Genomic DNA, 53,324 nt, shown 5'->3' on the forward strand with positions numbered 1-53,324 from the left:
ACCAGGCTGCTGCTATACCGGCTACTCCTACAGCAATAATAATTCGCTGTTCTATATGGGGATTCCACGCCTGAAGTTTCCGGCGGATGCGCCAAGCCGTTCCACGCTCAAACTGGAAGAGGCATTTCATGTGTTTATTCCTGCGGATGAGTGGGATGAACGCCTGGCAAATGGAATGTGGGCGGTAGATTTGGGCGCTTGTCCAGGCGGCTGGACCTACCAACTGGTGAAGCGCAACATGTGGGTATACTCCGTCGATAACGGCCCGATGGCGCAAAGTCTGATGGATACCGGACAGGTGACGTGGCTGCGGGAAGATGGTTTCAAATTCCGCCCAACACGTAGTAACATCTCATGGATGGTATGCGATATGGTTGAAAAACCAGCGAAAGTTGCGGCACTGATGGCACAGTGGCTGGTTAATGGCTGGTGTCGTGAAACTATCTTCAACCTTAAATTGCCGATGAAAAAACGCTACGAAGAAGTGTCACACAATCTGGCGTACATTCAGGCACAGCTTGATGAACATGGTATTAACGCCCAGATTCAGGCGCGGCAGTTGTATCACGATCGCGAAGAAGTGACGGTGCATGTCCGTCGTATCTGGGCTGCGGTGGGTGGTCGTCGCGACGAACGGTAAGTGAGTTGGCTGGGGCATTGACTCCGGTCTGGCATCCGATGTTTGTACCGGTGGCAACCCGCGTGAAGCAACGCTTGAGGATATTGTCGAGCTTTACCATACCGCCTGGTAAATACGCTGATGTGATAATGCCGGATGCGACGCTAGCCGCGTCTTATCCGGCCTACAAGTGCATTTAATTCAATGAGGTGTTAATCGGTAGTATTCGGCACGCCGTTATCGTACCAACCGCAATTGCTGTAAATTGCCGTCGATATGCAAGTCGGTTTGTAAGCGGGCAATATCGCGACACAGAAACGCCATCTCTTTATGTTCTTCCAGTTTCTTGCGCCACTTTTCGGCAACCGCGTCGATATTTTCATATATCCCTTCCAGACTCTGAAACTCGACGAGTAACTGCGTGGCGCTTTTTGGCCCAATCCCCGCAACACCCGGCACCTTTGAGCTGCTGATCCCCGCCAGCCCCCAATAATCGGGTAATTGCTGAGGTTGAACGCCAAATTCTTTATCGATAAACGGCGCATCAAGCCAACGTTTCTGAAAGTAATCACGAATACGCAGTGCAGGTGAAAGGAGCTGACAGTAGCCTTTATCTGTCGAAACAATGGTTGCCTGATGCCCGGCCTGGGTCACTTTTACTGCCAGCGTGGCGGCTAAGTCATCTGCTTCGTTGCCGCTGGCTGACCAGCATCGGACTCCGCGTTGTTCAAAGGCTGCGCGTAACGCAGGCATTTCGTTGTGCAACTCTTCCGGCATTAGCGGACGACCGGCTTTGTAATCCGGTAAACGCTGATGACGCCAGCCGCTACTGCGGTTTTCATCATCAAAAACGGCGACGGCGTGGGTTGGCTGGCTGTGCATAATGAGCTGATCGAGCGCGTGCTGGCAGGTCTCCACGCAGGGCGAGCCCTGCACGGCATGAATGCGACGAATAAGATTCAGTGCATCGACAATAAGCAAATGAACAGCCACGATAACCCCCTTAAAGATCAGGCGATAAGGGTAACATTCGATGTCGGAACAGGCTACGGCTGGATGAGAAATCGGGAAGAGAGCTCGCAAAACGAGGTCTGATATTGATGACAACGCCAAATTGCCTGATGCGCTACGCTTATCATGCCTACAAAAGAATTACAATCTATTGAATTTTCGCTGTTTTGTAGGTCGGGTAAGGCGTTTACGCCGCATCCGACATAAACAACAGGCACATTCTCAACAATGTGAGGCCTCGCAAAACGAGGCCTCTGGAGAGAGATTAATCGCAGGCAACAATCTTCATTGCCAGGCCGCCGCGAGAAGTTTCACGGTACTTGGCGTTCATATCTTTACCTGTTTCGTACATGGTTTCGATAACTTTATCAAGGCAGACGCGCGGCTCGCTGGTACGGCGCAGCGCCATACGCGCGGCGTTCACCGCTTTCACTGCCGCAATGGCATTACGCTCAATGCACGGCACCTGTACCTGTCCGGCAACCGGGTCACACGTCAGGCCGAGGTTATGCTCCATTGCGATTTCTGCCGCGATGCATACCTGTGCCGGGCTTGCGCCTAACAGTTCTGCCAGACCCGCCGCTGCCATAGAGCACGCTACGCCAACTTCGCCCTGGCAGCCGACTTCGGCACCAGAAATCGAGGCGTTCATCTTATAAAGAGAACCAATGGCGCTTGCCACCAGCAGGTAACGAGCCAGTGAGTTAGCGTTCACTTCACGGATAAACTTGTCGTAGTACGCCAGCACTGCCGGGATAATCCCGCACGCGCCGTTAGTCGGTGCAGTCACCACGCGACCACCAGCAGCGTTCTCTTCGTTCACCGCCAGAGCGAACATGTTGATCCAGTCAACAACCGCCATCGGGTCAGTGGTGTTTTTGTCCTGGCTGACCAGCATCCGGCGCAGAGCCGCCGCACGGCGTGGAACGCGCAGTTTGCCTGGCAGCACGCCTTCGGTGGCAATACCGCGCTCAATACCGCCGCGCATCACTTCCCAGACATTCGCCAGGTGCTGTTCCAGCTCTTCTTTGCTGTGCAGCGCCAGTTCGTTTTTCATCATCAGGCCAGAGAGTGACAGCCCGGTTTCCTGACAATGCTTTTGCAGATCGGCTGCTGAGCTGTACGGATAAGGAACTTCAACCGGTGCGCTATCCTGCTGACCAAAATGTTCTTCATCAACGATAAAGCCACCGCCGATGGAGTAGTAAGTCTGGCTGTAAACAACTTTATCGCCCGCCAGCGCGGTAATGCGCATACCGTTTTCATGCAGAGAAAGGTTGTCGGCATGGAAGTTCATGCACTGATCAACCGGGAACTCCACTTCGTGCTGACCATTTGCCAGCATCAGGCGACCATGAGTATTCACATCCTGAATAAAACCAGGGATGGAATCGATATCAACGGTATCCGGCAGGTTACCCGCCAGCCCCATAATAATGGCGATATCAGTGTGGTGGCCTTTACCGGTCAGAGAGAGCGAGCCGTAGACATCAACCACCACGCGGGTCACGTCTTTAAGCAGGTTACGGGCAATCAGATCGTCGGTAAATTGTTTACCCGCTTTCATTGGTCCAACGGTATGGGAACTGGAAGGACCAATGCCGATTTTGAAAATATCGAATACGCTAATCATAGGAAATTCATCGGGTTAAAACGGAGGAAGCGCCGCCCGAAAGCGGCGCGAAAGGATTTAGCTGAACAGAGAGTAGAAAATTGCGGAGATAGCAATCAGACCCATCACGACAACGAATACGTTGCTGATGTGACCGCTGTACTTACGCATTGCCGGTACTTTCTGGATTGCGTACATCGGCATCAGGAACAGGATCATCGCGATGATTGGACCGCCCAGGGTTTCAATCATCCCCAGGATGCTTGGGTTCAGCGTAGCAACAATCCAGGTCGTTACCAGCATGAACAGTGCAGTGATACGGTTCAGCTTGTTGATTTCGATAGACTTACCTTTACCACGCAGAGATTTGATCACCATACCGTTGAAGCCTTCACGCGCACCCAGGTAGTGGCCGAGGAAGGATTTGGTGATAGCGATAATCGCGATAATCGGAGCCATCCACGCGATGATCGGCGCGTTAAAGTGGTTCGCCAGGTAAGACAGAATCGAGATGTTCTGCTCTTTAGCCGCAGCCAGGTCTGCCGGAGTCAGGCTCAGTACGCAGCTGAAGACGAAGAACATTACGGTCAGCACCATCATGATGTGAGCGAATGCCAGGATCTTCGAGCATTTCTGTTCTGCCATATCGCCGTACTCTTCACGCTTCGCAACGGCGAAAGAAGAGATGATCGGAGAGTGGTTGAACGAGAATACCATTACCGGAATCGCCAGCCACAGGGTCATCCACAGACCGTTTCCGGTTGCAGATGCAGTGTCCAGAGACAGCGTTTCCAGAGCTGCGCCGTTCCACTGCGGGATCAGGTACAGAGCCAGCAGCATCAGTACGCCAACAAACGGGAATACCAGAATACTCATCGCCTTAACGATCATCTGCTCACCGAAGCGAACGATGGTCATCATACCCACGATCAGGATCAGGGACAGAATCGCACGCGGCGGCGGCGTCATACCCAGCTGGTGAGACATGAAGCTTTCAACCGTGTTGGTGATTGCCACGCTATAAACCAGCAGGATCGGGTAGATAGCGAAGAAGTACAGCAGAGTAATCAGTTTACCTGCACCAATACCAAAGTGTTCTTCTACTACCTCAGTGATGTCTTCGCCTGGGTTTTTACCAGACAGTACGAAGCGAGTCAGGCCACGGTGAGCAAAAAACGTCATCGGGAACGCAAGGATGGCCATGATGATCAGCGGGATCATACCGCCAACACCGGCGTTGATTGGCAGGAACAGTACACCCGCGCCGATTGCCGTGCCGTAGAGGCCCAGCATCCACATGGTGTCTGTCTTGCGCCAGGCACTGCGAGAGTCTTTCGACGCAATCGTGCTGGTTTGAGTCGTTTCCATCTATTTCTCCTGGAGGAATGCAAATAATTCAGCTTTTAGCCAGTTCAGCCCGGGAAGGTGCCTGGCCGTAAAAATGAAATCTGTCTATCGGCGATGGCTTAATCATTTTCCGCCGTAATAATTTGAGGGCGGAAAGATACACACAAGTTATGCATCTATCAGTGATCTTGATCTCAAATACAATAATCTACTTAGAAGATAGATAATCCCAACTCTTTACTCTGTAAATCAAAAGTAAAAGAGAATTTAAGGGCAATATTTTCCCACTAAACGATATCTGGTTTCTTCCGGGGCGCGCAATATATGTAGGTTGAACTGAAAAAATCAATACTTTTAGTTAATCATGATAAGAATTTCTTTTTCACAGTAATAAAATGCGGTTTATGAAAGCAGGTAAACGTTTGCGTGGCAATATAAATTGTATGACATATTAATATTGGTGATATTAAGTGTCTTATGATGCGTTGAAACATTCAGATAACAAATGAAATGGATTGGTGAGTGAGTGACCAAATAAGAGAAAAACCCGGCAACAAACGTTACCGGGGGAGGGGAGATTAGGTGCAGATTTCGTAGCAAGGGATGTAGGCTGAGCCAGGCAACTTCATACGGTGCTGGGCGACAAAACCTTGAAGCAGGTCGTCCATACGACGCATTATCTCTTTATCACCGTTGATTTTATAAGGCCCAAACTCTTCAATGGCGCGAATACCGACTTCTTTTACGTTACCCGCCACAATACCGGAGAACGCACGACGCAGGTCAGCAGCCAGCACTTCAACGGGTTGATCCGGGTACAGTTTCAGATTAGCCATGTTCTCGTGAGACGGCTCAAACGGCATTTGCAGATCTGGCGCAATGCGCATTGACCAGTTAAAGCTGTAAGCATCACCGGTGTCACGGCGATTTTCTTTCACCAGCGGCATCGATTTTTTCATCTGACGAGCGACTTCAGCAGCGTCATCAATGATAATGCGGTAATGGCGGCGCGCGTTTTCTCCCAGCGTATGCACGACAAACTCGTCCAGTACGCGGAAGTAATCGGCGCTCTCTTTCGGACCGGTGAGGATCAGCGGTAAGACCTGATCTTTATTTGCCGGATTCATCAAAATTCCCAGCAAATAGAGCAACTCTTCTGCCGTACCCACACCGCCAGGGAAGATAATGATGCCGTGAGCGATACGCACAAACGCTTCCAGACGTTTTTCGATATCCGGCATGATGATCAATTCGTTGACCAGCGGGTTAGGCGGTTCAGCAGCGATAATCGACGGCTCTGTCATACCAATAAAACGGCTGTCTTTGTAACGCTGCTGAGCGTGACCCACTGCTGCGCCTTTCATCGGCGCTTCCATCGCTCCTGGACCACAACCGGTGCAGATATTTAACTCACGCAGACCCAGCTGATTTCCGACGCGACGGGCATATAAATACTCGTTTTCGTTGATTGAGTGACCGCCCCAGCACACAACCATATTTGGCGCTTCGCCGACATGCAGTGCGCGAGCATTACGCAATATAGAAAAGACCAGATTAGTAATGTGGACAGAGTTGTCGAGATTCAGGTTTGGAAAACGAACGGTGTTATGGATTTGCCCATAGACGAAGAGAATGTCGCGCAGAACAGCGAACAAGTTGGCCTGCAAGGCGCGAATAATGCGCCCATCGACAAAAGCGTCTTCCGGGGGATTGATCAGTTCTAACTTAACGCCACGTTCACGGCGCAGCACGTTAATGTCAAAACTTTCAAAACGAGACAACAATTCTTTGCTGTTATCGGTCAAACTACCGGAGTTCAGAACAGCAAGTGAACAGTTGCGAAACAGTTGATAGAGGTCGCTGCTGGCGGTGCGTTTAAGCATATCCACTTCCAGCTGCGACAACATATCCATGGAGCCAAGCGGGCTAATATGTGTAATCAAGAAAAACTCCTTATGGGACGAATATCGTCATTCCCTTTGATTACAATAGCCCTGCCTGATGGCCTTTCACAACTCTATGCGTGAATCCAGTACGCAAAAATGAGAAAAAATTTATTGTCGTACCAGTCGGGTCGTCGATGGGACAAAGTCGCTATTGCTACGCCAGGGGTTAATGTCCAGGCCGCCACGACGGGTATAACGCGCATAGACGCTTAATTTCTCTGGCTGGCAGAAGCGTAGCAGGTCATTAAAAATACGCTCTACGCATTGCTCATGGAACTCGTTGTGATGACGGAAAGAAACCAGATAGCGCAGCAGTTTTTCCCTGTCAATTTTGTGTCCACGGTACTGAATTTGGATTGACCCCCAGTCTGGCTGATGGGTGATCAGACAGTTTGACTTCAGCAAATGGCTGACTAGCGTCTCTTCCACCACTTTTTCACCGCTGGCGGCATTCTCAAGATAGTCAGTGGTAAATTCATAGTTATCGATAGCGATATCCTGTTCATCAATGCAGGTGCCATTGAAATGTCCCATCGGCTGGCCTTCCAGTTCATCAAGACGATATAAGGCCACGCTAACCTTACCCTGGGCACAGGTGCTTAAATCGCGCTCCAGCGTCTGGCGTACCTCCTCCCAGTTATTAAAACGCGTCTGGTTAAAGCTATTGAGATAGAGCTTAAAACTCTTCGACTCAATCAGATTTACGCTGGTGTAATCAAGTTCAACATGACCGACAGCGACCTGTGGCAAACCTTTGGCATTCAGCCAGGAAAGCTCATACAGCGTCCAGATATCCGCGCCGTGAAAAGGCAGGTTATCCGCTTTCAGGCCCAGAGGATCGCGATTCAGACTACGCGGAACGCCTTGCAGCAGGCTGGCGTCATAGGTATCCCGGTAATCGGTTGATTTTCCGAGAGTCAGGCCCGCAAGTGCCTGATGGTTTGTATAAGAAGACATGTTTCACCGTCATAAACCAGATAAACTAAACGACAAGTGTATCTGGTTTAAGTGAAGAGAGAAATTAGTGGACGATTTGACCGCACAAGCCCTGAAAGATTTTACTGCACGCTACTGCGATGCGTGGCATGAAGAGCATAAAAGCTGGCCGTTAAGTGAGGAGCTCTATGGCGTGCCTTCACCATGCATTATTTCAACCACCGATGACGCCGTATACTGGCAACCCCAGCCGTTTACCGGTGAACAAAATGTAAACGCGGTTGAACGGGTGTTTGATATTGTGATACAACCCACAATTCATACATTCTATACAACCCAGTTTGCCGGGGATATGCATGCGCAGTTTGGCGATATCAAACTGACATTACTGCAAACCTGGAGCGAAGACGACTTCCGCCGGGTGCAGGAAAATCTGATTGGTCATCTGGTGACTCAGAAACGGTTAAAACTGCCGCCCACGCTATTTATCGCAACACTGGAAGAAGAGTTAGAGGTCATCTCGGTATGTAATCTCTCTGGTGAAGTGTGCAAAGAGACGCTGGGAACGCGTAAACGGACGCATTTAGCCTCAAATCTTGCGGAATTCCTTAACCAACTTAAGCCTCTTCTGTAATCCAAATACCCCGTCTGGTTGTGAGAGATCTCTTACAGACCCTGTAGGAGATCGCCAGGAAATAAGCGAATACTCAAACAGATAAGAATCGATATTTTTATTTATAATCAATAGATTATATGAAATTTCTTAACTTTCATATGAAATTATCCTTAAGGCTTTGTCTGTAAGCGCCTTGTAAGACTCAGCGAAAAAGACGATTCTATCTTCGTCGACAGGGAGTCAGACAACGAAGTGAACATCAGGATGATGACACTTCTGAAGGACACGCCAGGACGGTGTTTCAGGGAAAGGCTTCTGGATGAAGCGAAGAGGAAAACGCTGGATGCGTTAAAGGACACCTCCAGGATGGAGAATGAGAACCGGTCAGGATGATTCGGTGGGTCAGGAAGGCCAGGGACACTTCAGGATGAAGTATCACATCGGGGTGGTGTGAGCAGGAAGCAATAGTTCAGGATGAACAATTGGTCGCAAGACCAGAGGAAAAGTTGTCAAGGATGAGCAGGGAGCAACAAAAGTAGCTGGATTGCTGCTAAACGAACCGGGAGCACTGTGAATACAGTGCTCCCTTTTTTTATTCCTGCTATCCTTCGCGGCAGTTTTTTCTTATTGAGGTTGCTTTATGACCACTCATGACCGCGTTCGTCTTCAGTTGCAGGCGCTTGAATCGTTACTGCGTGAACATCAGCACTGGCGAAACGATGAGCCCCAGCCGCATCAATTCAACAGTACCCAACCGTTCTTTATGGACACCATGGAACCACTGGAGTGGTTGCAGTGGGTGCTTATCCCACGAATGCACGATTTATTAGATAACAACCAGCCATTACCGGGGGCATTTGCCGTGGCGCCGTACTATGAAATGGCGCTGGCGACGGATCACCCGCAACGCACGCTTATTCTGGCGGAACTGGAAAAGCTGGATGCCCTTTTTGCGGATGACGCAAACTGATGCTGGAAATACTCTACCAGGATGAATGGCTGGTTGCGGTAAATAAACCGTCCGGCTGGCTGGTCCACCGTAGCTGGCTGGATCGCGATGAGAAAGTGGTGGTCATGCAAACCGTGCGTGACCAGATAGGCCAGCACGTGTTTACCGCGCATCGCCTGGACAGACCTACTTCCGGCGTATTGCTGATGGGACTGTCCAGCGAAGCTGGACGGCTGCTGGCACAACAGTTTGAACAGCATCAAATCCAGAAACGTTACCATGCGATAGTTCGTGGCTGGCTAATGGAAGAAGCGGTGCTGGATTATCCACTGGTGGAAGAACTGGACAAAATCGCTGATAAATTTGCCCGTGAAGATAAAGGGCCACAGCCAGCGGTAACGCATTATCGCGGTCTGGCGACGGTAGAAATGCCAGTCGCAACCGGACGTTATCCGACCACGCGCTACGGCTTGGTGGAACTGGAGCCGAAAACCGGACGCAAACATCAGCTCCGACGCCATCTCGCCCATTTGCGTCATCCAATTATTGGCGACAGCAAACATGGCGATTTACGCCAGAATCGCAGTGGGGCTGAACATTTTGGCCTCCAGCGGTTAATGCTACATGCCAGCCAGTTATCATTGACGCATCCGTTCACCGGCGAACCGCTGACTATTCACGCGGGTCTGGACGACACCTGGATGCAGGCGTTATCACAATTTGGCTGGCGTGGTCTGCTTCCTGAAAATGAAAGGGTTGAGTTCAGTGCGCCATCAGGTCAGGATGGTGAGATAAGTTCCTAATCCAGGGAGAAAACGGTATGGCGGAAATTGGTATTTTTGTGGGCACCATGTACGGAAATTCACTGTTAGTGGCGGAGGAAGCGGAAGCAATTCTGACTGCGCAGGGGCACAAAGCCACGGTGTTTGAAGATCCAGAATTAAGCGACTGGCTGCTCTATCAGGACAAGTTCGTTCTGGTGGTTACGTCCACGACCGGGCAAGGCGACCTGCCTGACAGCATTGTGCCGCTTTTTCAGGGAATCAAAGATAGCCTTGGTTTTCAGCCGAATCTTCGTTATGGCGTAATTGCGCTCGGCGACAGTAGCTATGTGAATTTCTGCAACGGCGGCAAACAGTTCGATGCCTTGTTGCAGGAACAGAGTGCGCAGCGGATAGGGGAAATGCTGCTGATTGACGCCAGTGAGAACCCGGAACCGGAAACGGAATCAAACCCGTGGGTCGAACATTGGGGCACGCTGTTGTCCTGACAAATTGCCGTTTTAAGCAAACTGAATCGAATCCTTTCAGGCAAATGCCAGTAAAAACTTGCAAATGTGACGGTTTTTTACTGGCGTTTGCCTGGAGTCAAGCGATCCATTTCATACTCTTCTTTATTTCTCCGTTATAACCCTTCCTTTCTTGTTCTTGTTTTCATTTCCGTGAAGTTGATTCCACCGTCCAGGGCTAATGCCAAAATCGGGCCTCATTGAACGCATTAATGTTGTGTTGTTGCACGGTGAGCCGCTATGGCGCGCTTTTTATACTGCTATTGCCAGATATAAACACGCGCCGCATTCGGCGAACGACCTATAAAAACGGCAAAAAACACCCTACGTCACCTCTGATTTCCTGGCGGTATTGCAGTCCAGAGTGAGCGTGGCTAACGCGAATTTTCAGGAGTGCAACAATGAGTTCTTTAAGTCAGGCTGCGAGCAGTGTTGAAAAACGCACGAATGCTCGTTACTGGATAGTGGTGATGTTGTTTATCGTCACATCCTTCAACTACGGCGACCGCGCTACGCTCTCTATCGCCGGTTCAGAAATGGCCAAAGATATCGGCCTTGATCCCGTGGGAATGGGTTATGTGTTCTCTGCTTTCTCATGGGCTTATGTAATAGGGCAGATCCCAGGTGGCTGGTTGTTGGATCGCTTTGGTTCAAAACGCGTCTACTTCTGGTCGATCTTTATCTGGTCGATGTTTACCTTGCTGCAAGGCTTCGTCGATATCTTTAGTGGATTCGGCATTATCGTTGCCCTGTTTACGCTGCGCTTCCTGGTCGGGCTTGCTGAAGCGCCCTCTTTCCCCGGCAACAGTCGCATTGTAGCGGCCTGGTTTCCTGCGCAGGAAAGGGGAACGGCGGTGTCGATTTTTAACTCCGCACAATACTTCGCAACGGTTATCTTCGCGCCGATTATGGGCTGGCTGACTCATGAAGTGGGCTGGTCACACGTTTTCTTCTTTATGGGCGGTCTGGGCATTGTCATCAGCTTTATCTGGTTGCAAGTCATCCACGAGCCAAATCAACATCCGGGCGTAAATCAGAAAGAGCTGGACTACATTGCTGCGGGCGGGGCGCTGATCAATATGGATCAGCAAAACACCAAAGTTAAAGTGCCGTTCAGCGTGAAGTGGGGGCAGATCAAACAGTTGCTAGGTTCGCGGATGATGATCGGCGTTTATATCGGTCAGTATTGTATCAACGCCATGACTTACTTCTTTATCACCTGGTTCCCGGTTTATCTGGTGCAGGCGCGTGGGATGTCAATTCTGAAAGCGGGCTTTGTGGCTTCTGTTCTGGCGGTTTGCGGTTTTATCGGCGGCGTGCTGGGTGGGATTATTTCTGACTGGCTGATGCGTCGCACGGGTTCGCTGAACATTGCGCGTAAAACGCCGATCGTGATGGGCATGCTGCTGTCGATGGTGATGGTGTTCTGTAACTACGTCAACGTTGAGTGGATGATCATCGGCTTTATGGCGCTGGCCTTCTTCGGTAAGGGCATCGGGGCGCTGGGTTGGGCCGTAATGGCAGATACCGCGCCAAAAGAGATTAGTGGTCTTTCCGGTGGCCTGTTCAACATGTTCGGTAACATTTCTGGCATCGTCACGCCAATCGCAATTGGTTATATCGTTGGCACGACTGGCTCGTTTAATGGGGCGCTGATTTATGTTGGGGTTCATGCCTTAATCGCGGTACTGAGCTACCTGGTGCTGGTGGGCGATATCAAGCGTATTGAGCTGAAACCTGTCGCGGGAAAGTAAGATGATAACCCAGATTAACATCCCGGCTCCTGAATTTCTGACCGTAAACGTCCCGTTTTCGGCCGTCATTGATTCTGAATAAGGACATAAACATGAGTTCTCAATTTACGACGCCTGTTGTTACTGAAATGCAGGTCATCCCGGTGGCGGGTCATGACAGTATGCTGATGAATCTGAGTGGTGCACACGCACCGTTCTTCACGCGTAATATTGTGATTATCAAAGATAATTCTGGTCACACTGGCGTAGGGGAAATTCCCGGCGGCGAGAAAATCCGTAAAACGCTGGAAGATGCGATTCCGCTGGTGGTGGGTAAAACGCTGGGCGAGTACAAAAACGTTCTGACGCTGGTGCGTAACACGTTTGCCGATCGTGATGCTGGCGGGCGTGGTTTGCAGACTTTTGACCTGCGTACCACGATTCATGTGGTGACTGGAATTGAAGCGGCAATGCTGGATCTGCTGGGGCAGCATCTGGGGGTTAACGTGGCGTCGTTGCTGGGCGATGGTCAACAGCGTAGCGAAGTCGAAATGCTCGGTTATCTGTTCTTTGTCGGCAATCGCAACGCTACACCGCTGCCGTATCAAAGCCAGCCGGATGACTCATGCGACTGGTATCGCCTGCGTCACGAAGAAGCGATGACGCCGGATGCTGTGGTGCGCCTGGCGGAAGCAGCATATGAAAAATATGGTTTTAATGATTTCAAACTGAAGGGCGGTGTACTGGCCGGAGAAGAAGAAGCCGAGTCTATTGTGGCGCTGGCGAAACGCTTCCCGCAGGCGCGTATTACGCTCGATCCTAACGGTGCCTGGTCGCTGAACGAAGCGATTAAAATTGGTAAATACCTGAAAGGTTCTCTGGCTTATGCAGAAGATCCGTGTGGTGCGGAGCAAGGTTTCTCCGGGCGTGAAGTGATGGCAGAGTTCCGTCGCGCAACTGGCCTGCCGACTGCAACCAATATGATAGCCACCGACTGGCGGCAGATGGGCCATACGCTCTCGTTACAATCCGTTGATATCCCGCTGGCTGACCCGCATTTCTGGACGATGCAAGGTTCAGTGCGTGTGGCGCAAATGTGCCATGAATTTGGCCTGACCTGGGGTTCACACTCTAACAACCACTTCGATATTTCCCTGGCGATGTTTACCCATGTTGCCGCTGCTGCACCGGGTAAAATCACCGCGATTGATACACACTGGATCTGGCAGGAAGGCAATCAGCGCCTGACCAAAGAACCGTTCGAGATCAAAGGCGGTCTGGTTCAGGTGCCAGAAAAACCGGGGTTGGGTGTAGAAATCGATATGGATCAAGTGATGAAAGCCCATGAGCTGTATCAGAAACACGGGCTTGGCGCGCGTGATGATGCGATGGGAATGCAGTACCTGATTCCTGGCTGGACGTTCGATAACAAGCGTCCGTGCATGGTGCGTTAAGACAGAAAACCAAAACCGGCTCTGTCTGGAGCCGGTTTGAGACTGATGTCAAACGCAAAAATTGCTTGATGCGCTGCGCTTATCAAGCCTACATGATTTTTTAATTCATTGAATTTAATTGGTTTTGTAGGCCGGATAAGGCGTTAACGCCGCATCCGGCATAAACACAGGCACTTTGCCCTCAATCAAAAACCGACTTCATAAGAAGCCGGTTTTTACTCGATAAAATATTTATTACCCAAGAATTTTGCTGGCTTCTCGCGCCACATTATCCATCTCGTCCAGCAATTCCAGAAGCTCTGGCTCCAAATCTTCTTCTTTAGTACCGCTGCGTAGCTGTTGTTCAATCAGCTGGCAGAGATTCTTCATACGCGGCACACCGCTATAGCCGCAACTGCCATGCAGTTTATGAATCAAATCAACCAGGCCTTCCGGGTTTTCTCCAACCAGTTGTTCCTCAACTTTGTTGCGAACTTCTGGCAGGAAATCGAGCAACATTTGCAGCATATCGCGCGCTAAATCGGTTTTTCCTGCTGCCTGGCGTAGTGCCAGTTGCCAGTCGAGGGTTGCATTCTGGTTCACCACAATTTCGTTCACTTCTGGTGTTACGACGCGAGAGGAAATACCGCTGCCAGGCTTGTAGCGCAACAGCAAATTATGCAATCGCTCTTCTTCAATCGGTTTTGCCAGATAATCGCTCATCCCCGCGCCAAGCAGTTTCTCTTTTTGCCCTGCCATCGCATGTGCCGTTACCGCGATAACCGGCGTTTGCTGCTGATGTGGGAGCTGGTGGATGAGTTCGCACGCCCGAATGCCGTCCATGTCCGGCATTTGAATATCCATTAAGATTAAATCGAACGGCATCTGTTTTGCTCGTTCAACGGCCTGATGCCCGCTATCGCAAAGCTCCACATGTTGCACCATATCTTCCAGCAACGCGCCGATAAGTTTCAGGTTAGCGGGGTTGTCATCAACCGCCATGACTGTCATTGCCAGCTTACTTTCATCGGTAACAGGCAAAAGTGTGTTTTGTTTGTGATGACAAAATTCCGTCAGTGCTGGCAACAGGCGCGTAGGCGTTAACGGTTTCAGTAGACACGCGCCGATACCATCTTGCTTGAGTTTTTCGGCATTGACCTGTGCATGACAAGGAAGCGCCAGCATCAGGAAATCGGTCATTGACACCGCTTGCGCCAACCGCTCATGTTGTATCGTCAGCGGCTCGCGGAAGGTCACTGCAATCCCTAACAACATCATGTCGTAATGCGCGGGAGGCAGCGCGGAGAACGTTGGGCTATAAACCACTTCCAGCGGCGTTTCACTTAAAATATCCAGCGTACATTGTGCTGCTGCGGAGTTCGGTTCGACATAGGCAAGACGCTTACCGGCGAGGCACTGGGTAGATGGCCCTTCGATAATAATATTCGGGTTCAGATCGAGATTAATGTGGAACCAGAAGGTAGAACCGCGATTCGGCTGGCTATGGAACGAAATATCGCCGCCCATTTCATTAACCAGTTTCTGTGTGATCACCAGCCCCAGCCCGGTGCCACCATGACGGCGGGAAATACTGGCATCAGCCTGTCGGAAGGCCTGGAATAAGCGCGATTGATCGCGTTCAGGAATACCAATACCGGTATCACGAATCTGCACTTCAATCTGCACTTTGGTATTACTTAGCGCACGTTTTTCTACCAGAATATCAATGTTGCCATTCTCGGTGAATTTAATCGCATTCCCCACCAGGTTAGTGATGATTTGTTGTAAACGCAGTGGGTCACCAATAACGTTATCGGGCACGTCGCTTTTAATATTGAGCGTTAATTCCAGCCCTTTATCGTGAGAAGAATGTGCCAGCAGGGTAACGACTTCATCCAGCGTGCTACGCAATGGGAACGGAATACTTTCCAGAATCAGCTTGCCCGCTTCCAGTTTCGAGAAGTCGAGAACATCATTAATAATTGCCAGCAAATTATTTGCCGAACGTTCAATGGTATTCAGGTGATCGCGCTGTGTTGGCGTTAATTCTGTTTTCAGCGTCAGGCGGGTAAAGCCAATAACACCATTCAGCGGTGTACGCAGCTCATGTGACATATTCGCCAGAAACTCGGATTTAATACGTGCCGCTTCCTGGGCGCGCTTTTTCGCCAAATCCAACTCAACGTTCTGAATTTCCATTTGCTCTAGCGTTTCCCGCAGATCGGACGTCGCCTGGTCGATATTGTGCTGCATCTCTTCGTGATAAGCTGCCAGCGACATTGCCATCGAGTTGATACCGTTTTTCAGCATATCCAGCTCGCCGAGCATAAATCCTTCCACCCGGCTGTCGAGTTGCCCACGACGGATGCGGTCGACGGTATTCACCATGTTACGAATTGGACCGGTTACATCGCGCATTAAGCGCCAGCCAAAAATAAGCGCAATACCGATACAAAACAGCATCATCACACTGGAAATAAAGATCTCTTTATATTGCTGCAAGCGAACCGATTTAAGATCCAGCTCAAGCGCAATATATCCCAACATATTCTGGCTATTTTTGGCATCACTACTGGGCGATTCGTCGGGGGAATAACTCTCAGAAATAATCGGTGTGCGCAGGATCATAATGTCGCCGTCACGTGTGACAGTGAGCTGGCGAGGAAACGGCACGTTGCTGCCGAGCTGCATTGATGAAGGATCAAGATGAAAATTGGAGGTGACAAAGAGTCGGTTATTTTCATCATAAACCGAAATCGCGCGAACAATATCGGAATGGCGACGATGCAGTACGCTTATTAACTGACCGATAGATTCGCGATTTTGCAGGCTCATGCCATATTCAGTAGAAACTGCAAGCGGCTCAATAATGCTGGCACCGGCATCTTCCAGTTGACGCTGCAAGTCGTTATAGCGATGCACGACGAAAAAGATACTCAGCAATAAACCAATAAGGACGGTCGGTGCCAGGATCAGAATCATCATGCGTGCGCGCAGGCTGTAGTTGGTCATGGAGTTCCGTTATGGGACAATTAAGGTCACACTGTTAAATTGAGAAAGTCTCGCCAATGGCGCAATTCTACTCTGCAAAACGACGCACGACGACGCGTCAGATCATAACCGTTTCAGTCAACGACCTCGACTCTTTTGGTCAGGGCGTGGCGCGACATAACGGCAAAACGCTATTTATCCCCGGATTATTGCCGCAGGAAAAAGCGGAAGTTACTGTTACTGAAGATAAAAAACAGTATGCCCGCGCTAAAGTCGTACGGCGGTTAAGCGACAGTCCGGAACGCGAAACGCCACGCTGCCCTCATTTTGGCGTATGCGGTGGCTGTCAGCAACAACACGCCAGCGTGGATTTACAGCAGCGAAGCAAAAGTGCGGCGCTCGCCCGGTTAATGAAACACGACGTATCTGAAGTGATCGCCGACGTCCCCTGGGGCTATCGGCGGCGTGCGCGTTTAAGTCTGAACTTTCAGCCGAAAACACAACAACTCCAGATGGGATTTCGCAAAGCGGGTTCCAGTGACATTGTCGATGTTAAACAATGCCCTGTTTTAGTGCCCCAACTTGAAGCATTGCTGCCCAAAGTCAGAGCATGTCTGACGAGCTTACAGGGAATGCGCCACCTTGGGCATGTTGAACTGGTGCAGGCAACCAGCGGCACGCTGATAATTTTGCGCCATACCGCACTGCTAAGTTCGGCTGATCGCGAAAAACTGGAACGCTTTTCGCATTCTGAAGGCCTGGATCTGTATCTCGCCCCCGATAGTGAGATACTCGAAACGGTCTCTGGTGAGATGCCCTGGTATGACTCAAACGGGTTGCGCTTAACTTTTAGCCCGCGCGATTTTATTCAGGTCAACGCGGGTGTGAACCAGAAAATGGTGGCGCGCGCGCTGGAGTGGCTTGATGTGCAACCTGACGAGCGCGTGCTGGATCTGTTCTGCGGCATGGGCAATTTTACGCTGCCGTTAGCCACTCGTGCGGCAAACGTAGTGGGCGTAGAAGGTGTTCCGGCACTGGTGGAAAAAGGCCAGCAGAATGCGCGCCTTAATGGCTTACAAAATGTGACGTTTTATCACGAAAATCTTGAAGAAGATGTCACAAAGCAGCCGTGGGCGAAAAGCGGCTTCGATAAAGTGTTGCTGGACCCAGCGCGAGCAGGTGCCGCAGGTGTTATGCAACAAATTATAAAACTGGAACCCATTCGTATAGTTTATGTATCCTGTAACCCTGCAACGCTGGCTCGGGATAGCGAAGCGTTATTAAAAGCAGGATATACCATTGCGCGGCTGGCGATGCTGGATATGTTCCCACACACGGGACATCTGGAATCGATGGTACTTTTCTCGCGCGTAAAATAGTTACGATTTGCTGATTTCGGCAGGTCTGGTCCCTAAAGGAGAGGACGATGGTTGCGGTAAGAAGTGCACATATCAATAAGGCTGGTGAATTTGATCCGCAAAAATGGATCGCAAGTCTGGGTATTACCAGCCAGAAGTCGTGTGAGTGCTTAGCCGAAACCTGGGCGTATTGTCTGCAGCAGACGCAGGGGCATCCGGATGCCAGTCTGCTATTGTGGCGTGGTGTTGAGATGGTGGAAATCCTCTCGACATTAAGTATGGACATTGACACGCTGCGGGCGGCGCTGCTGTTCCCTCTGGCGGATGCCAACGTAGTCAGCGAAGATGTGCTGCGTGAGAGCGTCGGTAAGTCGGTCGTGAATCTCATTCACGGTGTGCGTGATATGGCGGCGATCCGCCAGCTGAAAGCGACGCACACCGATTCTGTATCCTCCGAACAGGTCGATAACGTTCGCCGGATGTTATTGGCGATGGTCGATGATTTTCGCTGCGTGGTCATCAAACTGGCAGAGCGTATTGCTCATCTGCGCGAAGTAAAAGACGCGCCGGAAGATGAACGCGTACTGGCGGCAAAAGAGTGCACCAATATCTACGCGCCGCTGGCGAACCGTCTCGGGATCGGGCAACTGAAATGGGAGCTGGAAGATTACTGCTTCCGTTATCTCCACCCGACCGAATACAAACGCATTGCAAAACTGCTGCATGAACGCCGCCTCGACCGCGAACACTACATCGAAGAGTTTGTCGGTCATCTGCGCGCTGAGATGAAAGCTGAAGGCGTTAAAGCTGAAGTGTATGGTCGTCCGAAACACATCTACAGCATCTGGCGCAAAATGCAGAAAAAGAATCTCGCCTTTGATGAGCTGTTTGATGTGCGTGCAGTACGTATTGTCGCCGAGCGTTTACAGGACTGCTACGCCGCGTTGGGGATAGTGCACACTCACTATCGCCATCTGCCGGATGAGTTCGACGATTACGTCGCGAACCCGAAACCGAACGGTTATCAGTCTATTCACACCGTGGTGCTGGGGCCGGGCGGTAAAACCGTTGAGATCCAAATCCGCACCAAACAGATGCATGAAGATGCAGAACTGGGCGTTGCTGCGCACTGGAAATACAAAGAAGGCGCGGCTGCTGGCGGCACACGTTCGGGACATGAAGACCGGATTGCCTGGCTGCGTAAACTGATTGCGTGGCAGGAAGAGATGGCCGATTCCGGCGAAATGCTCGACGAAGTACGCAGCCAGGTCTTTGACGACCGGGTGTACGTCTTTACGCCGAAAGGTGATGTCGTTGATTTGCCTGCGGGATCAACGCCGCTGGACTTCGCTTACCACATCCATAGTGATGTCGGACACCGCTGCATCGGGGCAAAAATTGGCGGGCGCATCGTGCCGTTCACCTACCAGTTGCAGATGGGCGACCAGATCGAAATTATCACCCAGAAACAGCCGAACCCCAGCCGTGACTGGTTAAACCCAAACCTCGGTTACGTCACAACCAGCCGTGGGCGTTCGAAAATTCACGCCTGGTTCCGTAAACAGGATCGTGACAAAAACATTCTGGCTGGGCGGCAAATCCTTGACGACGAGCTGGAACATCTGGGGATCAGCCTGAAAGAAGCAGAAAAACACCTGCTGCCGCGTTACAACTTCAATGATGTTGATGAGTTGCTGGCGGCGATTGGCGGCGGGGATATCCGTCTCAATCAGATGGTGAACTTCCTGCAATCGCAATTTAATAAGCCGAGTGCCGAAGAGCAGGACGCCGCCGCGCTGAAGCAGCTTCAGCAAAAAAGCTATACGCCGCAAAACCGCAGTAAAGATAACGGTCGCGTGGTGGTAGAAGGTGTCGGCAACCTGATGCACCACATCGCGCGCTGCTGCCAGCCGATTCCTGGGGATGAGATTGTCGGCTTTATTACCCAGGGACGTGGTATTTCAGTACACCGCGCCGATTGCGAACAACTGGCGGAACTGCGCTCTCATGCGCCGGAACGCATTGTTGACGCGGTATGGGGCGAAAGCTACTCCGCTGGGTATTCGCTGGTGGTTCGCGTAACGGCGAACGATCGTAGCGGTCTGTTGCGTGATATCACCACCATTCTCGCCAACGAGAAGGTGAACGTACTGGGCGTTGCCAGCCGTAGCGATACCAAACAGCAACTGGCGACCATCGACATGACCATTGAGATTTATAACCTGCAGGTGCTGGGGCGCGTGCTGGGTAAGCTCAATCAGGTGCCGGACGTTATCGACGCGCGTCGGTTGCACGGGAATTAATCTTACATAGCTGGATATGGCGTCAGCCGTATCCAGCGATATCTTTTACTCGAAGGTATTACACCTGACAGACCCGCAATTTTCAGGACATTCCAATGAATCAAATCGACCGTTTGCTCACTATTATGCAGCGTCTTCGCGACCCGGATAACGGCTGCCCGTGGGATAAAGAGCAGACATTCGCCTCTATTGCACCTTATACCCTTGAAGAAACCTACGAAGTGCTGGATGCCATTGCCCGCGAAGATTTTGACGATCTGCGCGGTGAACTCGGCGATCTGCTGTTCCAGGTGGTGTTTTACGCGCAAATGGCCCAGGAAGAAGGGCGCTTTGACTTTAATGATATTTGCGCTGCGATTAGCGATAAATTAGAGCGTCGCCATCCACATGTTTTTGCCGACAGTTCTGCCGAAAACAGCAGTGAAGTGCTTGCCCGTTGGGAGCAAATAAAAACTGAAGAACGCGCACAGAAAGCGCAGCATTCGGCGCTGGACGATATTCCTCGTAGTTTACCGGCCTTAATGCGTGCGCAAAAAATCCAGAAACGCTGCGCCAACGTTGGCTTCGACTGGACAACACTTGGCCCCGTGGTCGATAAAGTCTACGAAGAGATCGACGAGGTGATGTACGAGGCGCGGCAGGCTGTTGTCGACCAGGCTAAACTGGAGGAAGAAATGGGTGACCTGCTGTTTGCTACGGTCAACCTGGCTCGCCATTTAGGGACAAAAGCGGAAATTGCATTGCAAAAAGCAAACGAAAAATTCGAGCGTCGTTTTCGCGAAGTGGAGCGTATTGTTGCCGCGCGTGGACTGGAAATGACAGGTGTTGACCTCGAAACAATGGAAGAAGTCTGGCAACAGGTAAAACGGCAGGAAATTGATCTCTAAGGGAATTACGCGGTCAAGCGCGATTTGTGTCATTTTTTAAATGACAAGCGATTGATTTGCGTCAAAAACATTTACCCCAAAGGGGCTATTTTCTCACTCCTGATTTCAATAGTGCGCTGGCGAAGAGGAGGGATAATGAAAGTTTGTGGCACAGGTCATGTTCGGGTATACTGCTTTCCCGTCCTGGTTATTCCATCGTCTTTTCAACCTAACTTCTCAGGTTCAGCATGACAACGAACTATATTTTTGTGACCGGCGGGGTCGTATCCTCTCTGGGTAAAGGCATTGCCGCAGCCTCCCTCGCAGCCATTCTTGAAGCCCGTGGCCTCAATGTGACCATCATGAAACTGGATCCGTACATCAACGTCGATCCAGGTACTATGAGCCCAATCCAACACGGGGAAGTGTTCGTTACTGAAGACGGCGCTGAAACCGACCTGGACCTGGGGCACTACGAGCGTTTCATTCGTACCAAAATGAGCCGCCGTAACAACTTCACCACGGGTCGTATCTACTCTGACGTTCTGCGTAAAGAACGCCGTGGCGACTACCTTGGCGCAACCGTACAGGTTATCCCGCACATTACTAACGCTATCAAAGAACGCGTTCTTGCCGGTGGCGAAGGCCACGACGTGGTTCTGGTCGAAATCGGCGGTACTGTAGGTGATATTGAATCTCTGCCGTTCCTCGAAGCGATTCGCCAGTTGGCTGTTGAAATTGGCCGCGAACATACTCTGTTTATGCACCTGACGCTGGTGCCGTACATGGCAGCGTCTGGTGAAGTCAAAACTAAACCGACTCAGCACTCTGTAAAAGAGCTGCTCTCTATCGGTATCCAGCCTGACATCCTGATTTGTCGTTCAGATCGCGCCGTACCGGCAAACGAACGTGCGAAGATTGCATTGTTCTGTAATGTTCCGGAAAAAGCGGTTATTTCTCTGAAAGACGTCGATTCCATCTATAAAATTCCGGGCCTGTTGAAATCTCAGGGGCTGGACGATTATATTTGTAAACGATTCAGCTTGAACTGCCCGGAAGCGGATCTGTCCGAATGGGAACAGGTTATCTTTGAAGAAGCGAATCCGGTGAGTGAAGTCACCATCGGTATGGTCGGTAAGTACATCGAACTGCCGGACGCTTACAAATCCGTGATTGAAGCACTGAAACACGGTGGGCTGAAGAATCGTGTCAGCGTCAACATCAAACTGATCGATTCACAAGATGTTGAAACGCGCGGTGTTGAAATCCTTAAAGGTCTGGACGCGATCCTCGTACCTGGCGGTTTCGGCTATCGTGGCGTAGAAGGCATGATTACTACCGCACGCTTTGCGCGTGAGAACAATATTCCTTATCTGGGCATTTGCCTGGGTATGCAGGTGGCGTTAATTGATTACGCTCGACATGTTGCCAACATGGAGAACGCCAACTCTACGGAATTTGTGCCAGACTGTAAGTACCCGGTTGTGGCGCTGATTACCGAGTGGCGTGATGAAAACGGCAACGTTGAAGTTCGTAGCGAGAAGAGCGATCTCGGTGGCACCATGCGTCTCGGCGCACAGCAGTGCCAGTTGGTTGACGATAGCCTGGTTCGCCAGCTGTACAATGCGCCGACAATTGTTGAGCGTCATCGTCACCGTTACGAAGTCAACAACATGCTGTTGAAACAGATTGAAGATGCAGGTCTGCGCGTTGCGGGCCGTTCCGGGGATGATCAGTTGGTCGAGATCATCGAAGTTCCGAATCACCCGTGGTTCGTGGCTTGTCAGTTCCATCCGGAGTTTACTTCTACTCCACGTGATGGCCACCCGCTGTTTGCCGGCTTTGTGAAAGCCGCCAGCGAGTTCCAGAAACGTCAGGCGAAGTAAGTAAAAAAGTTAGAACGGCAACGCGTACCCAGGGTACGCGTTGTTTGTCTGGAGTTTTAGTTTAACTAGTGACTTGAGGAAACCCTAATGTCCAAAATCGTAAAAATCATCGGTCGTGAAATCATCGACTCCCGTGGTAACCCGACTGTTGAAGCCGAAGTACACCTGGAGGGTGGTTTCGTCGGTATGGCAGCTGCTCCGTCAGGTGCTTCTACTGGTTCCCGTGAAGCACTGGAACTGCGCGATGGCGACAAATCCCGTTTCCTGGGCAAAGGCGTAACCAAAGCTGTTGCTGCGGTAAACGGCCCGATCGCTCAGGCGCTGATTGGCAAAGATGCTAAAGATCAGGCTGGCATTGACAAGATCATGATCGACCTGGACGGCACCGAAAACAAATCCAAATTCGGCGCGAACGCAATCCTGGCTGTATCTCTGGCTAACGCCAAAGCTGCTGCAGCTGCTAAAGGTATGCCGCTGTACGAGCACATCGCTGAACTGAACGGCACTCCGGGCAAATACTCTATGCCGGTTCCGATGATGAACATCATCAACGGTGGTGAGCACGCTGACAACAACGTTGATATCCAGGAATTCATGATTCAGCCGGTTGGCGCGAAAACTGTGAAAGAAGCCATCCGCATGGGTTCTGAAGTTTTCCATCACCTGGCAAAAGTTCTGAAAGCGAAAGGCATGAACACTGCTGTTGGTGACGAAGGTGGCTATGCGCCGAACCTGGGTTCCAACGCTGAAGCTCTGGCTGTTATCGCTGAAGCTGTTAAAGCTGCTGGTTATGAACTGGGCAAAGACATCACTCTGGCGATGGACTGCGCAGCTTCTGAATTCTACAAAGACGGTAAATACGTTCTGGCTGGCGAAGGCAACAAAGCGTTCACCTCTGAAGAATTTACTCACTTCCTGGAAGAACTGACCAAACAGTACCCGATCGTTTCTATCGAAGACGGTCTGGACGAATCTGACTGGGACGGTTTCGCATACCAGACCAAAGTTCTGGGCGACAAAATCCAGCTGGTTGGTGACGACCTGTTCGTAACCAACACCAAGATCCTGAAAGAAGGTATCGAAAAAGGTATCGCTAACTCCATCCTGATCAAATTCAACCAGATCGGTTCTCTGACCGAAACTCTGGCTGCAATCAAGATGGCGAAAGACGCTGGCTACACTGCAGTTATCTCTCACCGTTCTGGTGAAACTGAAGACGCTACCATCGCTGACCTGGCTGTTGGTACTGCTGCAGGCCAGATCAAAACCGGTTCTATGAGCCGTTCTGACCGTGTTGCTAAATACAACCAGCTGATTCGTATTGAAGAAGCTCTGGGCGAAAAAGCACCGTACAACGGTCGTAAAGAGATCAAAGGCCAGGCATAAGTCTGACTTAGCATCTTAATAAAAAACCCGCTTCGGCGGGTTTTTTTACGTCCATTTATAGCACAGCCGCTGCGCATGACCGGGCGGGGGAAATCTGCAATAATTAACAATTATCCACTTTACAGAGAATGCTATGCAGTACCCGATTAACGAGATGTTCCAGACCCTGCAAGGTGAGGGTTACTTTACCGGCGTCCCCGCCATTTTTATTCGTTTACAGGGATGCCCGGTCGGCTGTGCCTGGTGTGATACCAAACACACATGGGAAAAACTTGAGGATCGGGAAGTTTCTCTTTTTAGCATTTTGGCGAAAACCAAAGAGAGTGATAAGTGGGGGGCTGCGAGCAGCGAAGATTTGTTAGCGGTCATAAGTCGTCAGGGGTATACCGCGCGTCACGTGGTGATTACTGGTGGTGAACCTTGCATTCATGATTTGCTGCCATTGACTGACCTGCTAGAAAAGAACGGTTTTAGCTGCCAGATCGAAACCAGCGGCACTCATGAGGTGCGTTGCACACCGAATACCTGGGTTACCGTGTCGCCAAAGCTGAACATGCGCGGCGGCTATGAAGTGTTGTCTCAGGCGCTGGAACGAGCTAATGAAATTAAACATCCGGTTGGACGCGTACGGGATATTGAAGCACTGGATGAATTGTTGGCGACGCTGACCGATGATAAACCGCGAGTCATTGCCCTTCAGCCGATTAGTCAGAAAGAAGATGCCACGCGTTTATGTATCGATACCTGCATTGCGCGGAACTGGCGTTTGTCGATGCAAACGCATAAATATTTGAATATTGCCTGACTAAACATTTATAAGCGTTATAAATGGGTGGAACCTGTAAAAGAATTCCACTCATTTATATTCTTTGTCGCCTCTGAAAAACCTCCATTTTGCCCATCATGGACTAATCATTGCCATTCTCTACAAATTCTGTGGCGTTAATTTTTCGCTGGAGTGAAAATTATTGCGGTGAAGTTTGGCAGATTTTAATTTTTATAGATTTATTTTAAATATTTACCTTTTCAGTCAATGGATTAAGTGCTCTTTAACATAGTAGATGTGTTGTTTGTGTGATCCTGTAAAGTTAGTAGATTGTGACTGGCTTAAAAAATCATTAATTAATAATAGGTTATGTTTAGAGAGTTCCCCGCGTCAGTGGGGATAAACCGTGGACCATTCTTCTTGTGTTCATGCTGGTAGTGAGTTCCCCGCGTCAGCGGGGATAAACCGTATTCACCGAACGCAGGTCTGGCCGCTGATAAGAGTTCCCCGCGTCAGCGGGGATAAACCTTTCAGTAGGGTTCAGCCCGGGCAGTTTCCCGCCCGGTCTTCCTTACTTACGCATTCGACCAGCTCTGGATCGAATCCGCACTCCCCAGCTCACCATGCATCACTTCATACGATTTTTTCAAAATCACATCAGTGTGTTTGGTTAGGTCTTTGAAAATGCCTTTATTCATCGCGTCGTAGCGTTTGGCATTGCACTCAACAGGCATAAAGATATCTTTCACGCGAACCATTTTGTCGACTGCCGTTGCGTAATCCGGATACAGACCCAGACCTACCGCCGTATTGATTGCTGCTCCCAAACTTGCACAGCCGTTAATGGCGTTACGCCGTGCCGGAAGGTTGAACACGTCGGCAAAAATTTGCATAAACAGATCGCTGTTCGAACCGCCGCCAGTAATGATCACATGTTTGGCAAAGTGATTCATTTCATTACACATATTGTCGTAATTATTCTTCAGCGTCAGTGCCACGCTTTCCAGAATCGAACGATATATCCATGCGTAGTCCATGCTGGAATCAAAGCCGATCATAATCCCGCGTTTATACGGTTCCCACGGGTTGGTCAGCCAGTCCAGCACCGTCATCAGTCCGTTACAACCCGGTGGTACGCAAGACGCCTTTTTGTTGAGCAAATCCTCCGGCGACAGATTCTGCGCTTTGGCATCCTGAATTAACGACTCGCCCAACATGTCGCGTAGCCAGCTCACCGTCCACATACCTTTGCGAATACCGTAACCTTCATACAGCAACGTTTGCGGAATAGAAGACATAATTGGCCAGTACGCTACCGGATCTTTCGGTAGTGCTTTGCCGTTCATCATCAGCGCGATATAGGTGCCTAATGAAATCACTGCCGTTTCATCGTCCAGTAACCCGGCACCTAGTGCTTCTACCGGTTTATCACTGGTGGTACACACTACCGGCAGTCCTGCCGGGAAATGTGTCGCAAGTGCAGCTTGTGGTGTTATATGCCCAAGCACGGTGCCCGGCATTTGCACATCAAACAGCATCCGGCGCGGGATATTAAACTTCTCCATTACCGCAGCATCTTCGCTCCATGCCCAGGTCTTATAATCCACCGGCCATTGACCAAAGTAGTTGGCGATATTGTCTTTAAACTCGCCCGTTAAACGGTGCGTCAAATAACCCGAAAAAGAGGTGACATACGCCACATCAGGATTAGTGTGTTTGTAGGGACGCGTTACGCGTGCATCCTGCCAGCTAATCAACGGCGCGGCTGGCGTGCCATCGGCTTTCAATAACGCACGGCAACAACGGATTGATCCCAGACCAATGCCAACAATATCTTCTTTATTTCCGGCAAACTGGCTCATCAAATCGTGACCGGCAAAACATAATGATGCCCATAAATCATCGTCAGGATGTTCTGCGGTATCGGCATCCGGCGTGTGCATCGGCTGTAATAAGCCTTTGCCTTCGCAAACCACGTTACCTTCCAGATCGTACATCACCACTTTTGTGCTCTGACTTCCGCCATCAATCCCTATGATGTATTTTTTCGACATGATTTTTCTCCTGTAATTTTTCTGGCTTACTTGCTGTTAGCCATTGCGGGGGCGCTATCAGCAGTACGAATTTTTTGGAACAGCAAAAAGGTAAAGACGATCACCATGCCGAGCGCCGCCATGCCCATCAGCCACATATTGCGGTAGGCTTCTGCTGCGGGCAGAGTGTCTTGCCAGTGACCGATAATTGGGTAAACGAAGACATCCGGCAGGAATCCAATCACTGAACAAATACCCACCGTGGTGCCCATAATGTAAGACGGTGTTCTCGCTTCACCGGGGCAAGCCCAGTACAACCCACGTGAGGCGTAGCAGGTGAATCCCAGCAGTAAAATCAGGCCAATCCCCATCGCGACCGATTGCGGGTTAGAGTTTGTGACGAGCAGGGCAGTCAGCGCCAGTAAACCGATTACGGAAAGGATTTGGATCACGCGGGTAGGAGATTTCACTTTGCTGTAGGTGGTGATAATGCCGCCAAGCGGACCGCACAGCGCGCGGAAGATTTTGTTGATCACAATCCCCATGTAGCTCGCCGCCACCAGCGACATGCCATACATTTCGGTCAGATAGTTGGTGGAGTAACTCAGAATGGCGTAGATGGTGAAGACGCCAAAAATCACCATGCTGCAATACCAGGTTGTGCTGATGCGCAAAACGGCCAGGATGTCGCTAAGCTGGAATGACTGTTTTTCTTCGTTATTGGTACTACGCAGGCTATTGTTATCACTAACAAAAAACCAGCACAAGATGCCCAGCAGAATGTAAACCACACTGTAGATGATAATGACCGTTTTCAGGCTGGCGCTGTCCTCCGGTGCAAAGCGAGAAAAGACCCACATGGTAAACACCGCCAGCGACATTACGCCGACGCCGCGCAGCCCTTCCATCCAGCCCATGATCTTCCCTTGCTCGCTATGATCGCCAAGCAATGAGGCGGCTTTTATCGATACCGACCACAGCATTAAAATCGTCGTTATCGCAAACGCGACCTGGATACAAAGCATTACCCATAATGGTGGATATGTTGCCATTATCAGGCCTAATAATCCGGTAATGATCATCGCGGAAGTAATCATTTTGCGGTGTGAAAATTTATCGGCAATAACGCCGCTGGGGGCATAAAGAATAATAGCCGCAATACCAAAGGTACTCATTATTAAACCTATCTCGGTATTGCTGAATCCCATAAATTTTGCCATGGGAATTTGGTAAATATAACGTAAATAAGCCAGATCGAAACTAACGCCGCCGCTAAAACTGATTATCGCGAGGGTTATCCAACGGCGATATGAGTTGTGTTGCATATCGTATTCCCATTTGTAATAGACAAAAAAAAGAGAAAAGTAAGCCGCCCTTTCAGGAGGATTACTTTTCTCAGGTCTCTAGTAATTGCGATAAGAAATAACATGGAAAGCAGAGGTGTTGTGTGAGAGTAATCACGATTCTACTTTTTAAAAACATTTGACAATACAAATAGCACACTGTGATTATGATCACATAAGCGATTATGTCCTTATGCTAAAAATTATTCCCAGTTACCAGAGATAATGAGAAAGGTAACTTCCCTCTCGCGGGGGAAGTTACCTTTCTTTTTTTTTGCCTTACGGAAATTGGAGCTAACTATGTCAATCGAATCTCTCAATGCGTTCCCAATGGATTTTTTCTCCCTGAAAGGTAAAACGGCAATTGTTACCGGCGGGAATAGCGGGTTAGGCCAGGCATTTGCGATGGCACTGGCAAAAGCAGGTGCAAATATCTTTATTCCAAGCTTCGTCAAAGATAATGGCGAAACGAAGGAAATTATTGAAAAACAGGGCGTTGAAGTTGATTTTATGCAGGTGGATATCACCGCAGAAGGCGCGCCACAGAAGATCATCGCCGCCTGTTGTGAGCGTTTTGGCACCGTCGATATTCTGGTCAATAACGCAGGTATTTGTAAGCTGAATAAGGTGCTGGACTTCGGTCGTGCTGACTGGGACCCGATGATTGATGTGAACCTGACAGCCGCTTTTGAGCTGAGTTACGAAGCGGCAAAAATTATGATCCCGCAAAAAAGCGGTAAAATCATTAATATCTGTTCATTGTTTTCTTACCTGGGCGGGCAATGGTCTCCAGCATATTCTGCCACTAAACACGCCCTTGCCGGATTCACCAAAGCTTATTGTGATGAACTAGGTCAATATAATATTCAGGTAAATGGTATTGCCCCTGGCTATTATGCAACAGATATTACGCTGGCGACACGCAGTAATCCAGAAACTAATCAGCGTGTTCTTGACCATATTCCGGCAAACCGTTGGGGTGATACTCAGGATTTAATGGGGGCAGCAATATTCCTCGCAAGTCCGGCTTCAAACTATGTTAATGGTCATTTGCTGGTAGTTGATGGCGGTTATTTAGTGCGCTAATCCATAACGGTGGTTTCTGTTTTTTTTATTAATGACTATTCCATTTTTATTATCAGGAAGGAATTATTATGTCTTTATCTCGCGCAGCGATTGTCGACCAGCTAAAGGAAATTGTTGGAACAGATCGCGTTATTACCGATGAAACGGTATTAAAGAAAAACAGCATTGACCGTTTTCGTAAATTTCCGGATATTCATGGTATTTATACTTTGCCTATTCCGGCAGCGGTCGTAAAACTCGGTTCCACAGAACAAGTATCCCGTGTGCTGAATTTTATGAATGCGCACAAAATTAACGGTGTGCCGCGTACCGGCGCTTCCGCCACCGAAGGTGGACTGGAAACCGTAGTGGAAAACTCGGTGGTGCTCGATGGCTCCGCCATGAATCAAATCATTAATATTGATATTGAGAATATGCAGGCCACGGCGCAATGTGGCGTTCCGCTGGAAGTGCTGGAAAACGCGTTGCGTGAAAAAGGCTACACCACGGGGCATTCTCCGCAGTCAAAGCCGCTGGCGCAGATGGGCGGCCTGGTAGCAACCCGCAGTATCGGGCAGTTCTCCACACTCTACGGCGCTATTGAGGATATGGTTGTTGGTCTGGAAGCGGTACTGGCAGATGGCACCGTGACACGCATTAAAAACGTGCCACGCCGCGCGGCTGGCCCGGACATTCGTCACATCATCATCGGCAACGAAGGCGCACTGTGCTATATCACTGAAGTGACAGTGAAAATCTTCAAATTCACGCCAGAAAACAACCTCTTCTACGGCTATATCCTGGAAGACATGAAAACCGGCTTCGACATCCTGCGCGAAATCATGGTGGAAGGGTATCGCCCGTCGATTGCTCGTTTGTATGACGCTGAAGATGGTACGCAGCACTTCACGCATTTTGCCGACGGAAAATGTGTGCTGATCTTTATGGCTGAAGGCAATCCGCGCATCGCACAGGCCACAGGCGAAGGGATTGCGGAAATCGTTGCCCGCTACCCGCAATGCCGGCGCGTGGACAGCAAGCTGATCGAAACCTGGTTTAATCACCTGAACTGGGGACCGGATAAAGTGGCTGCCGAACGTGTGCAAATCCTCAAAACTGGCAACATGGGCTTTACCACCGAAGTGTCCGGCTGCTGGAGCTGCATTCACGAAATTTACGAAAGCGTCATCAACCGTATTCGTACCGAGTTCCCACACGCCGACGACATCACCATGCTGGGCGGTCACTCCTCTCACAGCTACCAGAACGGCACCAACATGTACTTCGTTTACGACTACAACGTTGTTGACTGTAAGCCGGAAGAGGAAATCGACAAGTACCATAATCCGCTCAACAAAATTATCTGCGAAGAAACCATTCGCCTCGGTGGTTCGATGGTGCACCACCACGGTATCGGTAAACATCGCGTTCACTGGAGCAAACTGGAACACGGCAGCGCGTGGGCATTGCTGGAAGGACTGAAAAAGCAGTTCGATCCTAACGGCATTATGAACACGGGTACTATCTATCCGATTGAAAAATAATATTCCAGGCAGCGTCCCGCGATGACGGGGCGTTGCCTTTTCGGCTTCTCAGGCGAGAAGCCGTTCTTATTACCGGACAATGAAGGGGTAAAGATGAACACTTCACCGGTGCGAATGGATGATTTACCACTTAACCGTTTTCACTGCCGCATTGCTGCGCTCACTTTCGGCGCGCACCTGACCGACGGTTATGTTCTTGGCGTCATTGGTTACGCCATCATTCAGCTTACGCCTGTCATGCAACTGACGCCGTTTATGGCGGGAATGATCGGCGGCTCGGCGCTGCTTGGCCTGTTTATCGGCAGCCTGGTCCTGGGCTGGATCTCCGACCATATTGGCCGGCAAAAAATATTCACTTTCAGCTTCTTGCTGATTACGCTCGCTTCGTTTTTACAATATTTTGCCACTACGCCAGAGCATCTTATTGGGCTGCGCATTTTGATCGGCATTGGTCTGGGAGGCGACTATTCAGTAGGCCACACGTTGCTGGCAGAATTTTCCCCGCGCCGCCATCGCGGTATTTTGCTGGGGGCATTCAGCGTGGTATGGACGGTGGGCTACGTGCTGGCAAGTCTTGCCGGACATCACTTTATTAGCGAAAGCCCGGAAGCCTGGCGCTGGCTGCTGGCTTCTGCGGCGTTGCCAGCCTTGCTGATTACGCTTTTACGCTGGGGAACGCCGGAATCGCCGCGCTGGTTGCTGCGTCAGGGACGTTTTGCAGAAGCTCACGCTATCGTACATCGCTATTTTGGTTCCCATGTTTTACTGGGCGATGAAGTCGCAACGGCGACCCATAAACACATCAGAACTTTGTTCTCTTCGCGCTACTGGCGACGCACGGTGTTTAACAGCGTGTTCTTTGTCTGCCTCGTGATCCCGTGGTTTGTGATTTACACCTGGCTGCCGACTATCGCCCAGACTATTGGTCTGGAAGATGCGCTGACTGCCAGCTTGATGCTCAATGCGTTGTTAATTGTTGGCGCGATATTAGGTTTATTCCTGACCCACCTGTTGGCACATCGAAAATTTTTACTTGGCAGTTTTCTGCTGCTGGCGGTCACGTTGATGGTGATGGCCTGTTTGCCTTCTGGCAGTTCGCTAACGTTGCTGCTTTTTGTCCTCTTCAGTACCACCATTTCGGCAGTCAGTAACCTGGTGGGCATTTTGCCTGCGGAAAGTTTTCCTACTGACATTCGCTCGTTGGGCGTTGGTTTTGCCACCGCCATGAGCCGACTTGGCGCGGCGGTAAGTACCGGCCTGCTGCCGTGGATTCTGGCGCAGTGGGGAATGCAGGTCACCTTATTGCTCCTGGCGGCAGTGTTATTGATTGGTTTTATCGTGACCTGGCTTTGGGCGCCAGAAACCAAAGCACTCCCGCTGGTGGCGGCGGGAAATGTTGGAGGTGCAAATGAACATTCTGTTAGCGTTTAAAGCTGAACCGGATGCCGGAATGTTAGCGGAAAAAGAGTGGCAGGCGGCGGCTCAGGGGCATAGTGGGCCGGATGTTTCGTTGCTGCGAAGTTTACTCGGCGCTGATGAACAGGCCGCTGCCGCGCTACTGTTGGCGCAGAGAAAAAGTGGCACGCCGATGACTTTAACCGCGTTGAGCATGGGCGATGAACGGGCGTTGCACTGGCTGCGCTATCTCACTGCTCTTGGGTTTGAGGAAGCTGTATTACTGGAGACGACGGCAATACTGCGTTTTGTCCCGGAATTTGTCGCTCGCCATATTGCCGAATGGCAGCGCCTGAATCCGATGGATTTGATTATTACCGGCTGCCAAAGCAGCGAAGGTCAGAACGGGCAAACGCCGTTTTTGCTGGCGGAAATACTGGCCTGGCCCTGTTTCACGCAGGTGGAGCGTTTTACTCTCGACGCGCCGTTTATCACTTTCGAACAGCGTACTGAAAACGGGCTGCGTTATTGCCGTGTCCGCTTACCTGCGGTGATTGCCGTGCGTCAGTGTGGCGAAGTGGCCTTGCCTGTACCGGGGATGCGCCAGCGTATGGCGGCGGGGAAAGCGGAGATTACCCGCGAAACTCTTGTCGCAGAAGCACCAGCGATACAGTGCCTGCAACTGGAAAGACCGGAGCAACGGCGCGGTGCGACGCTGGTTAATGGGCAAACAGCTAAAGAAAAAGCACAAATACTGTGGCGGGATTATTTGTGCCAGAGGATGCAGCCATGAATATCGCCATCGTGACAATCAATCAGGATCATTCCGCAATGGCAGGCTGGCTGGCAGAACAGGATTTCAGCGGTTGTACACTGACGCACTGGCGAATTGAACCTCAGCCCGTAGTGGCGGAACAAGTGCTGGATGCGCTGGTGGAACAGTGGCAGCGAACGCCTGCGGAAGTTGTTCTCTTTCCGTCGGGCGCGTTTGGCGATGAACTGGCTACCCGGCTGGCCTGGCGTGTACATGGTGCCAGTATCTGCCAGGTAACTTCGTTAGATATTCCAACCGTAAGCGTGCGCAAATCCCACTGGGGAAATGCGCTGACGGCGACGCTGCAAACAGAAAAACGTCCGCTATGTCTTTCTCTGGCGCGCCAGGCTGGAGCAGCGAAAAACGCTATGCTGCCATCCGGTATGCAGCAACTAAACATTGTCCCCGGCGCACTTCCAGAGTGGTTTGTTAGCATCGAAAACCTGAAAAATACTACCCGTGACCCATTAGTAGAAGCCAGACGGGTGTTGGTGGTGGGGCAGGGTGGCGAGGCTGATAGCCATGAAATCGCTATGCTGGCTGAAAAGCTGGGCGCCGAAGTGGGCTACAGTCGGGCGCGAGTGATGAACGGTGGTTTTGATGCGGAAAAAGTGATTGGAATTTCCGGGCATTTGCTGGCGCCAGAGATTTGCATTGTTGCCGGGGCGTCCGGCGCGGCAGCGTTAATGGCAGGCGTGCGTAATAGCCAGTTTGTGGTGGCTGTGAATCATGACGCCAGCGCGGCGGTATTTTCACAGGCAGATGTTGGCGTGGTAGATGACTGGAAAGCGGTACTGGAGGCGCTGGTGACAAATATTCGCGCAGAATGCCAATAACGTACTGCCGGATGCGGTTCTGGGGCAGGGACTTGTAGGCCTGATAGGACGCGTTAGCGTCGCATCAGGCATCGCTTGTCGGATGCGGCGCAAACGCCTTATCCGACCTACATTGGTGGTTCCCGTAGGCCTGATAAGACGCGTTAGCGTCGCATCAGGCGCCGAATGCCGGATGTGGCCTATAAACCACACAAATTCCGTTACGATAATCCCGTTAAAGCAATTTTTTCGCTAACGTCCAGACGCTGGTATTGGTGGTCGAAAGCGCCACCACACCGGCGTCAATTGCATTGCGCGCATCTTCTTCATCGCACACCAGTCCGCCTGCAATCAGCGGCTGGCGGATTTTCTCCGTCACCCAGCCCAGTATTTTGGGCATACAGCCAGGCAGGATCTCAATGCAATCAGGGTTCGATTGCGCAACCTGCTTATCAATATTGTGAAACGAAATCGAATCGACAATAAACAGGCGATGAATACAGAAAAAACCTTCCGCTCTTGCCGCTTTCAGCATTGAGGCTTTGGTACTGATAATACCGTCCGCCTCGGTCACCAGTTTCAGAAACTGAATGACGACCTCTTTATTTGACGCTCCTTCCAGCAAATCGACATGAATAAAGGCATATTTCCCGGCGTTTTTAATCTTTTTGACGATTTGACTGATGGTGCAGATATTGCCGTACAACACGGAAATAAACTGGCATTCAGAATCAATGGCCAGTTGCAGACTGGCATTATCTTTAACGGCAGCAATCACCGGATTCTGGCGGAGCAGGTGTAAGAGGGGCATAAATTATCCTTATTATTTATCCAAAGCGGTAGGTGATGCCGAATCCGGAAGGCGGATAGCGCCACTGTTGTAGTGTTTTTTCATTGCACAGCAAACGGCAGGTGCCGCACTCCAGGCAGTTACGATAATCAACGCGCAAATCACCTTCCGGCGTGAGCGAAAAAAGACCTGCCGGGCAGGCGTTAATCAACCGTTCTGCCGTCTGGCGCTCAACGGAATCAGACGGAACAATATGCGGCGCATCAGCCGCGCGCCAGAGATTACGGGCTACAGACATCGCAGACTCCTGATAACATCGCCTGCCAGATGCCACAATCCGTGACGACGTAAATGACGCCAGAATAACTGGCGCAGCGGTGGAACAGGTTTATCACCCTGTTCCCATAAATCACGGGAAATATCCTGCATTAACGCTGGCCATTTTCGATACCAGCCAGGGCGGTGTAAAAGCGCCGGAACATGCTGATAACGTTGTAGAACATCCCACAGCAGGCTACGTTCTACGTTGTGATGATAAAGCGGAAAAAGATTTTGCGGCTCGCGGTGCTGGCAGGCGCTAATCAGCGTTTGCGCTGCTGCCTGCGCACCAGTCAGCGCCATGTCCATGCCGCGCACTGAAATTCCAGTATTGACGCAACTGCGTAATGCATCGCCCACCAGCAACCAGCCGTTACCAGCGTATTGCACCGGCATACTGTGCAGGCCACCTTCTGGCACCAGATGCGCGCCATACTCCAGCGATTCCGTGTTTTTGATAAGCGGGCGCACTGCCGGATGTGTTTTAAAACGAGCTAACAGCTCGCTTGCTGGAACACAGCTTTGTGCAAGGGAAGAGAGCGGGCAAACAATCCCAACTGAAAGCGTTTGTTGATTGGTATAAAGAAAGGCGCCGCCGGGCAAGTCATCACAGATTTCGCCGCTAAACAATAGCGCCGCACCTTCGTTATTCTCCAGATGAAAACGTTCTTCGATAATGGATCTTTCAAGCGACAGAACTTCTTTGATTCCCAACGCCATCGCTTCGCTAGCAGGGCGGGTAACTAACCCATGACGTTCTGCCAGTACGCTATTGGCACCTTCCGCCAGCACCACATAACGAGCGCGGATAATATCGTCACCACAAATAACGCCACATACTCTGCCGTTTTCTATATGTAGTGCATCCACCGTTGCGCCAGGGATGCACTCGACACCTTCTTTTTCGGCTTCGGCAACCAGCCACGGATCGAAGCGAGCGCGTAAGACACTCCAGGATTCACCGCCAGGCTGTAAGCTGGAAAATGTCGTTGCGCTATCCGGCGTTAGCAGAGAAAGGCTTTCGTGAGTGATGCGTCGCTCAAGGGGCGCGGTCAGGTTAAATTGGGGGAGGAGTTCCGCGAGTGCATGGGTATATAGCCGTCCGCCGGAAAGATTTTTGCTGCCAGGGATTTCAGCGCGTTCCAGTAACAGAACGGATAAGCCCGCTCGCGCGCAGCGTAACGCACAAGCGGTGCCCGCAATGCCGGCACCGATAATAATAATGTCGCAGTCGTCTTCCATGTCGTGCCCCATATATCCAGAGCGCAACACCCTAACATAGCGTTACTTAAGCGAAATTGACCGCCGACACACTCTTATCATTCGCCGCGATAGATGCAACCTGCGGTGCAGGTTTCTTTCACCATAACCGCACTTAACAACGGAACAACCGGTTTAACCTGATCCCAAATCCATTTTGCTAAAACCTCGCTGGTCGGGTTTTCCAGGCCAGGAATATCATTGAGATAATAGTGATCGAGGCGATCATAGGTTGGTTTAAATGCCGCTTTCAGTTCAGCGAAATCGATAATCCAGCCCGTATGCGGATCGACTTCCCCGGTAATTTCCAGGCGCACCATAAAAGAGTGCCCGTGAAGGCGACCACATTTATGCCCTTGTGGGACGTGTGGCAAGTGGTGAGCGGCTTCGAAGGTGAAATCTTTAAATAACGTGGTGGACATCATAATTTCTCTACAGGACGACAAAACGGGCGTAGAGTACCGGAAAGCCTGTTTTTTCGCATTATCTAAAATGGGTTTGTTGCGCAAAATAGCCTAATTATCTTAATGATGGTCGATATTTATTTAATTTTCATTGGGTTAATAAATCTATTTTGTTGTTAAAGACTATTGCTAAAACAGGTTAGTCGATTTGGTTATTAGTTATCGCTATCCCGTCTTTAATCCACACCGTTCGCCCCGTTAACCTTACCTTCTCTTTTGTTTTATGGGCGCAGACAGGGCGCAGAAACAGCTTTGCTTACTGGAACATAACGACGAATGACGACACAGGCCCCACCTTCCGCTTTGCTTCCGCTGAACCCGGAGCAACTGGCTCGCCTCCAGGCAGCCACTACTGATTTGACACCTACCCAGCTTGCGTGGGTATCCGGCTATTTCTGGGGAATACTTAACCAGCAGCCAGGTACACTTGCAGCTACACCTGCGCCTGGCGCAGAAATGCCGGGTATCACCATCATCTCCGCTTCGCAAACGGGTAATGCTCGCCGGGTCGCTGAAGCGTTACGTGACGACTTATTAGCGGCAAAACTGAACGTTAAGTTGGTGAACGCAGGCGACTATAAATTCAAACAAATCGCCAGTGAAAAACTGCTCATTGTGGTGACTTCAACACAAGGGGAAGGGGAACCGCCGGAAGAAGCCGTCGCGCTGCATAAGTTCCTGTTCTCCAAAAAAGCGCCGAAGCTGGAAAATACCGCTTTTGCCGTGTTTAGCCTTGGTGACACCTCTTATGAGTTTTTCTGCCAGTCCGGTAAAGATTTTGACAGCAAGCTGGCGGAACTGGGCGGTGAGCGCCTGCTCGACCGTGTTGATGCTGACGTTGAATATCAGGCAGCCGCCAGCGAATGGCGCGCCCGCGTGGTTGATGTTCTGAAGTCCCGCGCGCCTGTTGCGGCACCTTCGCAATCTGTCGCTACTGGCGCGGTAAATGAAATTCACACCAGCCCGTATAGCAAAGAAGCGCCGCTGGTGGCGAGCCTTTCGGTTAACCAGAAAATTACCGGACGCAATTCTGAAAAAGACGTTCGCCATATCGAGATCGATTTAGGTGATTCAGGCCTGCACTATCAGCCGGGCGACGCGCTGGGCGTCTGGTATCAGAACGATCCGGCACTGGTAAAAGAGATTGTTGAATTGCTGTGGTTGAAAGGCGATGAGCCTGTCACTGTTGATGGCAAAACGCTACCGCTGGCAGAAGCCTTACAGTGGCATTTTGAACTGACCGTCAACACTGCGAATATTGTTGAGAACTACGCCACTTTAACGCGCAGTGAAACGCTGCTGCCGCTGGTGGGCGATAAAGCGAAGTTGCAGCATTACGCGGCAACCACGCCAATTGTCGATATGTTGCGTTTCTCTCCGGCACAACTGGACGCTGATGCATTCATCGGTATTTTGCGCCCGTTGACGCCGCGCTTATATTCCATCGCCTCATCGCAGGCGGAAGTCGAGAGCGAAGTGCACATCACCGTCGGCGTTGTGCGTTATGACGTGGAAGGTCGCGCCCGTGCGGGTGGTGCCTCCAGCTTCCTCGCCGATCGCGTGGAAGAAGAGGGCGAAGTTCGGGTGTTTATCGAACATAACGACAACTTCCGTTTGCCTGCTAATCCGGAAACGCCGGTGATTATGATTGGCCCCGGTACGGGCATCGCGCCGTTCCGCGCCTTTATGCAGCAGCGTGCCGCCGACGAAGCGCCGGGTAAAAGCTGGCTGTTCTTTGGTAATCCGCACTTTACGGAAGATTTCCTCTATCAGGTGGAATGGCAGCGTTACGTCAAAGAAGGCGTGCTGACGCGTATCGATCTCGCCTGGTCGCGCGATCAAAAAGAAAAAATTTACGTACAAGACAAACTGCGCGAACAGGGCGCAGAGCTGTGGCGCTGGATCAATGACGGTGCCCACATTTATGTCTGCGGCGACGCCAATCGCATGGCGAAAGACGTTGAACAGGCACTTCTGGAAGTGATTGCCGAATTTGGTGGCATGGACACCGAAGCGGCGGATGAATTTTTAAGTGAGCTGCGCGTTGAGCGCCGTTATCAGCGAGATGTCTACTAATGAGCGAAAAACATCCAGGGCCTTTAGTGGTCGAAGGTAAACTGGCAGACGCGGAGCGCATGAAGCTTGAGAGCAACTATCTGCGCGGCACGATTGCTGAAGATTTAAACGACGGCCTGACCGGCGGCTTTAAAGGCGACAACTTTCTGCTGATCCGTTTCCACGGTATGTATCAGCAGGATGACCGCGATATCCGCGCTGAGCGTGCCGAGCAGAAGCTGGAACCACGTCACGCGATGATGCTGCGCTGCCGTCTGCCTGGTGGAGTGATCACCACCAGACAATGGCAGGCGATTGATAAATTTGCTGAAGACAACACGATTTACGGCAGCATTCGTCTGACCAACCGCCAGACGTTCCAGTTCCACGGCATTCTGAAAAAGAACGTCAAGCCGGCACACCAGATGCTGCATTCGGTCGGTCTTGATGCGCTGGCAACCGCCAACGACATGAACCGTAACGTGCTTTGCACCTCGAACCCGTTTGAATCGCAGCTGCACGCGGAAGCGTATGAATGGGCGAAGAAAATTTCTGAGCACCTGCTGCCACGTACTCGTGCATATGCGGAGATTTGGCTCGATCAGGAGAAAGTCGCTACCACTGATGAAGAACCGATCCTCGGTCAGACTTATTTGCCGCGTAAATTCAAAACCACGGTAGTGATCCCGCCGCAGAACGACATCGATCTGCACGCCAATGACATGAACTTTGTGGCAATAGCGGAGAACGGCAAGCTGGTAGGCTTCAATCTGCTGGTGGGCGGTGGGCTGTCTATCGAACACGGTAACAAAAAAACCTACGCCCGCACCGCGAGCGAGTTTGGTTATCTGCCGCTGGAGCATACGCTGGCGGTGGCGGAAGCCGTCGTGACGACTCAGCGTGACTGGGGTAATCGAACCGATCGTAAAAATGCCAAAACCAAATACACGCTGGAACGTGTGGGTGTTGAGACGTTTAAAGCGGAAGTGGAACGTCGCGCGGGGATCAAGTTCGAACCGATCCGTCCGTATGAGTTCACCGGACGCGGCGATCGCATCGGCTGGGTTAAAGGCATTGATGATAACTGGCACCTGACGCTGTTTATCGAAAATGGTCGCATCCTTGATTATCCGGGGCGTCCGTTGAAAACCGGTCTGCTGGAGATCGCGAAGATCCACAAAGGCGATTTCCGCATTACGGCGAACCAGAATCTGATCATCGCCGGTGTGCCGGAAAGCGAGAAAGCGAAGATCGAGAAGATCGCCAAAGAGAGCGGGTTAATGAATGTCGTCACGCCGCAGCGTGAAAACTCGATGGCCTGCGTGTCATTCCCGACTTGCCCGCTGGCAATGGCGGAAGCGGAGCGTTTCCTGCCGTCTTTTATCGACAACATCGATAATTTAATGGCGAAACATGGTGTCAGCGATGAGCATATCGTGATGCGTGTAACAGGCTGCCCGAACGGTTGTGGTCGCGCGATGCTGGCGGAAGTGGGCCTGGTGGGTAAAGCGCCGGGTCGCTACAACCTGCATCTTGGCGGCAACCGCATTGGGACACGTATCCCTCGGATGTATAAAGAAAACATCACCGAGCCGGAAATCCTGGCGTCGCTTGATGAACTGATAGGGCGCTGGGCGAAAGAGCGCGAAGCGGGTGAAGGCTTCGGCGACTTTACGGTGCGTGCGGGCATCATTCGCCCGGTGCTCGATCCGGCACGCGATTTGTGGGATTAACCATCAGCGGGATATTGTAGGCCTGATAAGACGCGTGAGCGTCGCATCAGGCAAGGCAAACAGTGAGGAATCTATGTCCAGACTCGATCTAAACGCCCTGAATGACCTGCCGAAGGTAGACAGCATTCTGGCACTGGCAGAAACTAACGCCCACCTGGAAAAACTGGACGCTGAAGGCCGCGTTGCCTGGGCGCTGGAAAATCTGCCCGGTGAATATGTGCTCTCTTCCAGCTTCGGTATTCAGGCGGCGGTTAGCCTGCATCTGGTGAACCTGATTCGCCCGGATATTCCGGTGATCCTCACCGATACCGGTTATCTGTTCCCGGAAACCTACCGCTTTATTGACGAGTTAACGGACAAACTCAAACTAAATCTGAAGGTCTACAGGGCAAAAGAAAGCGCCGCCTGGCAGGAAGCGCGCTACGGTAAACTGTGGGAGCAAGGTGTTGAAGGCATTGAAAAGTACAATGACATCAATAAAGTCGAACCGATGAACCGGGCGCTGAAAGAACTTAACGCGCAAACCTGGTTTGCTGGCCTGCGCCGCGAACAATCCGGCAGTCGCGCTAATTTGCCAGTGCTGGCTATCCAGCGTGGTGTATTTAAAGTCCTGCCGATTATCGATTGGGATAACCGAACGATATATCAGTATCTGCAAAAGCATGGCCTGAAATATCACCCATTATGGGACGAAGGATATTTATCGGTGGGCGATACCCATACAACCCGTAAATGGGAACCCGGCATGGCGGAAGAAGAAACGCGTTTCTTTGGCTTAAAAAGGGAATGTGGGTTACACGAAGGGTAAATATTGCCGGATAAATTAAACGCCTCTGTCAGAAAAGATGGGGGCGTTTTTATTTTGCGAGCAGCATTCCTGATTTTAAATGTGAACGCCGCAGGGAGAATCAACAGGTATAGAATGGTGTTGGGTGCTTGAGGCTGTCTGGCGTTAAGCATTCGCGAGGTTCCAGATGGACAAAAGCCCCAGGCGATATTTCTATCAACCTGAGGCCAGCGTTCGAACCTAAGCAATTCGGATGTTAGTCTCTTCTTTGCAGGGAGGCAAGACATGCTGACAAAATATGCCCTTGTGGCAATCATAGTGCTGTGTTTTACAGTATTGGGATTCACGCTGATGGTAGGCGACTCGTTGTGTGAGTTGAGTATCAGAGAACGTGGTATGGAGTTTAAGGCAGTTCTCGCTTACGAATCGAAGAAGTAGCCACCACGCGGGGGTAAAACCCCGCGTATTGAATTGTGATGGTTTGGTCTCCTGCACCCTTTTTTTACTCTGTTTCAGGTGGCGTTGATTTCCTGCAGGCACGGGAATAATCAATTAAAACCCATCAAGACGCCTTCGCCAGCTCTTTCACTAGCGGTAGCATTATCCGCATTACATCACGGCAGCGGCGTTCTATTCTTCCAGGAAGTGCCTTATCAATATGCTGTTGATTATCCAGTCTTACATCATGCCAGCTAGTTCCCTCAGGGAATGCGGCTGTTTTTGCGCGTTGCTGATAACCATCTTTATTTCCCAGATTCCAGTTTGTTGCTTCTACCGAAAGTACGGCAATACCGGCTTTGTCGAAAACCTCGGCGTCATTACAACACCCAGTGCCTTTCGGATAATTTTTATTCAAACCCGGATTGGTCGTCGCGGCTATTCCGTGACTGCGCGCAATTGCCAGTGCCCTGTCGCGCGTTAATTGCCTTACTGCTTCAGGGGTTTTTACACCGCTGTTGAAATACAATTTATCGCCAACAATTAAGTTATCGAGATTAATCACCAGCAGCGTATTTTTCTTTTCGGTGTCACTCATCCGCTTGAGTAAATTCTCAGCGCCTAATTTCCCTTCCTCTTCGCCACTGGTCGCCACAAATCGAATACCATACTCGGTAGGCGTATTTTTCAGGCGTTCTGCCAGTTCCAGCATGACACCTAAACCTGCGGCGTTATCATCCATTCCTTGTAACGTCAGCCCGCCGAGATTGGCATCAGCGTCAGCATCGCTCTGCGGGGCGTAGGTATCCAGATGCGCCATAATAATGATCTGCTGCGGCGCTTTGCCTTCATGAGCGGCAATCACCGTACTTCCCGTCACGTTATGCCAGTTTTTGCGATTATCGCGGGCGGTATAAATATATCGGCTATTAAATGTCCGAATATCACTGCGATAACCCATTTGCTGAAACTGTTGCTGAATATAATCGGCAGATAACATTTCTGCGGGGGTTCCGGTCATGCGTCCCGGAAAGAAAGTGGCAATATGTCGTGCCTGGGTATTAGCAAAATCGCCAGGTTTAGGTGACGAGGCGTGTACGGGGAGAATAAAGCATACGCCGAGCGCCAGGGCAGCGGTACGGTGGCGCAATGCGGAAAACATAGTGAGTCCTTAAATACCATGCAAATTTTTTTACCGCCATAGTATGAAACTGCCGCTGCGCTAAAACAATTTCAAATCTTCCTAAATGCCCGAAATCCGGAGCCTTAAGCACTTTTTGATATTAGCTTTGCCAAATCGTTATTCCATTAAGGAACTACTCATTCTAATTGGTAATTTCATTCGTTCTCTTACGCTCCCTATAGTCGAAACATCTGATGGCAAGAAAATAGCGGTATTGCAAAGGAACGGTTATGGATCAAAAACGACTTACTCACCTGCGGCAACTGGAGGCGGAAAGTATCCACATTATTCGCGAGGTGGCGGCAGAATTTTCAAATCCGGTGATGCTCTACTCTATCGGTAAAGATTCCAGCGTCATGCTGCATCTGGCGCGCAAGGCGTTTTATCCAGGTACGCTGCCTTTCCCATTGCTGCATGTTGATACTGGCTGGAAATTCCGCGAGATGTATGAGTTCCGCGATCGCACAGCTAAAGCCTATGGCTGCGAACTGTTGGTACATAAAAATCCAGAAGGCGTGGCGATGGGGATTAATCCATTCGTGCACGGCAGCGCCAAACATACCGACATCATGAAAACTGAAGGCCTGAAACAGGCGCTGAACAAATACGGTTTTGATGCCGCCTTTGGTGGTGCACGCCGTGACGAAGAAAAATCCCGTGCTAAAGAGCGTATCTACTCTTTCCGTGACCGCTTTCATCGCTGGGATCCGAAAAATCAGCGTCCGGAGCTGTGGCATAACTACAACGGACAAATTAACAAAGGCGAAAGTATCCGCGTCTTTCCGCTCTCTAACTGGACTGAGCAGGATATCTGGCAATACATCTGGCTGGAAAATATCGACATTGTTCCGCTGTATCTCGCCGCTGAACGTCCGGTTCTGGAACGCGACGGTATGTTGATGATGATTGATGACAACCGTATCGACCTGCAACCCGGCGAAGTGATTAAAAAACGGATGGTGCGTTTCCGCACGCTGGGCTGCTGGCCGCTGACCGGTGCGGTGGAGTCAAATGCGCAAACACTGCCGGAGATCATCGAAGAAATGCTGGTTTCTACCACCAGTGAACGTCAGGGCCGCGTGATTGACCGCGACCAGGCGGGATCTATGGAGCTGAAAAAACGTCAGGGGTATTTTTAAGATGAACACCGCACTTGCACAACAAATCGCCAATGAAGGCGGCGTCGAAGCCTGGATGATCGCGCAACAACATAAAAGCCTGCTGCGTTTTCTGACCTGTGGCAGCGTTGATGACGGCAAAAGTACCCTGATTGGTCGTTTGCTGCACGATACCCGCCAAATCTACGAAGATCAGCTCTCATCACTGCATAACGACAGTAAACGTCACGGCACTCAGGGCGAAAAACTGGATCTGGCATTGCTGGTGGATGGTCTGCAAGCCGAGCGCGAACAGGGCATCACTATCGATGTGGCATATCGCTATTTCTCCACCGAGAAGCGTAAATTTATTATCGCCGACACCCCAGGGCACGAGCAGTACACCCGCAATATGGCGACCGGCGCATCGACATGTGAGCTGGCGATCTTGCTGATCGACGCCCGAAAAGGCGTGCTCGATCAAACCCGTCGCCACAGTTTTATCTCCACGCTGTTGGGGATCAAACATCTGGTCGTGGCGATCAACAAAATGGATCTGGTGGATTACAGCGAAGAGACGTTCACCCGCATTCGTGAAGACTACCTGACTTTTGCGGAACAATTACCGGGCAATCTGGATATCCGCTTTGTGCCACTCTCCGCGCTGGAAGGCGATAACGTGGCTTCGCAAAGTGAAAGTATGCCGTGGTACAGCGGTTCGACATTGCTCGAAATGCTCGAAACCGTAGAGATCCAGCGAGTGGTGGATGCCCAGCCAATGCGCTTCCCGGTGCAGTACGTTAACCGCCCGAATCTTGATTTTCGTGGCTACGCCGGAACGCTGGCATCCGGTCGTGTGGAAGTCGGGCAACGAGTCAAAGTGTTGCCTTCGGGAGTGGAGTCAAACATTGCGTGGATCGTCACTTTTGATGGCGATCGCGAAGAAGCCTTTGCCGGAGAGGCGATCACTCTGGTGCTGACGGATGAGATCGACATCAGCCGTGGCGATCTGCTGCTGGCGGCAGACGAAGCATTACCGGCAGTGCAGAGCGCGTCGGTGGATGTGGTATGGATGGCGGAACAGCCGCTTTCCCCAGGGCAGAGTTACGACATCAAAATTGCCGGTAAGAAGACGCGTGCTCGTGTTGATGGCATTCGCTATCAGGTTGATATTAATAACCTTAACCAACATGAAGTTGAAAATTTACCGCTCAATGGCATTGGTCAGGTTGATCTCACCTTTGACGAGCCGTTGGTGTTAGATCGCTATCAGCAAAACCCTGTTACCGGTGGGCTGATTTTTATCGATCGCCTGAGCAACGTGACTGTTGGTGCCGGTATGGTGCATGAGCCGAAAAACGAGGCCGCCGTTGCGCCGTCGGAATTTAGCGCGTTCGAGCTGGAACTGAATGCGTTAGTGCGCCGCCATTTCCCTCACTGGGGCGCGCGCGATTTGCTGGGAGATAAATAATGGCGCTGCATGACGAAAACGTCGTCTGGCATAGCCATCCGGTCACTGTGCAACAACGCGAGCAACACCACGGTCATCGTGGTGTTGTGCTGTGGTTTACCGGTCTCTCCGGTTCCGGTAAATCAACGGTCGCCGGGGCGCTGGAGGAGGCGTTACATAAACTTGGTGTCAGTACGTATTTGCTGGACGGCGACAACGTTCGCCACGGTTTATGCAGCGATCTTGGTTTTAGCGATGCCGATCGTAAAGAAAATATCCGCCGCGTCGGTGAAGTGGCGAATTTAATGGTTGAAGCCGGACTGGTGGTGCTGACTGCGTTTATTTCACCACACCGCGCCGAACGCCAGATGGTTCGTGAACGTGTAGGAGAAGGGCGATTTATCGAAGTGTTTGTCGATACGCCGCTGGCGATTTGCGAAGCTCGCGATCCAAAAGGCTTATATAAGAAAGCGCGTGCCGGTGAACTGCGCAACTTTACCGGAATTGATTCGGTTTACGAAGCGCCTGAATCGGCAGAAATTCATCTCAATGGTGAACAATTAGTAACAAATTTGGTTCAGCAATTATTAGATCTACTGAGACAGAACGATATTATCAGATCCTGAGACACCACCGGGTTTCCATGCCCGGTTCGTCAAAGTAACAGGATCAGATATGCGTAATAGCCATAACATTACACTAACAAATAGCGAAAGCCTTACTGAGGATGAAGAAACCACATGGTCGCTGCCAGGCGCCGTGGTCGGTTTTGTCTCCTGGCTGTGTGCGCTGGCGATACCGATGTTGATTTATGGCTCTAACACGCTGTTCTTTTTTATCTATACCTGGCCTTTCTTTCTGGCGCTGATGCCCGTCGCGGTGGTGGTGGGTATTGCGCTGCATTCATTGATGGACGGAAAGCTACGCTACAGTATTGTTTTTACCCTGGTGACTGTAGGTATTATGTTTGGTGCACTGTTTATGTGGTTGTTGGGCTAATTTGTTCTTTCCCGTCTACTCTGTTCATAATTCAAACCGTAACCAATAATGAGATTATGTTCCGCACGCCCTGGGTATACGTAACAATGGACAAATGTGGTACATTTGCCCGCGTTGTCGCGGTATCCCCAACAGAGGATGTAGAGTCGTCTTCGGATGTATGGGATGAAGATGCCGTTTTTCAGGGGGCAGGATGGGTAAACTAACGCTGCTGTTGCTGGCTATTCTGGTCTGGCTACAGTATTCGCTGTGGTTCGGTAAGAACGGTATACATGACTATACCCGCGTCAATAATGATGTGGCGGCACAGCAAGCTACAAACGCGAAACTTAAAGCGCGAAACGATCAGCTTTTTGCCGAAATTGACGATCTCAATGGCGGTCAGGAGGCGCTCGAAGAACGAGCGCGTAATGAACTCAGCATGACCAGGCCGGGCGAAACTTTCTATCGTCTGGTGCCTGACGCGTCGAAACGCGCACAGTCTGCGGGGCAAAACAATCGATAAATCAGCCCAGGAATTAACATGGCAACCACTCATTTGGATGTTTGCGCCGTGGTTCCGGCGGCCGGATTTGGCCGCCGAATGCAAACGGAATGTCCTAAGCAATATCTCTCAATCGGTAATCAAACCATTCTTGAACACTCGGTACATGCGCTGCTGGCGCATCCCCGGGTGTCGCGTGTCGTCATTGCTATAAGCCCTGGCGATAGTCGTTTTGCACAACTTCCTCTGGCAAATCATCCGCAGATCACCGTTGTTGACGGTGGTGAAGAGCGTGCTAATTCCGTGCTGGCAGGTCTGAAAGCCGCTGGCGACGCGCAGTGGGTGTTGGTGCATGACGCCGCTCGCCCTTGCCTGCATCAGGATGACCTTGCGCGTCTGTTGGCGTTGAGCGAAACCAGCCGCACGGGGGGCATTCTCGCTGCGCCGGTGCGTGATACCATGAAACGTGCCGAACCGGGCAAAAATGCCATTGCTCATACTGTTGATCGCAACGGCCTATGGCACGCGTTGACGCCGCAATTTTTCCCTCGTGAGCTGTTATATGACTGCCTGACGCGTGCATTAAATGAAGGCGCTACCATTACCGATGAAGCCTCGGCGCTGGAATACTGCGGTTTTCATCCGCAGCTGGTCGAAGGCCGTGCGGATAACATTAAAGTCACGCGCCCGGAAGATTTGGCGCTTGCCGAATTTTACCTCACCCGAACCATCCATCAGGAGAATACATAATGCGAATTGGACACGGATTTGACGTACACGCCTTTGGCGGCGAAGGCCCAATTATCATTGGTGGTGTGCGCATCCCTTACGAAAAAGGGCTGCTGGCGCATTCTGATGGCGACGTGGCGCTCCATGCGTTGACCGATGCATTGCTTGGTGCAGCGGCGCTGGGGGATATCGGCAAACTGTTTCCGGATACCGATCCGGCATTTAAAGGAGCAGACAGCCGCGAGCTGCTGCGTGAAGCCTGGCGACGCATTCAGGCGAAGGGGTATACCCTCGGCAACGTCGATGTCACTATCATCGCACAGACACCGAAAATGCTGCCGCACATCCCACAAATGCGCGTGTTTATTGCCGAAGATCTCGGCTGCCATATGGATGATGTTAACGTGAAAGCCACTACTACGGAAAAACTCGGATTTACCGGCCGTGGGGAAGGGATTGCCTGTGAAGCGGTGGCGCTACTCATTAAGGCAACAAAATGATTGAGTTTGATAATCTCACTTACCTCCACGGTAAACCGCAAGGCACCGGGCTGCTGAAAGCCAACCCGGAAGATTTTGTGGTGGTGGAAGATTTAGGCTTTGAGCCTGATGGTGAAGGTGAGCATATTCTGGTGCGCATTCTTAAAAACGGCTGCAATACCCGTTTTGTGGCTGACGCGCTGGCGAAATTCCTGAAAATTCATGCGCGTGAAGTCAGCTTCGCCGGGCAGAAAGACAAACATGCAGTGACGGAACAGTGGTTATGCGCTCGCGTTCCGGGCAAAGAGATGCCCGATCTGAGCGCGTTTCAACTGGAAGGTTGTCAGGTGCTGGAGTATGCGCGCCACAAGCGTAAACTGCGTTTAGGGGCACTGAAAGGCAACGCCTTTACCCTGGTACTACGCGAAGTGAGCAATCGCGATGACGTTGAACAACGTCTGATCGATATTTGCGTAAAAGGTGTACCGAACTACTTTGGCGCGCAGCGTTTCGGTATTGGCGGTAGTAACTTGCAGGGTGCGCTGCGCTGGGCGCAAACCAATACTCCGGTACGCGATCGCAATAAACGCAGTTTTTGGTTGTCGGCAGCACGTAGTGCGTTGTTTAATCAGATTGTTGCTGAGCGCCTCAAAAAAGCAGAAGTTAATCAAGTTGTTGACGGCGATGCGCTACAATTAGCCGGGCGCGGCAGTTGGTTTGTTGCAACTCACGAAGAACTGGCGGAATTACAGCGTCGCGTCAACGATAAAGAGCTGATGATTACCGCAGCTTTGCCCGGTAGCGGCGAGTGGGGAACCCAACGTGAGGCTCTGGCATTCGAACAAGCGGCGATAGCCGACGAAACTGAATTACAAGCTTTGCTGCTGCGCGAAAAAGTTGAAGCCGCGCGCAGAGCGATGCTGTTATATCCACAACAATTAAGCTGGAACTGGTGGGATGACGTCACCGTAGAAATCCGTTTCTGGCTTCCGGCGGGAAGTTTTGCGACCAGCGTTGTCAGGGAACTTATCAACACAACAGGTGATTATGCGCATATTGCTGAGTAATGATGACGGGGTACATGCACCCGGTATACAAACGCTGGCGAAAGCCTTGCGTGAGTTTGCTGATGTTCAGGTGGTTGCCCCCGATCGTAACCGCAGCGGCGCTTCAAATTCCCTGACGCTGGAATCCTCCCTGCGAACGTTTACCTTTGAAAATGGTGATATCGCTGTGCAAATGGGAACCCCGACCGACTGCGTCTATCTTGGCGTGAACGCACTAATGCGTCCACGTCCGGATATTGTGGTTTCGGGCATTAACGCCGGCCCCAATCTGGGGGATGATGTTATCTATTCCGGTACGGTAGCCGCCGCGATGGAAGGCCGTCATTTAGGTTTTCCGGCGCTGGCTGTCTCGCTTGATGGACATAAACATTATGACACTGCTGCGGCGGTAACGTGTTCCATTTTGCGCGCACTGTGTAAAGAGCCGCTGCGTACCGGGCGTATTCTCAATATTAACGTACCGGATTTACCACTGGAGCAGATTAAAGGTATCCGTGTCACTCGCTGCGGTACACGACATCCGGCAGATCAGGTGATCCCGCAGCAAGATCCGCGCGGCAATACGCTGTACTGGATTGGCCCACCGGGCGGTAAATGTGATGCCGGTCCGGGGACCGATTTTGCTGCGGTAGATGAGGGCTATGTCTCCATCACGCCGCTGCATGTGGATTTAACTGCGCATAGCGCGCAAGATGTGGTTTCAGACTGGTTAAACAGCGTGGGAGTTGGCACGCAATGGTAAGCAGACGCGTACAAGCACTTCTGGATCAATTACGTGCGCAAGGTATTCAGGATGAGCAGGTGCTGAATGCACTCGCCGCCGTGCCGCGTGAAAAATTCATTGATGAAGCGTTTGAACAAAAGGCCTGGGATAATATCGCGTTGCCGATAGGTCAGGGGCAGACAATTTCGCAGCCATATATGGTGGCGCGAATGACCGAATTACTTGAACTGACGCCGCAGTCGCGGGTGCTGGAAATCGGCACTGGTTCGGGATATCAAACGGCAATCCTGGCGCATCTTGTCCAGCATGTATGTTCGGTCGAACGGATTAAAGGCTTGCAGTGGCAGGCGCGTCGTCGTCTGAAAAATCTTGATTTACATAATGTTTCAACCCGTCACGGCGATGGATGGCAAGGTTGGCAAGCACGTGCGCCGTTTGACGCTATCATTGTAACGGCGGCACCGCCCGAAATTCCTACTGCGCTAATGACGCAACTGGATGAAGGCGGGATTCTCGTCTTGCCGGTCGGGGAAGAGCACCAGTATTTGAAACGGGTGCGTCGTCGTGGGGGCGAATTTATTATCGATACCGTAGAGGCCGTGCGCTTTGTCCCCTTAGTGAAGGGGGAGCTGGCTTGAATTGCGAGGAAATACCTGGAATTTTCCTGGTTATTTTGCAGCAAGTCAGCGTATCGTGAACATCTTTTCCAGTGTTCAGTAGGGTGCCTTGCACGGTAATTATGTCACTGGTTATTAATCAATTTTTCCTGGGGGATAAATGAGCGCGGGAAGCCCAAAATTCACCGTTCGCCGTATTGCGGCTTTGTCACTGGTTTCGCTATGGCTGGCTGGCTGTTCTGACACATCGAATCCACCGGCACCAGTTAGTTCCGTTAATGGCAATGCGCCGGCAAATACCAATTCAGGTATGCTGATTACGCCGCCGCCGAAAATGGGGACGACATCTACAGCGCAGCAACCGCAAATTCAGCCGGTACAGCCTGTCGCTCAGCAACCGGTGCAAATGGAAAATGGGCGTATCGTCTACAACCGCCAGTACGGGAATATTCCGAAAGGCAGTTATAGCGGCAGTACCTATACCGTGAAAAAAGGCGACACACTTTTCTATATCGCCTGGATCACCGGCAACGATTTCCGTGACCTCGCTCAGCGCAATAATATTCAGGCACCATACGCGTTGAACGTCGGTCAGACCTTGCAGGTTGGCAACGCCTCCGGTACGCCGATTACTGGCGGAAATGCCATTACCCAGGCGGATGCAGCAGAGCAAGGAGTTGTGATCAAGCCTGCACAAAATTCCACCGTTGCTGTTGCGTCGCAACCGACAATTACGTATTCTGAATCTTCGGGTGAACAGAGTGCTAACAAAATGTTGCCGAACAACAAGCCAACTGCGACCACGGTCACAGCGCCTGTAACGGTGCCAACAGCAAGCACAACCGAGCCGACTGTCAGCAGTACATCAACCAGCACGCCTATCTCCACCTGGCGCTGGCCAACTGAGGGCAAAGTGATTGAAACCTTTGGCGCTTCTGAGGGGGGCAATAAGGGGATTGATATCGCAGGTAGCAAAGGACAGGCAATTACCGCGACCGCAGATGGCCGCGTTGTTTATGCCGGTAATGCGCTGCGCGGTTACGGTAATCTGATTATCATCAAACATAATGATGATTACCTGAGTGCCTACGCCCATAACGACACAATGCTGGTCCGGGAACAACAAGAAGTGAAGGCGGGGCAAAAAATAGCAACCATGGGTAGCACCGGAACCAGTTCAACACGCTTGCATTTTGAAATTCGTTACAAGGGGAAATCCGTAAACCCGCTGCGTTATTTGCCGCAGCGATAATTCGGCGGAACCAGGCTGTTGCTTGAGCGTTCCGTCAAGGGATCACGGGTAGGAGCCACCTTATGAGTCAGAATACGCTGAAAGTTCATGATTTAAATGAAGATGCGGAATTTGATGAGAACGGAGTTGAGGTTTTTGACGAAAAGGCCTTAGTAGAAGAGGAACCCAGTGATAACGATTTGGCCGAAGAGGAACTGTTATCGCAGGGTGCCACACAGCGTGTGTTGGACGCGACTCAGCTTTACCTTGGTGAGATTGGTTATTCGCCACTGTTAACGGCCGAAGAAGAAGTTTATTTTGCGCGTCGCGCACTGCGTGGAGATGTTGCCTCCCGCCGCCGGATGATTGAGAGTAACTTACGTCTGGTGGTAAAAATTGCCCGCCGTTATGGCAATCGTGGTCTGGCTTTGCTGGATCTTATCGAAGAGGGCAACCTGGGGCTTATCCGCGCGGTTGAGAAGTTTGACCCGGAACGTGGTTTCCGCTTCTCAACATACGCAACCTGGTGGATTCGCCAGACGATCGAACGGGCGATTATGAACCAAACCCGTACTATTCGTTTGCCGATTCACATCGTAAAGGAGCTGAACGTTTACCTGCGAACCGCACGTGAGTTGTCCCATAAACTGGACCACGAACCGAGTGCGGAAGAGATCGCAGAGCAACTGGATAAGCCAGTTGATGACGTCAGCCGTATGCTTCGTCTTAACGAGCGCATTACCTCGGTAGACACCCCTCTGGGCGGTGATTCCGAAAAAGCGTTGCTGGACATTCTGGCCGATGAAAAAGAGAACGGTCCGGAAGACACCACGCAAGATGACGATATGAAGCAGAGCATCGTCAAATGGCTGTTCGAGCTGAACGCCAAACAGCGTGAAGTGCTGGCACGTCGATTCGGTTTGCTGGGGTACGAAGCGGCAACACTGGAAGATGTAGGTCGTGAAATTGGCCTCACTCGTGAACGTGTTCGCCAGATTCAGGTTGAAGGCCTGCGCCGTCTGCGTGAGATTTTGCAGACTCAGGGGCTGAATATCGAGGCGCTGTTCCGCGAATAAGCAAGCATCTGTCAGAAAGGCCAGTCTCAAGTTAGGCTGGCCTTTTTCTTTTGTATGATCCGTCCTGAATAGCGTTGATGGTGACGCCGACTTCTGACAGTAAACTGGTGTGCGAAACCCGATGTCTTTATGAAGAAATTCATGACCGATATTGGCAATAGCGGATCTGAACCAGAGATGATCCTTATCCTGACTGGATTAATTATTTAATTGGTGATGCTGCCAACTTACTGATTTAGTGTATGATGGTGTTTTTGAGGTGCTCCAGTGGCTTCTGTTTCTATCAGC

The 53,324-nt window shown here is 51.0% G+C and carries 47 protein-coding genes and 1 pseudogene (1 of these 48 only partly in view); 35 read left to right on the forward strand and 13 right to left on the reverse strand.

From position 1 onward, the window contains the following. Together rlmM and FC814_RS23085 are read left to right on the forward strand one after the other, a co-directional pair. On the forward strand, positions 1 to 640 hold the 3' portion of the coding sequence (rlmM, locus tag FC814_RS07185) for a 23S rRNA (cytidine(2498)-2'-O)-methyltransferase RlmM (RefSeq protein WP_001045515.1). 461 nt of this gene lie to the left of the window's left edge; the window shows 640 of its 1,101 coding nt (coding positions 462-1,101); its start codon lies off the left edge, out of view; its stop codon occupies positions 638 to 640. 37 nt (positions 641 to 677) lie between these two features. Next, positions 678 to 752 (forward strand): annotated as a pseudogene (locus FC814_RS23085) (hypothetical protein); the annotation flags it as partial. A 104-nt stretch (positions 753 to 856) separates the two neighbouring features. On the opposite strand, the gene xni reads toward FC814_RS23085, so the two are convergent. The 5 genes from xni to queF form a co-directional block, all read right to left on the reverse strand. Next, a complete protein-coding gene (gene xni, locus FC814_RS07190) occupies positions 857 to 1,612 on the reverse strand; it encodes a flap endonuclease Xni (protein WP_137325724.1) in 756 nt (251 codons plus the stop codon). A 283-nt stretch (positions 1,613 to 1,895) separates the two neighbouring features. Further along, entirely contained in the window at positions 1,896 to 3,263 is a 1,368-nt protein-coding gene (gene sdaB / locus FC814_RS07195) for an L-serine ammonia-lyase II (RefSeq protein WP_000626400.1), read from the reverse strand. A gap of 57 nt (positions 3,264 to 3,320) precedes the next feature. After that, positions 3,321 to 4,610, reverse strand: coding sequence for an HAAAP family serine/threonine permease SdaC (sdaC, locus tag FC814_RS07200; protein WP_000450473.1), 1,290 nt, complete (start codon positions 4,608 to 4,610; stop codon positions 3,321 to 3,323). Between the two features lie 557 nt (positions 4,611 to 5,167). Next, positions 5,168 to 6,532, reverse strand: coding sequence for a nucleotide 5'-monophosphate nucleosidase PpnN (gene ppnN / locus FC814_RS07205; RefSeq protein ID WP_000628011.1), 1,365 nt, complete (start codon positions 6,530 to 6,532; stop codon positions 5,168 to 5,170). Positions 6,533 to 6,643: 111 nt separating this feature from the next. Further along, on the reverse strand, positions 6,644 to 7,492 hold the full coding sequence (gene queF / locus FC814_RS07210; RefSeq protein ID WP_137325725.1) for an NADPH-dependent 7-cyano-7-deazaguanine reductase QueF: 849 nt from the start codon (positions 7,490 to 7,492) through the stop codon (positions 6,644 to 6,646). A 67-nt stretch (positions 7,493 to 7,559) separates the two neighbouring features. On the opposite strand from queF, the gene syd reads away from it, so the two are divergent. From syd to gudD, 6 genes are all read left to right on the forward strand, one after another. Beyond that, positions 7,560 to 8,105: a SecY-interacting protein gene (syd, locus tag FC814_RS07215; RefSeq protein WP_137325726.1), complete on the forward strand. Its 546-nt coding sequence runs from the start codon at positions 7,560 to 7,562 to the stop codon at positions 8,103 to 8,105. Between the two features lie 622 nt (positions 8,106 to 8,727). Beyond that, positions 8,728 to 9,057 (forward strand): YqcC family protein, encoded by a 330-nt coding sequence (locus FC814_RS07220; protein ID WP_000207002.1) that lies wholly within the window; start codon positions 8,728 to 8,730, stop codon positions 9,055 to 9,057. Continuing rightward, positions 9,057 to 9,839 carry a tRNA pseudouridine(65) synthase TruC gene (gene truC / locus FC814_RS07225; RefSeq protein ID WP_000890001.1) on the forward strand — a complete coding sequence of 261 codons (783 nt, stop codon included), beginning with the start codon at positions 9,057 to 9,059 and terminating at the stop codon, positions 9,837 to 9,839. The genes FC814_RS07220 and truC overlap by 1 nt, the downstream gene beginning before the upstream one ends. A gap of 17 nt (positions 9,840 to 9,856) precedes the next feature. After that, positions 9,857 to 10,306: a flavodoxin gene (locus tag FC814_RS07230; RefSeq protein ID WP_000807742.1), complete on the forward strand. Its 450-nt coding sequence runs from the start codon at positions 9,857 to 9,859 to the stop codon at positions 10,304 to 10,306. Between the two features lie 419 nt (positions 10,307 to 10,725). Then, complete coding sequence (gudP, locus tag FC814_RS07235; RefSeq protein WP_137325727.1) at positions 10,726 to 12,078, forward strand: galactarate/glucarate/glycerate transporter GudP; 1,353 nt, start codon at positions 10,726 to 10,728, stop codon at positions 12,076 to 12,078. A 92-nt stretch (positions 12,079 to 12,170) separates the two neighbouring features. Beyond that, complete coding sequence (gudD, locus tag FC814_RS07240; protein WP_105282790.1) at positions 12,171 to 13,511, forward strand: glucarate dehydratase; 1,341 nt, start codon at positions 12,171 to 12,173, stop codon at positions 13,509 to 13,511. A gap of 234 nt (positions 13,512 to 13,745) precedes the next feature. Here the strand turns inward: gudD and barA are convergent, their stop codons facing one another. Continuing rightward, positions 13,746 to 16,502: a two-component sensor histidine kinase BarA gene (gene barA, locus FC814_RS07245; protein ID WP_000186436.1), complete on the reverse strand. Its 2,757-nt coding sequence runs from the start codon at positions 16,500 to 16,502 to the stop codon at positions 13,746 to 13,748. Positions 16,503 to 16,558: 56 nt separating this feature from the next. Between barA and rlmD the strand changes: the two genes are divergently transcribed. The 6 genes from rlmD (at position 16,559) to queE (ending at position 25,085) form a co-directional block, all read left to right on the forward strand. Then, positions 16,559 to 17,860, forward strand: coding sequence for a 23S rRNA (uracil(1939)-C(5))-methyltransferase RlmD (gene rlmD / locus FC814_RS07250; protein WP_137325728.1), 1,302 nt, complete (start codon positions 16,559 to 16,561; stop codon positions 17,858 to 17,860). Between the two features lie 47 nt (positions 17,861 to 17,907). Further along, positions 17,908 to 20,142, forward strand: a complete 2,235-nt coding sequence (gene relA, locus FC814_RS07255; RefSeq protein WP_137325729.1) for a GTP diphosphokinase — start codon at positions 17,908 to 17,910, stop codon at positions 20,140 to 20,142. A 95-nt stretch (positions 20,143 to 20,237) separates the two neighbouring features. Next, the gene (mazG, locus tag FC814_RS07260) at positions 20,238 to 21,029 is read left to right on the forward strand and encodes a nucleoside triphosphate pyrophosphohydrolase (protein ID WP_001071625.1); all 792 of its coding nucleotides are present in this window, start codon (positions 20,238 to 20,240) and stop codon (positions 21,027 to 21,029) included. A 227-nt stretch (positions 21,030 to 21,256) separates the two neighbouring features. Continuing rightward, positions 21,257 to 22,894 (forward strand): glutamine hydrolyzing CTP synthase, encoded by a 1,638-nt coding sequence (gene pyrG, locus FC814_RS07265; RefSeq protein ID WP_000210857.1) that lies wholly within the window; start codon positions 21,257 to 21,259, stop codon positions 22,892 to 22,894. A gap of 87 nt (positions 22,895 to 22,981) precedes the next feature. Continuing rightward, positions 22,982 to 24,280 carry a phosphopyruvate hydratase gene (gene eno, locus FC814_RS07270; RefSeq protein WP_000036723.1) on the forward strand — a complete coding sequence of 433 codons (1,299 nt, stop codon included), beginning with the start codon at positions 22,982 to 22,984 and terminating at the stop codon, positions 24,278 to 24,280. Positions 24,281 to 24,413: 133 nt separating this feature from the next. Then, positions 24,414 to 25,085 carry a 7-carboxy-7-deazaguanine synthase QueE gene (gene queE, locus FC814_RS07275; RefSeq protein WP_001199980.1) on the forward strand — a complete coding sequence of 224 codons (672 nt, stop codon included), beginning with the start codon at positions 24,414 to 24,416 and terminating at the stop codon, positions 25,083 to 25,085. 536 nt (positions 25,086 to 25,621) lie between these two features. Here the strand turns inward: queE and FC814_RS07280 are convergent. Together FC814_RS07280 and FC814_RS07285 are read right to left on the reverse strand one after the other, a co-directional pair. Further along, a complete protein-coding gene (locus FC814_RS07280; protein WP_137325730.1) occupies positions 25,622 to 27,100 on the reverse strand; it encodes an FGGY-family carbohydrate kinase in 1,479 nt (492 codons plus the stop codon). A gap of 26 nt (positions 27,101 to 27,126) precedes the next feature. Beyond that, positions 27,127 to 28,404 carry a nitrate/nitrite transporter gene (locus FC814_RS07285; RefSeq protein WP_137325731.1) on the reverse strand — a complete coding sequence of 426 codons (1,278 nt, stop codon included), beginning with the start codon at positions 28,402 to 28,404 and terminating at the stop codon, positions 27,127 to 27,129. 318 nt (positions 28,405 to 28,722) lie between these two features. Between FC814_RS07285 and FC814_RS07290 the strand changes: the two genes are divergently transcribed. The 5 genes from FC814_RS07290 (at position 28,723) to FC814_RS07310 (ending at position 34,076) form a co-directional block, all read left to right on the forward strand. Further along, positions 28,723 to 29,508, forward strand: coding sequence for an SDR family oxidoreductase (locus tag FC814_RS07290; RefSeq protein WP_137325732.1), 786 nt, complete (start codon positions 28,723 to 28,725; stop codon positions 29,506 to 29,508). A 68-nt stretch (positions 29,509 to 29,576) separates the two neighbouring features. Next, complete coding sequence (locus FC814_RS07295; RefSeq protein ID WP_137325733.1) at positions 29,577 to 31,031, forward strand: FAD-binding oxidoreductase; 1,455 nt, start codon at positions 29,577 to 29,579, stop codon at positions 31,029 to 31,031. Positions 31,032 to 31,124: 93 nt separating this feature from the next. Continuing rightward, a complete protein-coding gene (locus tag FC814_RS07300) occupies positions 31,125 to 32,462 on the forward strand; it encodes an MFS transporter (RefSeq protein WP_001098115.1) in 1,338 nt (445 codons plus the stop codon). Beyond that, on the forward strand, positions 32,440 to 33,219 hold the full coding sequence (locus FC814_RS07305) for an electron transfer flavoprotein subunit beta/FixA family protein (RefSeq protein ID WP_137325734.1): 780 nt from the start codon (positions 32,440 to 32,442) through the stop codon (positions 33,217 to 33,219). The genes FC814_RS07300 and FC814_RS07305 overlap by 23 nt, the downstream gene beginning before the upstream one ends. Continuing rightward, on the forward strand, positions 33,216 to 34,076 hold the full coding sequence (locus FC814_RS07310; RefSeq protein WP_085461094.1) for an electron transfer flavoprotein subunit alpha/FixB family protein: 861 nt from the start codon (positions 33,216 to 33,218) through the stop codon (positions 34,074 to 34,076). The genes FC814_RS07305 and FC814_RS07310 overlap by 4 nt, the downstream gene beginning before the upstream one ends. A 214-nt stretch (positions 34,077 to 34,290) precedes the next feature. On the opposite strand, the gene FC814_RS07315 is transcribed toward FC814_RS07310, so the two are convergent. The 4 genes from FC814_RS07315 to queD form a co-directional block, all read right to left on the reverse strand. Further along, the gene (locus tag FC814_RS07315) at positions 34,291 to 34,866 is read right to left on the reverse strand and encodes a glycerol-3-phosphate responsive antiterminator (RefSeq protein ID WP_137325735.1); all 576 of its coding nucleotides are present in this window, start codon (positions 34,864 to 34,866) and stop codon (positions 34,291 to 34,293) included. Positions 34,867 to 34,882: 16 nt separating this feature from the next. Continuing rightward, positions 34,883 to 35,143: a ferredoxin family protein gene (locus FC814_RS07320; RefSeq protein WP_000109515.1), complete on the reverse strand. Its 261-nt coding sequence runs from the start codon at positions 35,141 to 35,143 to the stop codon at positions 34,883 to 34,885. Beyond that, positions 35,134 to 36,405 carry an FAD-dependent oxidoreductase gene (locus FC814_RS07325; RefSeq protein ID WP_137325736.1) on the reverse strand — a complete coding sequence of 424 codons (1,272 nt, stop codon included), beginning with the start codon at positions 36,403 to 36,405 and terminating at the stop codon, positions 35,134 to 35,136. The genes FC814_RS07320 and FC814_RS07325 overlap by 10 nt, the downstream gene beginning before the upstream one ends. A gap of 77 nt (positions 36,406 to 36,482) precedes the next feature. Next, entirely contained in the window at positions 36,483 to 36,848 is a 366-nt protein-coding gene (gene queD / locus FC814_RS07330; RefSeq protein ID WP_137325737.1) for a 6-carboxytetrahydropterin synthase QueD, read from the reverse strand. A 315-nt stretch (positions 36,849 to 37,163) separates the two neighbouring features. On the opposite strand from queD, the gene cysJ reads away from it, so the two are divergent. The 4 genes from cysJ to FC814_RS07355 all read left to right on the forward strand — a co-directional run bounded on the left by cysJ (position 37,164) and on the right by FC814_RS07355 (position 41,900). Next, on the forward strand, positions 37,164 to 38,963 hold the full coding sequence (gene cysJ, locus FC814_RS07335) for an NADPH-dependent assimilatory sulfite reductase flavoprotein subunit (protein ID WP_137325738.1): 1,800 nt from the start codon (positions 37,164 to 37,166) through the stop codon (positions 38,961 to 38,963). Continuing rightward, a complete protein-coding gene (gene cysI, locus FC814_RS07340) occupies positions 38,963 to 40,675 on the forward strand; it encodes an assimilatory sulfite reductase (NADPH) hemoprotein subunit (protein WP_001290645.1) in 1,713 nt (570 codons plus the stop codon). Before cysJ ends, cysI begins: the two co-directional genes overlap by 1 nt. Before the next feature lie 73 nt (positions 40,676 to 40,748). Then, positions 40,749 to 41,483 (forward strand): phosphoadenosine phosphosulfate reductase, encoded by a 735-nt coding sequence (gene cysH, locus FC814_RS07345; RefSeq protein ID WP_137325739.1) that lies wholly within the window; start codon positions 40,749 to 40,751, stop codon positions 41,481 to 41,483. 264 nt (positions 41,484 to 41,747) lie between these two features. After that, positions 41,748 to 41,900, forward strand: a complete 153-nt coding sequence (locus FC814_RS07355; RefSeq protein ID WP_000956460.1) for a Hok/Gef family protein — start codon at positions 41,748 to 41,750, stop codon at positions 41,898 to 41,900. Positions 41,901 to 42,024: 124 nt separating this feature from the next. Here FC814_RS07355 and iap read toward each other — a convergent pair whose 3' ends face one another. Beyond that, positions 42,025 to 43,062 carry an alkaline phosphatase isozyme conversion aminopeptidase gene (gene iap, locus FC814_RS07360; RefSeq protein ID WP_137325740.1) on the reverse strand — a complete coding sequence of 346 codons (1,038 nt, stop codon included), beginning with the start codon at positions 43,060 to 43,062 and terminating at the stop codon, positions 42,025 to 42,027. Positions 43,063 to 43,313: 251 nt separating this feature from the next. Between iap and cysD the strand changes: the two genes are divergently transcribed. From cysD to rpoS, 12 genes are all read left to right on the forward strand, one after another. Continuing rightward, complete coding sequence (gene cysD, locus FC814_RS07365; RefSeq protein WP_000372392.1) at positions 43,314 to 44,222, forward strand: sulfate adenylyltransferase subunit CysD; 909 nt, start codon at positions 43,314 to 43,316, stop codon at positions 44,220 to 44,222. Between the two features lies 1 nt (position 44,223). Then, positions 44,224 to 45,651, forward strand: a complete 1,428-nt coding sequence (cysN, locus tag FC814_RS07370) for a sulfate adenylyltransferase subunit CysN (protein WP_137325741.1) — start codon at positions 44,224 to 44,226, stop codon at positions 45,649 to 45,651. Next, entirely contained in the window at positions 45,651 to 46,256 is a 606-nt protein-coding gene (gene cysC / locus FC814_RS07375; protein WP_001173681.1) for an adenylyl-sulfate kinase, read from the forward strand. Before cysN ends, cysC begins: the two co-directional genes overlap by 1 nt. 49 nt (positions 46,257 to 46,305) lie before the next feature. Next, positions 46,306 to 46,629 carry a DUF3561 family protein gene (locus FC814_RS07380; RefSeq protein ID WP_001246115.1) on the forward strand — a complete coding sequence of 108 codons (324 nt, stop codon included), beginning with the start codon at positions 46,306 to 46,308 and terminating at the stop codon, positions 46,627 to 46,629. Between the two features lie 193 nt (positions 46,630 to 46,822). Next, positions 46,823 to 47,134: a cell division protein FtsB gene (gene ftsB / locus FC814_RS07385; protein ID WP_000517479.1), complete on the forward strand. Its 312-nt coding sequence runs from the start codon at positions 46,823 to 46,825 to the stop codon at positions 47,132 to 47,134. An 18-nt stretch (positions 47,135 to 47,152) separates the two neighbouring features. After that, a complete protein-coding gene (ispD, locus tag FC814_RS07390) occupies positions 47,153 to 47,863 on the forward strand; it encodes a 2-C-methyl-D-erythritol 4-phosphate cytidylyltransferase (RefSeq protein ID WP_085461083.1) in 711 nt (236 codons plus the stop codon). Continuing rightward, positions 47,863 to 48,342, forward strand: coding sequence for a 2-C-methyl-D-erythritol 2,4-cyclodiphosphate synthase (gene ispF, locus FC814_RS07395; protein ID WP_113391368.1), 480 nt, complete (start codon positions 47,863 to 47,865; stop codon positions 48,340 to 48,342). The genes ispD and ispF overlap by 1 nt, the downstream gene beginning before the upstream one ends. Beyond that, positions 48,339 to 49,388: a tRNA pseudouridine(13) synthase TruD gene (truD, locus tag FC814_RS07400; protein WP_000568937.1), complete on the forward strand. Its 1,050-nt coding sequence runs from the start codon at positions 48,339 to 48,341 to the stop codon at positions 49,386 to 49,388. The genes ispF and truD overlap by 4 nt, the downstream gene beginning before the upstream one ends. Beyond that, a complete protein-coding gene (surE, locus tag FC814_RS07405) occupies positions 49,369 to 50,130 on the forward strand; it encodes a 5'/3'-nucleotidase SurE (RefSeq protein WP_032226071.1) in 762 nt (253 codons plus the stop codon). The genes truD and surE overlap by 20 nt, the downstream gene beginning before the upstream one ends. Further along, on the forward strand, positions 50,124 to 50,750 hold the full coding sequence (gene pcm / locus FC814_RS07410) for a protein-L-isoaspartate O-methyltransferase (RefSeq protein WP_000254703.1): 627 nt from the start codon (positions 50,124 to 50,126) through the stop codon (positions 50,748 to 50,750). The genes surE and pcm overlap by 7 nt, the downstream gene beginning before the upstream one ends. A 139-nt stretch (positions 50,751 to 50,889) precedes the next feature. Beyond that, complete coding sequence (gene nlpD / locus FC814_RS07415) at positions 50,890 to 51,981, forward strand: murein hydrolase activator NlpD (protein WP_137325742.1); 1,092 nt, start codon at positions 50,890 to 50,892, stop codon at positions 51,979 to 51,981. A gap of 62 nt (positions 51,982 to 52,043) precedes the next feature. Further along, complete coding sequence (rpoS, locus tag FC814_RS07420; RefSeq protein ID WP_000081550.1) at positions 52,044 to 53,036, forward strand: RNA polymerase sigma factor RpoS; 993 nt, start codon at positions 52,044 to 52,046, stop codon at positions 53,034 to 53,036. Positions 53,037 to 53,324 lie beyond the last annotated feature (288 nt).

It is taken from the genome of Escherichia sp. MR, assembly GCF_005280595.1.
GTDB lineage: Bacteria > Pseudomonadota > Gammaproteobacteria > Enterobacterales > Enterobacteriaceae > Escherichia > Escherichia ruysiae.

What these genes read in the sequence shown, in the direction of transcription:
- iap (WP_137325740.1), bottom strand. Translation starts at nt 43,062, where the DNA reads ATGTTTTCCGCATTGCGCCACCGTACCGCTGCCCTGGCGCTCGGCGTA.
- nlpD (WP_137325742.1), top strand. Translation starts at nt 50,890, where the DNA reads ATGAGCGCGGGAAGCCCAAAATTCACCGTTCGCCGTATTGCGGCTTTG.
- relA (WP_137325729.1), top strand. Translation starts at nt 17,908, where the DNA reads ATGGTTGCGGTAAGAAGTGCACATATCAATAAGGCTGGTGAATTTGAT.
- ispF (WP_113391368.1), top strand. Translation starts at nt 47,863, where the DNA reads ATGCGAATTGGACACGGATTTGACGTACACGCCTTTGGCGGCGAAGGC.
- ftsB (WP_000517479.1), top strand. Translation starts at nt 46,823, where the DNA reads ATGGGTAAACTAACGCTGCTGTTGCTGGCTATTCTGGTCTGGCTACAG.
- FC814_RS07220 (WP_000207002.1), top strand. Translation starts at nt 8,728, where the DNA reads ATGACCACTCATGACCGCGTTCGTCTTCAGTTGCAGGCGCTTGAATCG.
- cysJ (WP_137325738.1), top strand. Translation starts at nt 37,164, where the DNA reads ATGACGACACAGGCCCCACCTTCCGCTTTGCTTCCGCTGAACCCGGAG.
- queD (WP_137325737.1), bottom strand. Translation starts at nt 36,848, where the DNA reads ATGATGTCCACCACGTTATTTAAAGATTTCACCTTCGAAGCCGCTCAC.
- FC814_RS07355 (WP_000956460.1), top strand. Translation starts at nt 41,748, where the DNA reads ATGCTGACAAAATATGCCCTTGTGGCAATCATAGTGCTGTGTTTTACA.
- rpoS (WP_000081550.1), top strand. Translation starts at nt 52,044, where the DNA reads ATGAGTCAGAATACGCTGAAAGTTCATGATTTAAATGAAGATGCGGAA.
- cysH (WP_137325739.1), top strand. Translation starts at nt 40,749, where the DNA reads ATGTCCAGACTCGATCTAAACGCCCTGAATGACCTGCCGAAGGTAGAC.
- queF (WP_137325725.1), bottom strand. Translation starts at nt 7,492, where the DNA reads ATGTCTTCTTATACAAACCATCAGGCACTTGCGGGCCTGACTCTCGGA.
- FC814_RS07230 (WP_000807742.1), top strand. Translation starts at nt 9,857, where the DNA reads ATGGCGGAAATTGGTATTTTTGTGGGCACCATGTACGGAAATTCACTG.
- gudP (WP_137325727.1), top strand. Translation starts at nt 10,726, where the DNA reads ATGAGTTCTTTAAGTCAGGCTGCGAGCAGTGTTGAAAAACGCACGAAT.
- FC814_RS07305 (WP_137325734.1), top strand. Translation starts at nt 32,440, where the DNA reads ATGAACATTCTGTTAGCGTTTAAAGCTGAACCGGATGCCGGAATGTTA.
- eno (WP_000036723.1), top strand. Translation starts at nt 22,982, where the DNA reads ATGTCCAAAATCGTAAAAATCATCGGTCGTGAAATCATCGACTCCCGT.
- gudD (WP_105282790.1), top strand. Translation starts at nt 12,171, where the DNA reads ATGAGTTCTCAATTTACGACGCCTGTTGTTACTGAAATGCAGGTCATC.
- FC814_RS07315 (WP_137325735.1), bottom strand. Translation starts at nt 34,866, where the DNA reads ATGCCCCTCTTACACCTGCTCCGCCAGAATCCGGTGATTGCTGCCGTT.
- truD (WP_000568937.1), top strand. Translation starts at nt 48,339, where the DNA reads ATGATTGAGTTTGATAATCTCACTTACCTCCACGGTAAACCGCAAGGC.
- barA (WP_000186436.1), bottom strand. Translation starts at nt 16,502, where the DNA reads ATGACCAACTACAGCCTGCGCGCACGCATGATGATTCTGATCCTGGCA.
- FC814_RS07380 (WP_001246115.1), top strand. Translation starts at nt 46,306, where the DNA reads ATGCGTAATAGCCATAACATTACACTAACAAATAGCGAAAGCCTTACT.
- cysC (WP_001173681.1), top strand. Translation starts at nt 45,651, where the DNA reads ATGGCGCTGCATGACGAAAACGTCGTCTGGCATAGCCATCCGGTCACT.
- cysN (WP_137325741.1), top strand. Translation starts at nt 44,224, where the DNA reads ATGAACACCGCACTTGCACAACAAATCGCCAATGAAGGCGGCGTCGAA.
- cysI (WP_001290645.1), top strand. Translation starts at nt 38,963, where the DNA reads ATGAGCGAAAAACATCCAGGGCCTTTAGTGGTCGAAGGTAAACTGGCA.
- sdaB (WP_000626400.1), bottom strand. Translation starts at nt 3,263, where the DNA reads ATGATTAGCGTATTCGATATTTTCAAAATCGGCATTGGTCCTTCCAGT.
- FC814_RS07280 (WP_137325730.1), bottom strand. Translation starts at nt 27,100, where the DNA reads ATGTCGAAAAAATACATCATAGGGATTGATGGCGGAAGTCAGAGCACA.
- FC814_RS07290 (WP_137325732.1), top strand. Translation starts at nt 28,723, where the DNA reads ATGTCAATCGAATCTCTCAATGCGTTCCCAATGGATTTTTTCTCCCTG.
- cysD (WP_000372392.1), top strand. Translation starts at nt 43,314, where the DNA reads ATGGATCAAAAACGACTTACTCACCTGCGGCAACTGGAGGCGGAAAGT.
- FC814_RS07295 (WP_137325733.1), top strand. Translation starts at nt 29,577, where the DNA reads ATGTCTTTATCTCGCGCAGCGATTGTCGACCAGCTAAAGGAAATTGTT.
- FC814_RS07285 (WP_137325731.1), bottom strand. Translation starts at nt 28,404, where the DNA reads ATGCAACACAACTCATATCGCCGTTGGATAACCCTCGCGATAATCAGT.
- pyrG (WP_000210857.1), top strand. Translation starts at nt 21,257, where the DNA reads ATGACAACGAACTATATTTTTGTGACCGGCGGGGTCGTATCCTCTCTG.
- rlmD (WP_137325728.1), top strand. Translation starts at nt 16,559, where the DNA reads ATGGCGCAATTCTACTCTGCAAAACGACGCACGACGACGCGTCAGATC.
- sdaC (WP_000450473.1), bottom strand. Translation starts at nt 4,610, where the DNA reads ATGGAAACGACTCAAACCAGCACGATTGCGTCGAAAGACTCTCGCAGT.
- surE (WP_032226071.1), top strand. Translation starts at nt 49,369, where the DNA reads ATGCGCATATTGCTGAGTAATGATGACGGGGTACATGCACCCGGTATA.
- mazG (WP_001071625.1), top strand. Translation starts at nt 20,238, where the DNA reads ATGAATCAAATCGACCGTTTGCTCACTATTATGCAGCGTCTTCGCGAC.
- FC814_RS07320 (WP_000109515.1), bottom strand. Translation starts at nt 35,143, where the DNA reads ATGTCTGTAGCCCGTAATCTCTGGCGCGCGGCTGATGCGCCGCATATT.
- pcm (WP_000254703.1), top strand. Translation starts at nt 50,124, where the DNA reads ATGGTAAGCAGACGCGTACAAGCACTTCTGGATCAATTACGTGCGCAA.
- queE (WP_001199980.1), top strand. Translation starts at nt 24,414, where the DNA reads ATGCAGTACCCGATTAACGAGATGTTCCAGACCCTGCAAGGTGAGGGT.
- FC814_RS07325 (WP_137325736.1), bottom strand. Translation starts at nt 36,405, where the DNA reads ATGGAAGACGACTGCGACATTATTATTATCGGTGCCGGCATTGCGGGC.
- FC814_RS07300 (WP_001098115.1), top strand. Translation starts at nt 31,125, where the DNA reads ATGAACACTTCACCGGTGCGAATGGATGATTTACCACTTAACCGTTTT.
- ispD (WP_085461083.1), top strand. Translation starts at nt 47,153, where the DNA reads ATGGCAACCACTCATTTGGATGTTTGCGCCGTGGTTCCGGCGGCCGGA.
- FC814_RS07310 (WP_085461094.1), top strand. Translation starts at nt 33,216, where the DNA reads ATGAATATCGCCATCGTGACAATCAATCAGGATCATTCCGCAATGGCA.
- truC (WP_000890001.1), top strand. Translation starts at nt 9,057, where the DNA reads ATGCTGGAAATACTCTACCAGGATGAATGGCTGGTTGCGGTAAATAAA.